Origin of the sequence: Williamsia sp. (assembly GCF_036566845.1) — a bacterium.
Classification (GTDB): Bacteria; Actinomycetota; Actinomycetes; order Mycobacteriales; family Mycobacteriaceae; genus Williamsia.
On record NZ_DATCVM010000138.1, the window covers coordinates 1 to 57,671 of the forward strand.

The 57,671-nt window shown below is 63.4% G+C and carries 53 protein-coding genes (1 of these 53 running past the window's edge); 22 read left to right on the top strand and 31 right to left on the bottom strand.

The window, feature by feature from the left end; all coding sequences use genetic code 11:
- A partial coding sequence (locus VIQ49_RS13080; protein ID WP_331885206.1) for a CoA transferase occupies positions 1-2,003 on the top strand: 2,003 nt, incomplete at its 5' end.
- 117 nt (positions 2,004-2,120) lie between these two features.
- On the opposite strand, the gene VIQ49_RS13085 is transcribed toward VIQ49_RS13080, so the two are convergent.
- The 16 genes from VIQ49_RS13085 to VIQ49_RS13160 all read right to left on the bottom strand — a co-directional run bounded on the left by VIQ49_RS13085 (position 2,121) and on the right by VIQ49_RS13160 (position 20,498).
- A complete protein-coding gene (locus VIQ49_RS13085) occupies positions 2,121-3,362 on the bottom strand; it encodes a cytochrome P450 (protein WP_331885208.1) in 1,242 nt (413 codons plus the stop codon).
- A 54-nt stretch (positions 3,363-3,416) separates the two neighbouring features.
- Complete coding sequence (locus VIQ49_RS13090; RefSeq protein ID WP_331885210.1) at positions 3,417-3,611, bottom strand: ferredoxin; 195 nt, start codon at positions 3,609-3,611, stop codon at positions 3,417-3,419.
- Positions 3,608-4,462 carry a glucose 1-dehydrogenase gene (locus tag VIQ49_RS13095; protein ID WP_331885212.1) on the bottom strand — a complete coding sequence of 285 codons (855 nt, stop codon included), beginning with the start codon at positions 4,460-4,462 and terminating at the stop codon, positions 3,608-3,610. Before VIQ49_RS13095 ends, VIQ49_RS13090 begins: the two co-directional genes overlap by 4 nt.
- A 5-nt stretch (positions 4,463-4,467) precedes the next feature.
- A complete protein-coding gene (locus VIQ49_RS13100; RefSeq protein WP_331885214.1) occupies positions 4,468-5,370 on the bottom strand; it encodes an alpha/beta hydrolase in 903 nt (300 codons plus the stop codon).
- Positions 5,367-5,975, bottom strand: a complete 609-nt coding sequence (locus VIQ49_RS13105; RefSeq protein WP_331885216.1) for an NAD(P)H-dependent oxidoreductase — start codon at positions 5,973-5,975, stop codon at positions 5,367-5,369. Before VIQ49_RS13105 ends, VIQ49_RS13100 begins: the two co-directional genes overlap by 4 nt.
- Positions 5,976-5,981: 6 nt before the next feature.
- On the bottom strand, positions 5,982-6,977 hold the full coding sequence (locus VIQ49_RS13110; RefSeq protein ID WP_331885314.1) for a cyclase family protein: 996 nt from the start codon (positions 6,975-6,977) through the stop codon (positions 5,982-5,984).
- 43 nt (positions 6,978-7,020) lie between these two features.
- Positions 7,021-7,911 carry a coniferyl-alcohol dehydrogenase gene (locus VIQ49_RS13115; protein WP_331885218.1) on the bottom strand — a complete coding sequence of 297 codons (891 nt, stop codon included), beginning with the start codon at positions 7,909-7,911 and terminating at the stop codon, positions 7,021-7,023.
- Positions 7,912-7,936: 25 nt separating this feature from the next.
- On the bottom strand, positions 7,937-9,241 hold the full coding sequence (locus tag VIQ49_RS13120; RefSeq protein WP_331885220.1) for an LLM class flavin-dependent oxidoreductase: 1,305 nt from the start codon (positions 9,239-9,241) through the stop codon (positions 7,937-7,939).
- Between the two features lie 3 nt (positions 9,242-9,244).
- Positions 9,245-11,044 (bottom strand): FAD-binding protein, encoded by a 1,800-nt coding sequence (locus tag VIQ49_RS13125; RefSeq protein WP_331885222.1) that lies wholly within the window; start codon positions 11,042-11,044, stop codon positions 9,245-9,247.
- Positions 11,045-11,079: 35 nt separating this feature from the next.
- Complete coding sequence (locus tag VIQ49_RS13130) at positions 11,080-12,036, bottom strand: 3-carboxyethylcatechol 2,3-dioxygenase (protein WP_331885224.1); 957 nt, start codon at positions 12,034-12,036, stop codon at positions 11,080-11,082.
- On the bottom strand, positions 11,993-13,672 hold the full coding sequence (locus VIQ49_RS13135) for a bifunctional 3-(3-hydroxy-phenyl)propionate/3-hydroxycinnamic acid hydroxylase (RefSeq protein WP_331885316.1): 1,680 nt from the start codon (positions 13,670-13,672) through the stop codon (positions 11,993-11,995). The genes VIQ49_RS13130 and VIQ49_RS13135 overlap by 44 nt, the downstream gene beginning before the upstream one ends.
- Before the next feature lie 45 nt (positions 13,673-13,717).
- A complete protein-coding gene (locus VIQ49_RS13140; protein ID WP_331885226.1) occupies positions 13,718-14,581 on the bottom strand; it encodes an alpha/beta hydrolase in 864 nt (287 codons plus the stop codon).
- A 37-nt stretch (positions 14,582-14,618) separates the two neighbouring features.
- On the bottom strand, positions 14,619-15,821 hold the full coding sequence (locus VIQ49_RS13145; protein ID WP_331885228.1) for a cytochrome P450: 1,203 nt from the start codon (positions 15,819-15,821) through the stop codon (positions 14,619-14,621).
- Positions 15,822-16,087: 266 nt separating this feature from the next.
- Positions 16,088-17,077: a LacI family DNA-binding transcriptional regulator gene (locus VIQ49_RS13150; RefSeq protein ID WP_331885230.1), complete on the bottom strand. Its 990-nt coding sequence runs from the start codon at positions 17,075-17,077 to the stop codon at positions 16,088-16,090.
- Positions 17,078-17,228: 151 nt separating this feature from the next.
- Positions 17,229-18,839, bottom strand: a complete 1,611-nt coding sequence (locus tag VIQ49_RS13155; protein WP_331885318.1) for an FAD-dependent oxidoreductase — start codon at positions 18,837-18,839, stop codon at positions 17,229-17,231.
- A 111-nt stretch (positions 18,840-18,950) separates the two neighbouring features.
- Positions 18,951-20,498 carry an AMP-binding protein gene (locus VIQ49_RS13160; RefSeq protein ID WP_331885232.1) on the bottom strand — a complete coding sequence of 516 codons (1,548 nt, stop codon included), beginning with the start codon at positions 20,496-20,498 and terminating at the stop codon, positions 18,951-18,953.
- Between the two features lie 423 nt (positions 20,499-20,921).
- On the opposite strand from VIQ49_RS13160, the gene VIQ49_RS13165 reads away from it, so the two are divergent.
- From VIQ49_RS13165 to VIQ49_RS13185, 5 genes are read left to right on the top strand one after another with little or no spacing between them, the layout of a single operon-like run.
- The gene (locus tag VIQ49_RS13165) at positions 20,922-22,286 is read left to right on the top strand and encodes a cytochrome P450 (protein ID WP_331885234.1); all 1,365 of its coding nucleotides are present in this window, start codon (positions 20,922-20,924) and stop codon (positions 22,284-22,286) included.
- A 50-nt stretch (positions 22,287-22,336) separates the two neighbouring features.
- The gene (locus tag VIQ49_RS13170; RefSeq protein WP_331885236.1) at positions 22,337-23,437 is read left to right on the top strand and encodes an amidohydrolase family protein; all 1,101 of its coding nucleotides are present in this window, start codon (positions 22,337-22,339) and stop codon (positions 23,435-23,437) included.
- Between the two features lie 11 nt (positions 23,438-23,448).
- Positions 23,449-24,594 carry an amidohydrolase family protein gene (locus VIQ49_RS13175; RefSeq protein WP_331885238.1) on the top strand — a complete coding sequence of 382 codons (1,146 nt, stop codon included), beginning with the start codon at positions 23,449-23,451 and terminating at the stop codon, positions 24,592-24,594.
- A gap of 1 nt (position 24,595) precedes the next feature.
- Positions 24,596-25,003 carry a Rieske (2Fe-2S) protein gene (locus tag VIQ49_RS13180; RefSeq protein WP_331885240.1) on the top strand — a complete coding sequence of 136 codons (408 nt, stop codon included), beginning with the start codon at positions 24,596-24,598 and terminating at the stop codon, positions 25,001-25,003.
- Positions 25,000-25,902 carry an alpha/beta hydrolase gene (locus tag VIQ49_RS13185; RefSeq protein WP_331885242.1) on the top strand — a complete coding sequence of 301 codons (903 nt, stop codon included), beginning with the start codon at positions 25,000-25,002 and terminating at the stop codon, positions 25,900-25,902. Before VIQ49_RS13180 ends, VIQ49_RS13185 begins: the two co-directional genes overlap by 4 nt.
- A 20-nt stretch (positions 25,903-25,922) precedes the next feature.
- Here VIQ49_RS13185 and VIQ49_RS13190 read toward each other — a convergent pair whose 3' ends face one another.
- Entirely contained in the window at positions 25,923-26,396 is a 474-nt protein-coding gene (locus VIQ49_RS13190; protein WP_331885244.1) for a hypothetical protein, read from the bottom strand.
- Positions 26,397-26,468: 72 nt separating this feature from the next.
- Here VIQ49_RS13190 and VIQ49_RS13195 point away from each other — a divergent pair, with 72 nt between their 5' ends.
- The 6 genes from VIQ49_RS13195 to VIQ49_RS13220 all read left to right on the top strand — a co-directional run bounded on the left by VIQ49_RS13195 (position 26,469) and on the right by VIQ49_RS13220 (position 30,749).
- A complete protein-coding gene (locus VIQ49_RS13195) occupies positions 26,469-27,788 on the top strand; it encodes an NADH-ubiquinone oxidoreductase-F iron-sulfur binding region domain-containing protein (protein WP_331885246.1) in 1,320 nt (439 codons plus the stop codon).
- Positions 27,785-28,024: a ferredoxin gene (locus tag VIQ49_RS13200; RefSeq protein ID WP_414731629.1), complete on the top strand. Its 240-nt coding sequence runs from the start codon at positions 27,785-27,787 to the stop codon at positions 28,022-28,024. The genes VIQ49_RS13195 and VIQ49_RS13200 overlap by 4 nt, the downstream gene beginning before the upstream one ends.
- A gap of 72 nt (positions 28,025-28,096) precedes the next feature.
- Positions 28,097-28,747: a TetR/AcrR family transcriptional regulator gene (locus tag VIQ49_RS13205; RefSeq protein ID WP_331885248.1), complete on the top strand. Its 651-nt coding sequence runs from the start codon at positions 28,097-28,099 to the stop codon at positions 28,745-28,747.
- A complete protein-coding gene (locus VIQ49_RS13210) occupies positions 28,744-29,223 on the top strand; it encodes a hypothetical protein (protein WP_331885250.1) in 480 nt (159 codons plus the stop codon). Before VIQ49_RS13205 ends, VIQ49_RS13210 begins: the two co-directional genes overlap by 4 nt.
- Before the next feature lie 126 nt (positions 29,224-29,349).
- Complete coding sequence (locus VIQ49_RS13215; RefSeq protein WP_331885252.1) at positions 29,350-30,165, top strand: hypothetical protein; 816 nt, start codon at positions 29,350-29,352, stop codon at positions 30,163-30,165.
- The gene (locus VIQ49_RS13220; protein ID WP_331885254.1) at positions 30,162-30,749 is read left to right on the top strand and encodes a twin-arginine translocation pathway signal; all 588 of its coding nucleotides are present in this window, start codon (positions 30,162-30,164) and stop codon (positions 30,747-30,749) included. Before VIQ49_RS13215 ends, VIQ49_RS13220 begins: the two co-directional genes overlap by 4 nt.
- A gap of 23 nt (positions 30,750-30,772) precedes the next feature.
- Here the strand turns inward: VIQ49_RS13220 and VIQ49_RS13225 are convergent, their stop codons facing one another.
- From VIQ49_RS13225 to VIQ49_RS13260, 8 genes are read right to left on the bottom strand one after another with little or no spacing between them, the layout of a single operon-like run.
- Complete coding sequence (locus VIQ49_RS13225) at positions 30,773-32,158, bottom strand: MlaD family protein (protein WP_331885256.1); 1,386 nt, start codon at positions 32,156-32,158, stop codon at positions 30,773-30,775.
- Positions 32,155-33,276, bottom strand: coding sequence for an MCE family protein (locus VIQ49_RS13230; protein ID WP_331885258.1), 1,122 nt, complete (start codon positions 33,274-33,276; stop codon positions 32,155-32,157). Before VIQ49_RS13230 ends, VIQ49_RS13225 begins: the two co-directional genes overlap by 4 nt.
- Entirely contained in the window at positions 33,273-34,517 is a 1,245-nt protein-coding gene (locus tag VIQ49_RS13235) for an MCE family protein (RefSeq protein ID WP_331885260.1), read from the bottom strand. The genes VIQ49_RS13230 and VIQ49_RS13235 overlap by 4 nt, the downstream gene beginning before the upstream one ends.
- Positions 34,514-35,572 (bottom strand): MCE family protein, encoded by a 1,059-nt coding sequence (locus tag VIQ49_RS13240; RefSeq protein ID WP_331885262.1) that lies wholly within the window; start codon positions 35,570-35,572, stop codon positions 34,514-34,516. The genes VIQ49_RS13235 and VIQ49_RS13240 overlap by 4 nt, the downstream gene beginning before the upstream one ends.
- Before the next feature lies 1 nt (position 35,573).
- Complete coding sequence (locus VIQ49_RS13245; RefSeq protein ID WP_331885264.1) at positions 35,574-36,599, bottom strand: MCE family protein; 1,026 nt, start codon at positions 36,597-36,599, stop codon at positions 35,574-35,576.
- Positions 36,596-37,711 (bottom strand): MCE family protein, encoded by a 1,116-nt coding sequence (locus tag VIQ49_RS13250; protein ID WP_331885266.1) that lies wholly within the window; start codon positions 37,709-37,711, stop codon positions 36,596-36,598. The genes VIQ49_RS13245 and VIQ49_RS13250 overlap by 4 nt, the downstream gene beginning before the upstream one ends.
- A 55-nt stretch (positions 37,712-37,766) precedes the next feature.
- Entirely contained in the window at positions 37,767-38,612 is an 846-nt protein-coding gene (locus tag VIQ49_RS13255; protein ID WP_331885268.1) for an ABC transporter permease, read from the bottom strand.
- Between the two features lie 10 nt (positions 38,613-38,622).
- Positions 38,623-39,438, bottom strand: coding sequence for an ABC transporter permease (locus tag VIQ49_RS13260; protein ID WP_331885270.1), 816 nt, complete (start codon positions 39,436-39,438; stop codon positions 38,623-38,625).
- A 919-nt stretch (positions 39,439-40,357) separates the two neighbouring features.
- Here VIQ49_RS13260 and VIQ49_RS13265 point away from each other — a divergent pair.
- On the top strand, positions 40,358-41,728 hold the full coding sequence (locus VIQ49_RS13265) for an ABC transporter substrate-binding protein (RefSeq protein WP_331885272.1): 1,371 nt from the start codon (positions 40,358-40,360) through the stop codon (positions 41,726-41,728).
- 91 nt (positions 41,729-41,819) lie between these two features.
- On the opposite strand, the gene VIQ49_RS13270 is transcribed toward VIQ49_RS13265, so the two are convergent.
- The 3 genes from VIQ49_RS13270 to VIQ49_RS13280 form a co-directional block, all read right to left on the bottom strand.
- Positions 41,820-42,473, bottom strand: a complete 654-nt coding sequence (locus tag VIQ49_RS13270; protein ID WP_331885274.1) for an SDR family oxidoreductase — start codon at positions 42,471-42,473, stop codon at positions 41,820-41,822.
- Between the two features lie 196 nt (positions 42,474-42,669).
- The gene (locus tag VIQ49_RS13275) at positions 42,670-44,334 is read right to left on the bottom strand and encodes a hypothetical protein (protein WP_331885320.1); all 1,665 of its coding nucleotides are present in this window, start codon (positions 44,332-44,334) and stop codon (positions 42,670-42,672) included.
- A 191-nt stretch (positions 44,335-44,525) separates the two neighbouring features.
- Positions 44,526-45,257: an enoyl-CoA hydratase gene (locus VIQ49_RS13280; RefSeq protein ID WP_331885276.1), complete on the bottom strand. Its 732-nt coding sequence runs from the start codon at positions 45,255-45,257 to the stop codon at positions 44,526-44,528.
- A 29-nt stretch (positions 45,258-45,286) separates the two neighbouring features.
- Between VIQ49_RS13280 and VIQ49_RS13285 the strand changes: the two genes are divergently transcribed.
- From VIQ49_RS13285 to VIQ49_RS13305, 5 genes are all read left to right on the top strand, one after another.
- On the top strand, positions 45,287-46,405 hold the full coding sequence (locus tag VIQ49_RS13285; protein ID WP_331885278.1) for an NAD(P)-binding domain-containing protein: 1,119 nt from the start codon (positions 45,287-45,289) through the stop codon (positions 46,403-46,405).
- A 91-nt stretch (positions 46,406-46,496) separates the two neighbouring features.
- Positions 46,497-47,510 carry an esterase/lipase family protein gene (locus tag VIQ49_RS13290; protein ID WP_331885280.1) on the top strand — a complete coding sequence of 338 codons (1,014 nt, stop codon included), beginning with the start codon at positions 46,497-46,499 and terminating at the stop codon, positions 47,508-47,510.
- A 119-nt stretch (positions 47,511-47,629) separates the two neighbouring features.
- Positions 47,630-47,965: a helix-turn-helix transcriptional regulator gene (locus VIQ49_RS13295; RefSeq protein ID WP_414731630.1), complete on the top strand. Its 336-nt coding sequence runs from the start codon at positions 47,630-47,632 to the stop codon at positions 47,963-47,965.
- A complete protein-coding gene (locus VIQ49_RS13300) occupies positions 47,962-48,858 on the top strand; it encodes an ABC transporter ATP-binding protein (RefSeq protein WP_331885284.1) in 897 nt (298 codons plus the stop codon). Before VIQ49_RS13295 ends, VIQ49_RS13300 begins: the two co-directional genes overlap by 4 nt.
- The gene (locus tag VIQ49_RS13305) at positions 48,855-50,084 is read left to right on the top strand and encodes an ABC transporter permease (protein WP_331885286.1); all 1,230 of its coding nucleotides are present in this window, start codon (positions 48,855-48,857) and stop codon (positions 50,082-50,084) included. The genes VIQ49_RS13300 and VIQ49_RS13305 overlap by 4 nt, the downstream gene beginning before the upstream one ends.
- Here the strand turns inward: VIQ49_RS13305 and VIQ49_RS13310 are convergent.
- The gene (locus tag VIQ49_RS13310) at positions 50,074-51,093 is read right to left on the bottom strand and encodes a ketopantoate reductase family protein (RefSeq protein ID WP_331885288.1); all 1,020 of its coding nucleotides are present in this window, start codon (positions 51,091-51,093) and stop codon (positions 50,074-50,076) included. The genes VIQ49_RS13305 and VIQ49_RS13310 overlap by 11 nt on opposite strands.
- Before the next feature lie 196 nt (positions 51,094-51,289).
- Here VIQ49_RS13310 and VIQ49_RS13315 point away from each other — a divergent pair, with 196 nt between their 5' ends.
- On the top strand, positions 51,290-52,612 hold the full coding sequence (locus tag VIQ49_RS13315) for an FAD-binding oxidoreductase (protein ID WP_331885290.1): 1,323 nt from the start codon (positions 51,290-51,292) through the stop codon (positions 52,610-52,612).
- A 177-nt stretch (positions 52,613-52,789) separates the two neighbouring features.
- Here VIQ49_RS13315 and VIQ49_RS13320 read toward each other — a convergent pair whose 3' ends face one another.
- Together VIQ49_RS13320 and VIQ49_RS13325 are read right to left on the bottom strand one after the other, a co-directional pair.
- The gene (locus tag VIQ49_RS13320; protein ID WP_331885292.1) at positions 52,790-53,635 is read right to left on the bottom strand and encodes a sulfurtransferase; all 846 of its coding nucleotides are present in this window, start codon (positions 53,633-53,635) and stop codon (positions 52,790-52,792) included.
- Entirely contained in the window at positions 53,635-54,507 is an 873-nt protein-coding gene (locus VIQ49_RS13325; RefSeq protein ID WP_331885294.1) for a LysR family transcriptional regulator, read from the bottom strand. The genes VIQ49_RS13320 and VIQ49_RS13325 overlap by 1 nt, the downstream gene beginning before the upstream one ends.
- A 329-nt stretch (positions 54,508-54,836) precedes the next feature.
- Between VIQ49_RS13325 and VIQ49_RS13330 the strand changes: the two genes are divergently transcribed.
- The 3 genes in view from VIQ49_RS13330 to VIQ49_RS13340 are tightly spaced (at most 49 nt apart) and all read left to right on the top strand, a layout consistent with a single transcriptional unit that may run on beyond the window.
- The gene (locus tag VIQ49_RS13330; RefSeq protein WP_331885296.1) at positions 54,837-56,021 is read left to right on the top strand and encodes an LLM class flavin-dependent oxidoreductase; all 1,185 of its coding nucleotides are present in this window, start codon (positions 54,837-54,839) and stop codon (positions 56,019-56,021) included.
- A complete protein-coding gene (locus VIQ49_RS13335) occupies positions 56,018-57,190 on the top strand; it encodes an acyl-CoA dehydrogenase family protein (protein WP_331885298.1) in 1,173 nt (390 codons plus the stop codon). Before VIQ49_RS13330 ends, VIQ49_RS13335 begins: the two co-directional genes overlap by 4 nt.
- Before the next feature lie 49 nt (positions 57,191-57,239).
- Positions 57,240-57,671 carry the 5' end (the start) of an ABC transporter substrate-binding protein gene (locus VIQ49_RS13340; RefSeq protein WP_331885300.1) on the top strand. The gene runs 1,254 nt beyond the window's last position, so only the first 432 of its 1,686 coding nucleotides appear in the window; it begins with the start codon at positions 57,240-57,242; its stop codon lies beyond the right edge, outside the window.

Consider the following 57,671-nt stretch of genomic DNA (forward strand, 5'->3'; position numbering starts at 1 on the left):
CCGCCACAGAATTCACGCTGCAAGCATGGTCGGGCGGCATCGTCGGTCTCGGACGGGGATCCCCCGACCGGGCTCCGGTCCACGTGGGTGGCCAGGTGGGTGAATGGCTCACCGGCGCCTACGCGAGCGCCGGCACACTCGCTTCGAAGATCGGAACCAGCGGCACCGGAGTCGGCGATCTTGTCGACGTGTCGATGCTGGAGACCGAGATCCTCTGTCTCACCTACTATTCCGTCAGCTTCTTCGATGTGTTGAAGCGACCCTTCCGGACCACCCGCGCCGCGAGTGTGCCCGGGGTCGCCGCAGCCGCAGACGGGCTGGTGGCACTGGGCTGCGGGACGATGCAGCAATGGTTCGACCTGTGCGTCATGGTCGGTCACCCGGAATGGATCGACGAGGATGCGACTCTCACCCTCACCGAACGGGCAAACCATCACGCACCGGACATCTACGCGTGGCTCTCCGAGCAGGAGATTGCCGGTATCCGCGACTTCGCCAGCGCACTGCGCATACCCAACGCCCCGGTCATCCACGGCGAGAACGCCGCCGGGCAGGATCACTTCGGAGAGCGCGGAACCTTCATCAATAATCCGCGCGACGGATTCGACCAGCCGGCATCGCCGTTCCGAATGCAACCGGCAGCACTCCGCACGCCGGAACCGGCGCCCCGCCTCGGCGAACACACCGATCTCTACCGCTTGGCGCCGTCCCGCGACCGCCCCACCGCGAAGAACGCCACAGCGAAGAACGCCACCGACAGCAAGCTTCCATTTGCAGGTCTACGTGTACTCGACATGACGGCGTACTGGGCCGGCCCGTCGTGCACCCATTTCCTCGCTCTGCTCGGCGCCGAGGTGATCCATCTCGAGTCCACTCGACGGCCCGACGGGACCCGGCTCATCGCGGGTGTGCCTGTCACAGAGGATCAGTGGTGGGAACGGTCGCCGATCTTCTCCGGCCTGAACACGAACAAGAAGAGCGTGACCCTCGACTTCCAGACCGACCGCGGGCAGCAATTGCTCCGTCAACTCGTGGCGACCGCCGACGTCATCGTCGAGAACTTCACACCGCGCGTGCTCGATCAGATCGGACTCGACTTCGCCGGCGTCCACGCGCTCCGTCCGGACGCCGTCATGGTACGGATGCCCGGCTTCGGCCTCGACGGGCCCTGGCGGGAGAATCCGGCGTTCGCCTACGTCATCGAGGATGCGTCCGGATTGACCTGGCTCACCGGGTATCCCGACCAGAACCCGCTCGAGCCGTATTGCCTCGGAGATCCGAATGCGGGTGTCCACGCGCTCAACGCTCTGCTGTTGGCGTTGGAGCACCGCAGGCGAACCGGTGAAGGTGTCGCGGTGGAGGTCGCAATGGTCGACGCGGCGCTGAGCATCGCCGCCGAGCAGGTCGCCGAGTATTCCGCGTACGGAAACACGTTGCAACGTGACGGGAACCGTGGTCCGAGTGCCGCACCACAGAACCTCTATCTGTCAGCAGATGTCGACGAGTTCGGGCGAGACGACTGCTGGATCGCGGTGGCCGTGGCAACCGACAACCACTGGGCCGGACTGCAAAAGGCGGTCGGCGGCCCGGCATGGGCGATGGATCCGAAGCTCGACACGGCCGTCGGCCGGCGCCGCCACCACGACCTCATCGATGCCGAGCTCGCCGAGTTCTTCCTGACGATGAGCAGTGACGCGGCCGTCGAACTGCTCTGCAATGCCGGAGTACCGGTGGCAAAGGTGCTGCAGCCGCATCGGATCACCGAGATACCCCAGCTCACCGCGCGCGGATTCTTCGAACAGGTGGACCATCCGGTGAACGGCCCCGCCGCGCACAGCACCACACCAATTCGGTTCACCGACACCATCGATCGGTTCCGGCCGGCACCGGCACCGCTGCTGGGACAGCACAACGGGCAGATCCTTCGCGAACTCGGCCTCACCGACGCCGACATCGAGGCCCTGCAGGCCGAGGGGATCATCGGTACCGCACCCGATCGGTGATCCCCTCTGCCCGCCCCATCGCAGACGCGCCACCTATACAAAGACGAGCCACTTGTATGTGGCTCGTCTTCGTACAGGTGGCGCGTTTGTGGGAGGGGCGGGGCGGCGCGGGGGGGGCTACCAGGTGACGGGCAACTGGTAGACGCCGAACGCCAGTCGATCGTGCTTGAACTCGACCTCTTCGAACGGGATTGCCAACTTCAGGTCCGGGATTCGCCGGAGCAATGTCTGGAAGACGATCTGCAACTCCACCCGGGCCAATTGCTGACCCACGCACTGGTGAACACCGAAACCGAAGCCGACCTGTTGGCGGGCAGGTCGCAGGATGTCCAGCTTTTCGGGTTCGGGGAACTCGCGGGCATCCCAGTTCGCCGGCGCGAGGTCGATGATGATGCCCTCCCCGGCCCTGATCGTCTTCCCCCCGATCTCGATGTCCTCCACCGCAACTCGCCGCTGACCGTTCTGGATGATGCTCAGATAGCGCATCAATTCTTCGACGGCGTTGGCAAGCACCTTCGGATCATCGGAATCGCGCAGCAGCGCAAGCTGATCCGGGTTCTGCAGGAGTGCGAGGGTGCCCAATGAGATCATGTTGGCGCTGGTCTCGTGTCCGGCAATCAGTAGTCCGGTGCCGAGCTGGGCGGCCTCCCTCATGCTGATCTCGCCCGCGCGCACCCGTTCGGCCAACTCGGTCACGATGTCTTCTGCCGGTTCGTCGAGCTTCTTCTTGACCAGCTTGATGAGATACCGGGCCAGGCCGGTTCGACCCTCCGCCGCCTGCTCGGCCGAGGCGAAACGACTCACACCCGTCGTGGCGTGGGCCTGGAAGAACTCGTGGTCCTCATAGGGAACACCCAGCATTTCGGTGATCACCAGGGACGGGACCGGCAGCGCCAGTTCTTCGACCAGGTCGGCGGGCGGCGGACCGGCCAGAATCGCGTCGATGTGTTCGTCGGTGATGCGCTGGATCGCCGGACGCATCGCATCGACCCGCTTGAAGGTGAACGGGCGGGTCAGCATTCGACGAAACTTCGTATGCTCTTCGCCGTCGGAGGTGAACACCGACCTCGGCCTGACGTCCACCGTCGACAGCATGCCCTCGTTCCAGTGCGGGAATCCCGGACGCCGATCATCGACGCTGACCCGGGGATCACTCATCAGCGCTTTGAGTTCGGGGTATCCGGTGACCAGCCACGGAGTGCTGCCGTCCCAGATCCGCACGCGGCTCAGCGGTTTCGTGTCGGTGAGCGCCCGGACCTCCGGCGGGGGCGCAAACGGACACTGGGCAGACCGCTCCATCGGATACTCCGGAACGTCTCCGGATTCGGCGATTGTTGTGCTGGGCAACGAGTCGGTCATGTCACTCCTTGAGTTGTCGATGCGAGGGCGGTATGCGAAAGCGCGGGGCCGCGCTCATTCCTCCACATGGATGGCCATCGCGGGGCATACCGACGCTGCTTCCCTGACGTGAGCATGCAATTCGGCGGGAGGGTGATCATCGATCAGCTGGACGATCCCGTCGTCATCACGCTGATCAAAGACCTCCGCTGCCTCGAAGACACACTGTCCGGCAGCGATGCACTTGGATTGTTCGACTGTCACTTTCATACGGGCCTTCTTTCTCCGTTGCTGTGGGCAGCGGCAGGCGTCTTGTCCGAGAAATTCCGCTTCTTCAGAACCTTGCCGGCCACCGTGCCGCCGTCGACGGGTAGCACCGTCCCCGTCACGTAACAGGAGCGATCGCTACCGAAGTAGAGGGCGACTTCAGCCACATCACCGGGTACACCCTCGCGTTTGAGGGGGCGGTCGGCCTTCATCGCCTCGCGTACGCCCCGGGTGAAACGCTCGCCCGCCTCCGGTGGCATCTTCGCCGCCGAGGTCGCGAGCAACGATGTGGGGATGTTGCCCGGTGCAATGCAATTGACGCGGATGTCGTACTCGGCCAGTTCGATGGCCGCTGACTTGGTGAAGTGGATCGCAGCAGCCTTCGACGCCCGATAGGTCATGACACCGCCGCCCGCCATCACGCCACCCACCGACGACACATTGATGATCGACCCACCGTTGTTGGCCGCCATGTAGCGGCCGGCGTTGCGCGTGCCGAGCATGACGCCCAGCAGGTTCACCCCCATCACGTGATGAAAGTCGGCCAGGTCGTCCTGCAGGAAACTCTTGTGCATGACGCCGGGAACCCCGGCGTTGTTGACCATGATGTCCAAGGCTCCGAACGTATCCACGGCAGCGGCGACGAGTTGCTCGACCTGAGCCGGATCGGACACGTCTGTTGCTTGGAAGATCGCCTCGGCACCATGGGCATTCGCCAGGGATGCGCCTCCGACCCGGTCGGTATCGGCGATCACGACCCGGGCCCCTTCGGCCAGGAACCTCTCGACCGTCGCGGCCCCGATACCGGCGGCACCGCCCGTGACCACTGCAACCTTGCCTGACAGTTCGCCCATCGTCATCACTTCCGTTGTTCGGTCACACGCGAACGCGCGCACTGGTTCTCGAAGAACTCGAGCAGAAGCCGGCTCACTGCGGCCGGTTGCTCAATCTGTGGGCAGTGCCCTGCCTGCGGAATCACCGCCGCCGTCCCATCCCGCACGCAGTCGGCCAGTTTTTTGGCCCAGCCCGGCGGCAGGAGCTTGTCACACTCGCCCTCGATCACCAAGGTCGGTACGTCGATGCGTTCGTAGGGCCGATCAGAAACGAGCCGGCCCGTACCTGTACCGGTGGCCTGCGCGAGCGCATTCGGTCTCCGGAACCTGGCTGCCGCCACCGCTTCCCACGCGCCGGGTGCCGTCGACGATTCGTAGCGGCGCCGGACGAAGTCGGCATCTGCGGGATACGAGTCGTCGTGGAAGAGCGCTTCGACAATCCTGCGCATGGCGGGCATCGTGGCGTCGTAGTCATACAACGCCCGCATGTGTTCGTTCTGCTGGATCTCGCCACCACCGCAGATGGCGACCAGGGTCCGCACCGGCAACAGCGGGCGCTCGGACGTCTGGTCGGCCAACAGCATCACCGCGCCCATCGAGTTCCCGACGAAGTGTGCGGAGTCGATGCCGAGCGCCCGGCACCAGGCGGCGAGGTGACGGATGCGCAGACCGCGTCCGTCGTTGAAGTCGACCACTTTCGCCGAGTGACCGAATCCCAGCATGTCGGGCGCCAGGACGTGATACCTCACGGCAAGAGCGTCGAGGACGCGTTCGAATCCCAATTCTGCGCCGGCGCCGAACTCTCCACCGTGCAAGAGCACGACGGTGTCGCCTTTGCCGGCTTCGAGGTAGCTGGTCTCGTGCCCGTCGACCACCACCCGTCTGCGTGAGACAGGTGGTGGTGACAGGAGGCTGGCGGAGATCGTCACGACTGCCTGCCGGCACTCGCAAACGTCAGCACCTGCCCGGCAAGCATGTCCAACTGGCTCCGAACCGCCTCGTCGGTCAATTCACCTGAGTCTTCCCAGATCTGGTCAGCCGAATTGATCGCCACACCGAGCGGCGTCGGCCAGGCTCGCAACGCGTGACCGATGGACCTGAGCTGCCCGAGCGTTCCGACGGCTGCCTGCCATCCGTACGCGCAGGAGATGCAGCCCCAGGGCGTGTTGTCGAGGTAGGTCCGGGGTTCGTCCCGCAGATCCTCGATGTAGTCGATCGCGTTCTTGATCAGACCCGAGACCCCACCGTGGTAGCCCGGCGACGACACGATGACCGCGTCGGCGTCGCGGAGGGAGTCGACGAGCTTGCGGGCCTGCGGTGTGCGATCCAATTCGTGCGGCGAGTACATGGGCATGTCGAGGTCGGAGCCGCTGTAGATCTCGGTGCGGCCACCTTGTCGCTCTATCGAGTCCAGGCAGTACCGCAGCACCCGCTCGGTCGACGAGTTCGTCCGCAAGGTGCCGCCGAGACCGACCACCAGGGGGCGATCACGCAGAGCTGTTGGTCCGGCCATGGCCGCTGAGCTGTGAGTCATCATGGCCTACTTGATCGCGATCGGGTTGACGGGCGATCCGACGGCACCGGTGACCCGCAACGGTGGCGCGATCAACTGGAACTCGTAGATGCCGTCGGCAGCGCAATCAGCGGCCAACGCGTTCAGATCCCAGTACTCACCGAGCATCAATCCCATGTCCCTCAGGCACAACATGTGCATGGGGAGGAATGTGCCCTCCACCGCCGAGATCGGATCCTCGACCATCAGGTTGTCCGAGGCGACGGCCGCGACCTCGTGATCGTGGAGCCACGAAGCGCAAGACCAGTCGAGTCCGGCGCCTGGTTCGGATCCTGCTCCGGTGGTGAGGAACCGGGCCCACCAGCCTGTTCGGACGAGGACAACATCCCCCCGTCTGACCGTGACACCCTGCGCTTTGGCCACGTCGTCGAGTTCGGCCGGCGTGATCGTCTGACCGTGTTCGAGGTACAGTTCGGCGCCGCGATGCCGGACGACGTCGAGCAGGACGCCGCGGGACGTGATGCCCTTGCCGTCCACCTTGTCGATACCACAGTGCTTGGCACCCAGGCTGGTCACCGAGTCGGCGGGAAAGTTGTTGTACAGCTTGTCTTCGTAATACACGTGCGACAGCGCATCCCACTGCGTCGCGGCCTGTAGCGGCATGATGATCATGTCGTCGTTGAACCGGAAGGGGTTGTCTTCGCCTGCGAAGAAGCCGCTCAGTTCCTGGCCCACCGAGTTGATGTCCCAATCGGTGCAGTACTTCACCAGGGCTTCGGCGTCGCCTCCGTCCACGGTCATCACGTGAACCGGGTTCTGGCGGAACTTGAAGGCACCCTGTGGCCCTGACGAACCGAAGTCCACACCCAGCGGGAACACCTTGCCCTGCTTGGCCAGGGATGCCCCTTCGGCCACCTTGTCGGCGGTGATGAAGTTCAGGGTGCCGAGTTCATCCGCGCTGCCCCACCTGCCCCAATTCCTGACCTCGTCGGCCACCCGGCGAAAGTCTTTCATCGTGGACATGGTGGTCGGTTCGACGGTACTGACTCCACTGTGGTCGCTCATGTCAATTCCCTTGCGTCACTTGTTGTGCTCGGTTGTCGGCGGCCCCGCTCGTTGCGACCGGGTCACGCATCTCATTGCTGTTCACTATCCCGCCGTCGCCCCAGACCACTTGGCCGGACACGTAACTGGCGGCATCGCTGCCCAGGAAGACCAGAATCGCGGCTTGCTCTTGCGGGTTCGACACACGCCCCAACGGTTTCGGTATGCCGTCAAGATACTCCGGGCCGTACGCCGTGCGCAGCTGATCGAGAATGGGCGTCTCTGTGACACCCGGGGCCGTGCAGTTGATGCGAATTCCTTGTGCACCAAGCTGTTCGGAGTTCTGGATGCAGTAGTGGATGATCGCCTCTTTGGACAGGGTGTAGCCGCCGTTGGCGTGCGCATCGGGGTGATCGCGGCACCACTGCACGCCGGCCTCCATGGACGTTGTGGCGAGTAGTTCGGCAACGGTTTCCCGGTTGTCTCGATACCCGGATGCGGCCATCGACGACACACACGTGACCGACGAACCGCTCGGCATCCGCCCGACCAGCGACTCGGTGAGATGACGCATGCCGAGGAAGTTGATCATCACCACGAGAAGCGAATTCCCGATACCCGAGGACACGCCTGCCACATTGAACAGGGCGTCCACCGCACCGCCGCCGAGTGCGGCGACGGTGCAATCGACCGATTCCCGATCAGCGAGATCCACCTGATGGAACTCGCTGATCAGATAGTCCGACCCGAAAGAGTTCGGCCCAGAAGGATTCGGCGCAGATATGTCGAGTCCGATCACCTCGGCTCCGAGCTCGGCGGTCTGCCGCGCGACCTGTGCACCGATGCCCGAAGAACATCCGGTGACCACCACACGGCGACCGTCGTAGCGCAAGAGTTGATCTACGTAGCCCATGACCCGACCACCTGCACCGTGGTGGTCACTGTGCCGCAGCTTCCTTCGCAGCCTGCGCCGCCTGGACCCGTCCTTCGTTGATCTCGGCCATGGCCTCGGGAATCTCACTGGCGGTGAAGCTTCCACCACGACCGGTCGGCAGTCCACCGAACGAGTAGTTCGGGTCGAACTCCGGGGCCCGTGACTCCGGACGGCGCGCCTCGACCTTTTCGATGACCGGGGCGAGCCGCTGAGCCTTCAGCTTGACAGCCTTCTCGTCCCGCTCGATGAACTCCGGCAGAACCTCTTTGCCCATGAGCTCGATCGATTCCATCGTCGCTTCATGACAGCGCGGATTGAGCAGCAGGATGATCTCGTCGACGCCGCTTTCCTCGTATCCTCGCAAGAACTCGCGAACCATTTCCGGCGATCCGATGGCTCCGCGTCCGGGACCGTAGGCGAGTGTCTCGTCGTTGGCCACCTCTTCGAGGTAGCGCTCCCACACGCCCGTACGACCCGGAACGTGTTGCCCCGTCATGTAGTAGTGCATGATGCCGAAGGAGAAGAAGCCACCGCCCACCCCGAGTCTGTCGAGTGCCTGCTTCTCCGTCGGCGCGACCATCATCGAGAGATCACCGCCGATGGCGAGGATGTTCGGGTTGATCTCCGGGGTCGACGGAACTCCGCGCTCCTCGAACTCCTTGTAGTAGGAGGCCACGCGGTCACCGAGCGGTCCGGGACCGGTGTACGCGAAGCTCAGTGCGCCGATGGCCTTTTGAGCCGCCATCTGCACCGACGACGGACGGGTACAGGCAACCCACACCGGCGGATGCGCCTTTTGCATCGGCTTCGGGATCACGTTACGGGCCGGCATCTGGATGTGCTCGCCCTTGAATCCGGTGAACGGCTCCTCGGTCATACACCGGATGGTCACCTCGAGGGCTTCCTCCCACTGCCCGCGCTTGTCCGCCGGATCGATGTTGAATCCACCGAGTTCGGCCACCGAGGATGATTCACCGGTTCCGAACTCCACGCGGCCACCGGAGATGAGGTCCAGCGTCGCCACCCTTTCCGCGACACGTGCGGGGTGATTGATCAGCGGCGGCAGGTGCATGACTCCGAATCCGAGCCGAATGTCCTTGGTGCGCTGGCTCGCAGCGGCGAGGAACATCTCCGGTGCCGTGGAATGGCAGTACTCCTCGAGAAAGTGGTGCTCGGTGAGCCACACTGTCGAGAAGCCCGCCTTGTCGGCGGCCTCCACCTCGGCCAGACCCTCCTGGAACATCTTGTATTCGTCGTCCTGCGTCCAGGGACGTGGCAGCGCGAACTCATAGAACAGGGAAATCTTCATTGGTTACCTCCGATGGGAATGAGATGTTTGTGACGACGCAACTGAATCGTGTTGTTGTGTAGCGCATTCGGCCATAGCCGCGTCGGCCGCGATGTGACGTGCGGCGACATATCCGAACGTCATCGCCGGCCCGATGGTGGCTCCGGCACCGGCGTAGCTCCGGCCCATCACCGCCCCCGATGTGTTGCCGACCGCGTACAGCCCGCCGACAACGGATTCGTCGTCGCGCAACACCCGGGCGTATTCGTCGGTGCGGAGTCCCCCCGAGGTTCCGAGGTCCCCGAGGACCATCCGGAAGGCGAAGTAGGGCGGTTTGACCAACGGGTACAGGTTGGGATTGGGCAGTGTCGGGTCGCCGTAGTAGTTGTCGTAACTACTGTCACCGCGGTTGAAGTCGTCGTCATGTCCTCGCCGGGCGAGTTCATTGAAACGCTCTGCGGTCCTGATGAATTCGTCGACCGGTACATCGATCTTGTTGGCGAGTTCGGCCAAGGTGGAACCTTCTTGGACAACTCCTGACTGCAACCACTCCTTCGGCATCTTGCGTCCGGTGGGTACCGGCGCGAACGGAATCTTCGGTAGTGGCAGATGTCCCGCCACCACGTACTTCCCCCACGACCGTGAGTCGGTGATGAGCCAGCAGGGGATGTGGGCAACACCCGTCTCCTCGCCGGCGATCATCGCGTGGCTGAAGTCCATGTACGGCGCGGCTTCATTGCAGAAGCGGCGGCCTGATCCGTTGACAACGAACTGCGACGGCATCATGCGTTCGTTGAGCATGAATTGCATCCGGCCGTCGGGCCACTGGATCGCCGGGAACCACCATGCCTCATCGAGTAGTTCGGTTGCGGCCCCGACCTTTTCAGCGGCCCGGATACCGTCACCGGTGGCCAGCCGATTCCCGAAGCTCCAGTCGTCCGTCAAGACGGGCTGGTGCTCCCGACGCCAATCCATGTCGTGATCGAATCCACCGGTCGCCAGGATGACCGCCCGCCGGGCGCGGATCCGCAGCGGGGCACCTTCGTGCTCGACCACCGCACCGAGCACGGTGCGATCAGGTCCCTCGATCAGCTCGGTCATCGGTGAGTCCAGCCAGAGCGGGATGTTGTGTTCCTTCATGGCCAGCCGCAGCCGAGCCACCAGCGATTGCCCGATCGCCGCGATCCGATCACCGAACACGTGTGCCCGGAACATCCTCCACAGCAGTCTGAGGAGCACCACCTTGCCGTCCCACGACTGCCGCATCCGGTAGAAGGCACGCAGGTCTTTCGGCCCCAGCCACACGCCCTTCGGCGCAAGTGCCAAGGGCGTCAGCAGGTTCTGCTCCTCGGCGCCGAGTACCCGGAGGTCGATGGGCGGAACGTTGATGGTGCTGCCGCGCTCAGACCCGCCAGGCAGTTCCGGATAGTAGTCCGCATAACCCGGTTTCCACACGAACTCGAGCCAGGAGCTCGACTTCTCCAAGAAGCCCATCATCTCGGGGGCGGCCTTGACGTACTGGGCAATCCGCTCGTCACTGACCAGACCGCCGGTGATCGCCCGCATGTAGTCTTCGACGCCGGACGGATCCGGTGAGTAACCTTCGCGACGCTGGGCGGGCGCACCCGGAACCCAGATGCCGCCACCCGAGAGCGCAGTGGACCCGCCGTACTGCTCGCCCTTCTCCACCACAAGGGTTTCCAGACCGGCGGCGGCCGCCGCCAGCGCGGCAGTCATCCCGCCTCCGCCGGAACCGATCACCAGGACGTCGACGGTCTTGTCGTAGTCGTCCCGGGATCTGGTCTCGCCTGTTCCAGAAGCCAACGTCGTGCCCTTCCCTCCGGTCATCGGTTCTCTTGTCATGCGCGGCCGTCCGGCACCGTCAGCTGCGCGGACCGGATCGCGAATCCGGCAATCAGTTCCGGCGCGGCACGGTAGTAGCGCACCGGCGTCTCGTACGGACCCTGGGTGGACATCGCGGCAAAGGCGGCCACCCAGGTGCGGACCTCGTGGGCCGAACTGCCGGCTTCGCTGGTGATCCGCGTATTCGACCATCCGTCGAACTGGTCGAGCCGGCCTGAGTCGATGATCTCCAGGAACTCCCGGTCCCAGTCCGGGTTCAGCGGCCGCAGCGGCCCGCGGCCGGCGGCGAAGTCCTGGGCGGCCTCGATCACCGCGCTCTGCCGGGACGCGCGTTGCTCCGGTGTCTGGCTGCCGCCGTGGACCAGTCGTTCCCGGACGCTGCCGCTCGCGGTGGCCAGCGTCGGAACCGGTGGATCATGGGACAGTCCACCCGACCCGACGATGAGAACCCGCTTGTCCAATCCGGTCAGATGGCGCCCCACCGCGGTGCCCAATGCCCGCACGCGGCGCAGCGGACCCAGTGGCGCCGCAACAGAATTGACGAAGATCGGGATCACCGGTCGAGCCCGTACGTCACCGAGCAACCGCTGTAGTGGCTGGACGGTGCCGTGGTCGACATCCATCGATTCCGAAACCGCGACGTCGACACCGGCTTCGAGGACGGACCGGGCGCAGGCGTCGGCGAGGTCGCGTGGAACATCGAGCGGTTCAGCCGACGTCCCGTAGTCCCCGACGCCGCGGGCAGCGTTCCCGATGCAGAACGGAGGCATCACACGGTAGAAGAATCCGTTGTAGTGGTCGGGCGAAAAGATCACCACCAGTTCGGGATCCCAGTCCCGGACAAAGGCCGCGGCCTCCTCCAGCGCCGCCTCGACCTCATCGACGAGCCCCGGTGGCGTTCCCGGGAGTTCAAGCAGGGGGCTGTGCGACACGCAGCAGAGAGCCAGCGGCATCAGTGTCCCCTCCTTCCCTTCCTTCGTGTCCCGAGCCGAGGACATCCATGAGTGCGGCACTGATCTCCGGCGCCCGCTGGGCCACACAGGCCGCCGCGATGCAACGATCGGGCCGCAGGAAGAGGACCGAATCGGTCTGCGCGTCGAACCAGCGCTTGACCTGACCGCCGGTGTCTCCGATCACGATGACGTCGGGATCGTCGTGTCCCGTCCATTCGAGCTGGCACGTCGGCCTGGCGGTGATGAATGTGGCGCCTTGGGCCTTCCACGAGGCGAACTGTTCGTCGCCCAGAACGGTGCGTGGATGGTTGTTCCAGCACAGAACCGAAAACCAGTTGCCGAGAACATCATCGAGCAGGACATCCCGCTGATCACGGGTATCGATACGCGGCTGGATGAACAGAGTCCCCACCGCTGATCGTGGTGGGCGTGGATCGGCATGGACCACCGCCCCGCGGTCATAACGAGGCATCGGCTTGAATCGCATCGTCAGCACATAATTCTTCAGTGCGGGGAGCACCGATGCACCGCGGATGAGCAGGTCGCGCGCGGCAGCGACCCGGCGGTTGGTCGGCGAAATGACCCGGCCCACCATCGTCGACAGGTCGATCATCGCCCGGGCGTGACTGCGACGTTCGGTGTCATAGGTGTCCAGGAGCGCATCGCCGGCGCGACCGGTCACCACCGCCGCAAGCTTCCAGCCCAGATTGGCGGCATCCCGGATCCCGCTGTTGTAGCCCTGGCCCTGCCACACCGGCATCAGATGCGCGGCGTCGCCCGCCAGCAGGATCCGTCCCTTCCGGAACGCACCTGCGATCCTGGAGTGATGGGTGTACACCCGGCGCCTGATCACATCGAGTTGGTCGGGGTACGGCACGAGTGGCGCAAGGAGTTTCGCGAGGAACTCCGGTCGCTGCGCGTCCTCGTCACTCTCATCGGCGTGGATCATGAACTCGAATCGGCGGATGCCGTGCGCGATCGACACCGAGACGTTGGGCCGGGCCGGATCGGCGGCGACCTCGATATTCGGATGTCCGAGTGGATCGGTCGCCAGATCGACGACCAGCCACCGTGTCGGCGATGTCGTCCCCTCGAACGACACCCCCATCAGGTGACGTGTTGCGCTGCGCCCGCCATCACATCCGACGACATACCGGGCGGTCACGGACCGCGGCCCCTCGGCCCCGGAGAGTTCGACCGCTACGTCGTCACCGATGTCATGGGCGTTGACCATCGGCGAGTTCCAGACCACCTGAACATGGTCGAAACGGTCGAGTCCGCGGAGGAGCTCCGCATCGACCAGCGGCTGCACGAAGGCGTTGCGCTTGGGCCATCCGAAAGACGTGTCGGTGGGCGCTATCTCGGCCAGCAACCGCCGCTTCGCATCGACGAACCGCAAGATCTGGTTCGGGCTGGTGTGTGGGAGTACCTGCTGCACAAGACCGATCGCCTGGAACGTACGCAGGGATTCGTCGTCCAGGCCCACTCCGCGCGGATAATCGATCAACGCTTCCCGCTCATCGACCACCAGTGTGCGAACGTTCTGGAGGCCGAGGATGTTGGCGAGGGTGAGGCCCACCGGGCCGGCACCGACGATCACCACATCGACATGCTGTGTCTGCGACGCGTGGCCGATCCGGTCGCCCTCGATCGCTGCACCGTCGATTGCTGACGACACTCCTCAACACCCCAGCAGGAATTCGAGATGGAGCGCGTTGAAGGTCTTGGCGTCCTCGTATTGCGGCCAATGTCCGCAACCGGTCATCACCTCGAAGCGAGAGCCCGGGATCATCGATGCGATCCGGCGTCCCTCATCGACGTCGGCGGTCGGATCATCGCTGGTCCACAGGACCATCGTCGGCGCCTCGATGCTCCCGTATTCGCTGGGCCCCAGCAGGTTCCGGGCCCTGATTTCCGGGTCCTGCAAGGCCATGATGTCGCTCATCGCGTCGACGAACCCCGGTTGACGATAGATCCGCTGCCGACTGGCGACGATGTCGTCGTAGTCTTTCGACTCATCGGCCATCAGCCACTTGATGCGGGCCTGCACGGTCTCCCACGACGGATTCTGCGCGGCGGCCATCGACAGGTCGATGATCCGTTTCATCACAACCGGATCGGCCTGTGATCCACCGGCGGTGTTCAGCACCAACCGGTTGATCCGGTCGGGATTGTCCGCGGCGGCGCGGGCGGCCACCCAGCCACCGAGGGACTCGCCGCTGAGGCTGGCCCGCTCGGCGCCGATCGCATCGAGGAACTGCAGGAAATGGTCTACGTAGTGCGGGATTTCGAGAGGGTGGCCCGGTTTTCCGGTATAGCCGTGTCCGAGCATGTCGATCGACCAGGTCGAGAAGTGCTCGGCGTGCGACTCCAGGTTGCGCACATAGGCTTCGGCGTGGCCGCCGGATCCGTGGAGCAGCACAAGGACCGGCTTGCTGTGGTCACCGGCGTGCAGGTAGCGCGTCCGGATGCCACCTATCGTCAGGTATCCCTGTTCGAAAGCGACACCCTGCAGGTCGATCCAGACGCTCTCATGTTCTGGCACTTGTCATCTCCAGTGTGGTCGGTTCGACACTGCGCCCTCAGCGGGTCACGGCGGGCATTGATTCCCAGCCCCGAACGGTCGACGTCGGCGACAATGTCGCCGCCCCGAGGTCCACGTCCCACTCCGGAAAGCGTTTGAGGACTTCTTCGAGTGCGATTCGGCCTTCGAGGCGAGCCAGCGCGGCACCCAGGCAGAAGTGTGCTCCGACGCTGAAAGCAACGTGCGGACGCGATTCGCGATGGATGTCGAATACGTCTCCATCGGGTGGAAACTGCCGATCATCGCGATTGGCCGAGCCGAGAAGCAGCGTCATGACGCTACCCTCCGGCACGGTCTGACCGTAATACTCGACGTCACGAGTAACGTATCGGGACGCGTGCGGTGCCGGCGGTTCGAAGCGGAGCAGCTCCTCAATGGCCTTGGGAATCAAGGTATTGTCTTCCGCCAGCTCTCGACGCTGGTCCGGATGCTCCGCGAGCACCTTGCCGGCCCACCCAATCAAGCGGGTGGTGGTCTCGTTCCCGGCCCCGGCAACGACGTTGACGTAGGTGAGCAACTCCCCGCGGGTCAGCTTTCGGACTTCGCCCGTCTCGTCCGTGAACTCGACGTTGAGCAGTTCCGTCATGATGTCGTCGGACGGATTCTCCGCACGCCAATCGATGTATTCGGCAAATATCTCTCCGGTGTCCAGGCCTTCCTCTGCGGCCTTCATCGGTTTGCCTGCCTCGGTGCGCATCTGAGCGTTCGTGTGGTCCCTGATGGCTTCCTGGTCCTTCTCCGGGATCCCGATCAGCATGCCGATGGTCCGCATCGGCATCTGGGCTCCGAGGTCGGCAACAAAGTCGAACTTCCCGGTTCCGACAAGCGGATCGAGGCTGCGGGCGCAGAACTCGCGGATCTTGGGCTCGAGATCCAAAATCTTGCGCGGAGTGAACATTCGCGCGAGGAGCTTGCGGTGAACCGTGTGGATCGGCGGATCCTCGAAGATCAGAACGCCTGGCGGAATCGGGATGTTCGCCCTGATCAGCTCAAGAATCGCACCCCGGGCAGAGCTGAAGGTCTTCGGGTCGGTGAGAGCACCATTGACGTCGGCATAGCGACTGAGTACATAGAAGTCGTGTTCGTTGTTGTAATACAGCGGCGACTCTTCTCTGAGCCGCCGAAACATCGGATAAGGATCGGCATTCAATTCCACATCGTATGGGTCGAAATGCACATCACTATTCGCACTCACCGTCACCGGATTGCCCCTCCCTCTGTGCCGTTAACGCAGGCGTCGGCACGCTTCGCAAACCACTCTTCAGAACAAAAGGTGGCTGATTTATGAACACGGTCGATCTCCCGGGAGCAGCTTCCCTATTTACGGCTATTCGCTGCTCCGGGCATTTCAATTTGCCGCAAGACTATTTTCGACTGAGTAGGAGCTTACACGCGTAAGTGACTCGCGTCACGAAAATTCCACAGTTAGTTCTCTTGACGGCGTCGGAGCGTCCTGACCAGCGACGATCAGGTCGATTGACGCTGGATCAGCTCGAAGACGTTCGCGCTGCTGGGGTCCTCATCCGGCTGATATCCGAGCTCGCGCATCATCGCGACCACCGCGGCGTCGACGATCGCGCCGGCATGGATCTTCACGGTGGTGAGCGGCGGATTGCTCACCGGCCCGAGGGGACTGGCCTCCCCGCCGATGACAGCGAGGTCCTGCGGGCACCGCAGTCCCGCTTCACGCATCCCGTGGAGCACCACAAACGCGGCATCGTCGCTCGCGGCGTACACCGCGGTCACACCCTGCCGCACCCAGTCGGTGACGATTGGGGCCGCGTCGGCACCACTGGGCTCGAACGACCCGGCCGGGATCTCGGGAAGTCCCCGCTCGAGCGCGGCGGCGCGTACGCCGGCACGCCGAAAGCCGTTCAACGCCAACTGCTTGGGCACGTCGATCCCGGCGAACGCCAGCTTGGTGTGACCTTTGGCCACCAGGTGATTCACGACCAGCTCACCAACCGACAAGTTCAGAGAGTCGAAACCGTCGAGGTGGGCACTGACCACGTCGATGTGCCGGATACCGGCCGCGTCGACAACCGCGCGTGGCTCGGCGGCGAGCGGAAAGATACTGGTCACGGCGATCGGGTTCAAGTTTGCGATCGCACCGGTCATGCTCGCCGGATCTTTCGTCTCGAACTGCAAGGAGACGACCACACCGTGCTTGGCCAGTGCCGCTGTCAGTCGACTGCCGACCTCGATCGGCAACTCACTGAGCGCCATCCGGGGCAGGACGTAGAGCACAACACCGCTGCCACCGACCGCCAGATTGCGTGCCGCCAGATTCGGTCGGTAGCCAAGTGTCTCGGCGGCACTGCGTACCGCTGCCTGGGTCTGAGCGGAGATCTTCTGACCTGTGACGTTGTTGAGGACATAACTGACCGTCGCCGGTGAGACCTTGGCCAGGCGGGCAACATCGGCTTTTGTCGGCCTCGACGGCCCCTTGACGGCCACTGCCACCTCCGACTTCACACTCAGGCGCCACCGCCACCCGCCGAGCACATACAGCGCCGGCGGGGGTGTGCCTGGGGGCGAGATTATCAAGACCCCGAACGCCGCGCCGTACGCGACGCCTCCGAAAGGCGACGAACCCGGCTCCCGAAGGTTACAGCGACGTGCCGGTGGCCGCCCTGTGACCTGCACGAAAACCCCAGACCATGGCCGGGCCGATCGTGCCACCCGCTCCTCCGTATGCGCGTCCTGTCACGCCGGCCATGGCGTTGCCGACAGCAAACAGACCGTCGATCACCGCGCCATCGACATGCATGACCCGCGCATCCCGATCGGTCCGCGGCCCACCCTTGGTACCCATCGCACCAACAGTCACCGGAACCGCGTAGAAGGGACCGGTGTCCAGCGGACCGAGAGTCCGTCCGGCCAACGTCGGAGCGGTCTCGTCGCCCCACCATCCGTCATAGGCGCTGGCGCCGCGACCGAATTCCGGATCGATCTCCGCGGCGACATTGCGATTCCACTCCACAATTGTTCCTTCGAGGCCGTCGGAATCAATTCCCACCCTGTGCGCGAGTTCACGCAAATCCCGCGATTCCGAAAACCATTCAGGCACCGAATCACGCGGATCAACTCCCAGAAAGCCGAACCTCTTGAGATGCAACGCGTCGAAAACAATCCAACCCGGATCATTGACGTAACCACCCTTGGGGTCCAGATAATGAAATGCACCGGCCATTGAATTATATTCTGACGCCTCGTTGACAAACCGTTTACCGGCCCGATTCACCATGATACTGCGTGGACGCGTGCGCTCGAGTCGCACACTTCGGCTGCGCGGCCTGCCCTCGATCGTGTCACCTGGGATCCGCACGATCGGCACCCACCAAGCCTCGCTCATGTTGCCGAGATCGGCGCCGAGCGCCATCGCCATCCGAAGGCCGTCGCCGGTGCCGTTGGGCGGGGACACCGGGCCGTGCATCGGTCCGCGCAGGTAGGTCTTCACCAACGCCTCGTCCCATTCGAAGCCACCGGTGGCCAGGATGACGCCGCCTCGCGCCCTGACGGCGAAATCATTGCCCCCCTTGGTCATATGGGCTCCGACAACACGGCCTGCCTCCGTGATGAGGCGGCGGGCCTGTGCGCCGGTCTCGGGGACCACCCCGGCATCCAGTAGCCCCCGGAGGAGGCCACCGATCAGCGCCGCACCCGCCACGCAGACATCGGAGTCAGCCGAGATATCCACCGATGCGTTGAGTCTGGCCCTGGTCTCCGCGTCGAAACCGACGTTGCTCCAGTCGGCGGGGAAGGTGGTGATCCGATTCCTCCACTCCCCCAGCCGGTTGAGATCAAACGGGATCGGACTCAGTGATCGGCCACCCGAGGGCCGGCCGCCGGGCAGCTCGGGCTTGTAGTCCGGGAACCCTTCCGCGATCTCGAAACGGAGCGCACTGTGCGCCTCCACGAAGTCGATCGTCGCCTCGCCGGTTCGGACAAAATCCTCTACGAGGGCGTCATCCATCGAGTCCAGCGACTGCGCCCGGAGGTAGCTCAGCGCATCCTCGACGCTCAACTCGCCGTCGGGGCTGCGATGATGCGCGGGGATCCAGGCGATCCCGCCCGAGACGGCACTGGTGCCCCCGACGGTTGCCGCCTTGTCGTAGATCGCCACGTCCGCACCGGCATGCACCGCGGACAGCGCGGCCGTCATCCCGGCCGCACCGGTGCCCAGGACGAGTACATCGACCTCACGGTCGAACGACACTGTTTCCTCCCCGGGGGCGCGCTCACCGACCGGGTGGCCATCATCAATGTCAGACACGAGTCTTTCCTTTCAATTCATCGGCGACAACGGGGCGCCGATAAGGTCGGAATATCAATAGGTTTGCTGTGGCGAGAATAGATTCTGGCGCCGAATCAAGTGCTTTTGCACTTTCCCACTCGGAGTCCTCGGAAGATCATTCATCTCGACAATCAGTTCAGGCCATTTATGTTTTACAACCCGCATTTCCTGGAAATGCATACGAACGTTTTCCAATGTCGGGAGTTCATACCCGTCGCGAATCCGAATGACAGCCGCCGCCCGCTCGCCGAGACGGGGATCGCGCACCGCGAGCACCGCCGCCTCCGCCACCGCGGGCATCTGCAACAGCACCTCTTCGAGCTCGAGGGCACTGATGTTCTCACCACCCCGGATGATGATGTCCGCCTTCCGGTCCGTGATGGTGAGGCATCCGTCGGAATCGATCAGACCCACATCGCCCGTCCGGTACCACCCTTCGTCGTCGAATGCTGCGGCCGTCAACACGTCGTCGGTGTATCCCAGGAACAGGTCGGGACCGCGACTGAGGATTTCGCCATCGTCGGCCAGCCGGATCTCGACGCCGGGCATCGGACGGCCGTCGGTCAGCAGTCGGTGCCGCTCCGGAGCGTCGAACGGTGAGCCCGTGATGGACGGATGCTCGGTGCTCCCGTACGCACGAAAGGCAACTATTCCCAGGTCAGCGAGCCTCTGCGTGAGACTCGGCGAGACCGCGGCACCACCGAGACCCACACATCGAACATGGGACAGGTGTTCCGCGGAGAAGTCGGGATGGTCGAGCAGGCTGGTCACGAAGTACGGCGGTCCACCGCCGACCGACAGTCCGTCGCGCAACATCAACCTCAGTGCGTGACCAGGATCCCAGACGTCCATGAGATTGACCGGCTTCCGATTGAGCACCGGGATGAGCAGGGCGCCGACCATGCCGATGAAATGGCCCACGGGCGTTGCTGTCAGCTGGCAGCCCGCGTCCTGAGCGTTCTGCGCCGCCAACTGACGTGTCTCACACCCGAGTGTCTGATGGGTGTGGACAACCCCCTTGGGCGCACTGGTGGTACCGGAGGTGAAAGCGATGAGGGCCGGCCCATCCGGATCCACCGGAACTGCCCCAGCCATCGGCTCCGCGCCCAGCAGATCATCAAAATCACGGCCGACCACGCCGACAATGGGAACGTCGGCGCAGACCTCGGGGTCATGGACAAGGCGACCGAAGCGTTCGGCTGTGATGAATGCGGCAGGCTTCGACACCGCGAGAATGTGTACGACTTCGCGACGCCCGTATATGTGGACTATCGGCACCACCACCGCGCCGATCAGGCTCGATGCCCAGAAGGTCGCCGCCGCCTCCATCCAGTTCGGCAATTGGAATGCCACCACATCACCCGGCTTCACACCGCGGGAGCGAAGGCCTGTCGCAAGCCGGCGAGCGACGTCCTCGACGTCGGCGTAGGTCCCCGTCCACGGCGAGATCTCCGAGTGCACACAGAACCGAAGGTCTCGCACCTCGGCGAGTCCGGCGTCGAGAATCTGCCCGATCGATTCACCGCTCCACCATCCTTCCGCCGCATATCGGGCTCGCTTGTCCTCCGGGATATACCGCATCGTCGACTCTCCTACCATTGGCCTCGAGACCTATCGCGGTCGAACAGCACGGCCTCACATCGTGTGAAATTTCAGTACGGGTGTCCCAATACCGGTTTCGCAATCAGCGGTTTCGGACGAACTCACGCACCCCTGCCCAGCCGGTCTCAGATGACCAGAAACCTTGTTGCCGAATCGACCGTAGAGTAGCATTCTCACAAACCGCAAGATCGTTCTTCTGGCATGAATTAACGTTCCGAATACCGGGGTAACTTCGGCCCGAGGCCCGTCGATAAAAGTTACCGAGGCGTACAGTCCAGAGCTACGAGAAGTCGATTGAATCGGCGAAAGGGAACTTTTCTTGAGGCTTATCGACGACGAGTTCCCAACCGGGTCAGCCCACCAAACTTTCACCACTGTGACGGAAGGAAGGACACCTCAACCGTGACCACCGAACAATCCACCGACGACCACGCGGCGCGCAAAGGCCTGCACTTCGATCGCCACACACCCGAGTATCGACACCAGTTCGAATCGATCACCTCCGAGATGCATCAGAAGTGTCCCCTCGCCTGGACTGAGACCTACGACGGACACTGGGTGGCCGCGGGGAACAACGAGGTCTTCGAACTGGCGCGTTCACCCTTTGTATCGAACGACAACGATCTCAACGGAGTCCGCAAGGGGTACAGGGGAATCAGCATCCCTATACCGGAGCATGAACTGATCGCACGCGGTGGCATGCTGGAAATGGATGAACCCGAACACCATCACTACCGCCAGGTTCTCAACCCGTACCTGTCACCGGCCGCGGTGAAACGGTGGGAGCCCTTCATCAACGAAGTGGTCAACGCAAGTATCGACGAGAGAATCGAAACCGGCACAATCGATTTCGTCGACGACCTGGCGAACGTGGTACCTGCCGTGCTGACGCTGGCGATGCTCGGGGTCTCGCTCGACAAGTGGTCCATCTACTGCGAACCGGTGCACGCCTCCGTGTACACGCCCGCCAACACCCCTGAATACGCCCGGGTGCACGAGCAGTATCAGGAGATGGGCCTCGACCTGATGTCGAACGTGGCGGAGATACGTGAACAGCCCCGACCTGGCCTGATCCAGGCGCTGGTCGACATGCGAATCGACGGGCAGCCGGCGCCGGACCTCGAAGTCCTCGGCATGCTGGGCCTCATCATCGGCGGCGGCTTCGACACCACTACGGCGCTCACCGCGCACGCACTTGAATGGCTTTCGGAAAACCCGGACGAGCGCACCCGGCTCAGCGAGGACCGGGACGACCTACTCAACTCGGCAACCGAGGAGTTCCTTCGCTACTTCACGCCGGCTCCCGGTGACGGGCGGACCATCTCGTCAGACTGTACCTATTCCGGTACAGACCTGAAAGAGGGTGAACGGCTGTGGATTTCGTGGGCGATGGCCAACCGTGATCCTGATGTCTTCAACGAGCCCAACAGCATTCAGCTCGACCGCGGGGCCAACCGGCACTACAGCTTCGGCCTCGGAATCCATCGCTGCATCGGATCAAATGTCGCACGAACTGTTTTCAAATCGATGCTCATCGCCGTACTCGACCGCATGCCCGACTATCGTTGCGACCCCGACGCCGCCGTCCATTACGACACCATCGGCGTCATCCAGGGCATGCGCCATCTGCCCGCCACATTCACGCCCGGCCCCAAGTTGGGCCCAGGCCTGGACGAGACTCTCAAAAGACTGCAAAAGCTCTGTGCCGAAAAAGAACTCGCGGCACCCGTCACCCCGCGCCGCACTGCCGGCGACATCGATCGCTGACCCGTGCCCGAACACCCGAGGTCCCAGCCCCATCACCAGGAGGCCAGCCGATGAGGACACATCCAGACGGCACCACCACACCGGTCATCGACACCAGTGTGCACATCTTCTTCACGTCGAACAAAGACATGCGCAACCATCTACGCGAACCGTTCAAGAGTCGCGGCATCCCCGACGTCGAGATGGATTGGTATGGCGCACCGGGCGGTGAGTACGCGCCGGGTACCCGCGGCCCAGACAAGGGATACCCGGGCTCGGATCCGGCACTGGTCGCGCAGCACCTGTTCGCCGACCGCGGAATCGACGTGGCGATCCTGCACCCGATGACCCGTGGCATCCTTCCCGACCGCCATCTCACCAGTGCCGTCCTGGCCGCGCACAACGAGATGATGGTGTCGCGCTGGCTGGAATCGGCGGAGTACGGTGATCGCTTCCGCGGAACAATCCGGATCAATCCCGAAGACGTCACCGGTGCCCTGCGAGAGATCGAGCGCTGGCGCAGCCATCCACGGGTGGTCCAGATCGGTATCCCCCTCCAGTCACGCGAGCTGTACGGCAAACCTCAGTTCTGGCCGATCTGGGAGGCCGCCGCGGACGCGAACCTCCCGGTGGCAGTACACATCGAGACCGGTGAGAGCATCGCATTCCCTCCCACCCCGTCGGGGCACGCACGGACCTATGAGCAATACCTCGGGTTCATGGATCTGAATTACATCTATCACCTGATGAACATGATCGCCGAAGGTGTCTTCGAGCGGATCCCGACGCTGAAGTTCGTCTGGGCCGATGGTGGCGCAGACCTGCTGACGCCGTTCATCTGGCGCATGGACACCTTCGGCCGCCCGCACCTGGAACAGACTCCGTGGGCACCCCGGATCCCCAGCGACTATCTGCCCGACCACGTCTACTTCGTCCAGAGCAGCATCGACGGCCCCGGCAACACCGACTTCGCCGGCCAGTGGCTGGGCTTCACCGGCAAGGACGACATGGTGATGTTCGGTTCGAGTTATCCACATTGGCACTGCAATTCACCCGCCACGTTGCCGGACTCACTGAGCCCCGGGCAACGCGACAAGCTCTGTTGGCGCAATGCCGCCGCGATCTACGGCATCGACGTCGCGGCCGGGCTGGCGACCCCCGGGCCGGCGTGAAGGGAAAAACAATGACCACCACCGAAGTTCACGAACGCACACCCGACACCGAGATGATCCCGGTCCGGGTTGTCGATTCCGATGTCCACCCGGTCCCGCGGCGGGGCGAACTCGTCGACCACATACCCGAGCCGTACCGGAGTCAGTACTTCCTCAGTCACCGGGTCGGGGACACGATCGTCTACGACGCACCCGACTATGCGCACTCCTACGCGATGCGGGTCGATTCGTTCCCCACCGACGGCGAGTTCCCGGGCAGCGACCCGGAACTCGCGTTCCGACAGCTGATCATCGACGCCGGTTCAGACATCGCAATCCTGGAACCGACTGTCAAGGCGACACGGCTCCCCGAGGCCACACAAGCTCTCGCCGCCGGCGTCAACAGCTGGCTCGCGGCCCACTGGCTCGACCCCCACAACAACTGGCATCAGCGCTGGCGCGGTTCCATCTGCGTCGCCATCGACGATCCCGCCGGTGTGGCCGCGGAGATCGAGAAGTGGGCAGGCCACGAGTACATGTCCCAGATCCTCATCAAGGCCGAGCCGCGACCGGCCTGGGGCGACCCGGCCAACGACTCGCTGTGGGCGAGCGCGGTCAAGCATGACCTCCCGGTCAGCTGCCACCTGAGCCGCGGTGCGTTCGAGACCATGCCCATGCCGCCGGTCGGGTTCCCCAGTTACAACCACGACTTCATGGTCACCTACTCGCTGCTGGCCGCCAACCAGATCATGAGCCTGATCTTCGACGGTGTCTTCGACCGATTCCCGGCGCTGCGGGTGGTGTTCGTCGAGCACGCGTTCACCTGGATCCTGCCGTTGATGTGGCGGATGGACGCCATCTACGAAGCCCGCAAATCTTTTGTGTCGATCAAGCGCAAGCCGTCGGAGTACGTGAAGGAGCACATCAGGTTCACGACCCAGCCGCTGGACTATCCGGAGGACAAGACCGAGCTGACCCGCGCATTCGAGTGGATGGAGGCCGACAAGATCCTGCTGTTCTCGTCGGACTATCCGCACTGGACGTTCGACGATCCGCGCTGGCTGGTCAAGCATCTTCCCCGGCACGCACGCGAAGCTGTCATGTTCCGCAACGGCATCGAGACCTATCACCTGCCCGAATTCGTTCCGGCCCTCAAAGATCAGGTCCGGGTGCACTGAGATGACGGACGAGACAACGCCAGAGAACGCCCCATCGCCCCGGCTCGCCCAGGGACGTGAACACGTGGTCGCCGCGGTGACCGAGATTCCGCCCGGCTCATCAAAAGTCGTCCCGATCGGGCGCCACGGTGTTGGTGTCTACAACGTGGGCGGCACGTTCTACGCGATCGCCAACTACTGCCCACACGAGGGCGGGCCGCTGTGTTCGGGGCGGGCCCGCGGGCGAACCATCGTCGACGACAGTGTGCCCGGCGACGCGGTGATGGTCCGGGACATGGAGTTCATCTACTGTCCCTGGCACCAGTGGGGCTTCGAATTATCCACCGGGACAACCGCGGTGAAGCCGGAGTGGAGTATCCGTACGTACCCGGTGCGGGTGGTCGGCGACGAGGTCCTGGTCACCGCATGAGCGCAGGAGAACCATTGATCAGTCCGCAGAGCAGTACCATGGAGATCAACGGTGGCAACGTCGTCTACGAAATCCTCGGCACGTCAGATGAACTCATCGTTCTGACCCCCGGCGGCCGATTTGGCAAAGACATTCCGGGCCTGCGGCCGTTGGCACAGGCCCTGGTCGACGGCGGATACTCGGTCCTGTTGTGGGACCGCCCCAACTGCGGGGCTTCCGACGTCCAGTTCTATGGCCGGTCCGAATCCCACATGCGCGCCGAGACACTCGCGAAGCTGCTCCGCGGACTCGGCCGCGGACCGTGCATCGTGGCCGGCGGATCCGGTGGTGCCCGGGACTCGATGTTGCTGACCATCCTCTACCCGGAGCTCGTGCGCACATTGGTCCTGTGGAACATCGTCGGCGGCATCTACGGAACGTTCAATCTGGGTGCGCACTACGTACTTCCGAGCTTGCAGGCCGTCAGAGGGCTCGGCACCGAGGGGCTGCTACGGCTCCGCGAATGGCGCGAGCGGATAGACGAGAATCCGGCCAACAAGCAGCGCCTGCTCGATCTCGACCCGGACGAGTTCGTGAAACTATCGCTCCGGTGGCTCGGCAGCTATGTCCCCAAACCGGGCCAGACGATCCCCGGTGTCGAAGACGAACTGTTCGACCGAATCACGGTCCCCACCCTCATCATCCGGGGCGGAGAAAACGACCTCGATCATCCCAAGCGCACATCACTGGAGGTCAGTTGCCTGATCCGCGGCAGCACCCTGATCGACCCGCCCTGGCCCGAGGATGCCTGGGAACGTGCGATGGAGGACCGCGCATCAGGTAGGTCTAACGGCTTCAACATGTTCGACACCTGGGTCCAGGCCGCTCCCGACATCCTGAAGTTCCTGGCGGACACATGACTCGAGACGACGTGGCGCGTTCACACCGCGCGAATCCAGACCTCGCAATTGAGGGACGCCTCCAGCGCGGTGTGGATACGGCTTTCCGGAACCCGATCGAGATCGGCCTCGGCGATGGAGACAACCACCACATCCCAGCCGTCCGGTCCGGCCGTCCGCACGATATCCGCGGTCAGTCCGAATCCGGCGAGCACACCGTGCGCGTCGTCATCGGTCCCCCGGCTGATGAAGGTCACCACTCCGGCAAGCGGAACCACACCAAAGACACTCTCGCACAGATCGAGCCCCCGCCCATGCAGGACGTCCGGGTTGTCCCCCGTCATCAACAGTTCGATCTCACGGCGACCGGCAGGTGCCAGCGCGAGATTCACGTCGATCAGTTCTGCGCCCAGGTGCGCAGCCTCCGAGCGGAGCGCAGCCATGCCCGCCGATAACCGCTGTCCGTCCAGTACACCCTCGGGATCAACGTTGATCCGCAACACCGCCGTTCTCATGGGGGTGAGCCTAACCGGGCAACTCCGTATCCGGCGAGGATCATCCCGACGCGGCCTGGAGAATCGAGGGAAATGAGTACCGCCCCAACGAAAGCGGCTACCGACCGGCCCGTGCCCGTCGACGTCGCTTCCATGCCTGGGACCACCCCGAGGCTGGTGCACACAGATCGTCACGTCGAGGATCTTGCCGACTACCGCCTGGGCGGCGGATATGCGCCCCTCGAGACTCCCGACCGGTTGCTGCGGGAGGTGGACGACTCCGGACTTCGCGGACGCGGTGGTGCCGGGTTCCCGCTGGGGATCAAGTTGCGGTCTGTGGCCGCACACGGAGTGCGTGCGGACGGGGCCATCGTCGTCGCCAACGGCGAAGAGGGAGAACCCGCTTCGGTGAAGGACCGGTGGCTGATGCGGCACCGCCCCCACCTGGTTCTCGACGGTCTCCGGCTGGCGGCCGCCGCCGTCGGCGCCCGCCGGGGCCACGTCTATGTCTCCGACGCCGAGTCCGCGTCGGCCATCGAAACCGCGGTGAGCGATGCCGCCGAGATTCTCGGCAACCTCGAACTGTCGGTGCTGGTGGTCGGAGCCGGATATGTCAGCGGCGAAGAGACCGCCGCGATCCGGGCGATCAACGGTGGTCCGGCCAAGCCCAGCGACAAGCCTCCGCGGCCGTTCGAGCAGGGTGTTGCCGGGATGCCGACGCTGGTCAGCAATGTCGAGACGCTGGCACACATTCCGTACATCGCCCGCCATGGCGCCGGGGCATTCCGGTCCCGTGGGACCACGTTGTCGCCCGGTACATTCCTGGCCACGGTCACCGGCGCGGGTAAACCTCCTGTCCTGTACGAGATCCCGCACGGTTTGCCGCTCACGGATCTGCTCGCGCTGCACGGTGTGTCACCCGAGGACGTTCGAGGCATCCTCATGGGCGGGTATTTCGGCGGGCTGCTCGGCCGGGATGTCCTCACCGGCACCCTCGACCACGAGAGCATCCGGTCGCTGGGCGGTGGGCTCGGTTGCGGCGCCATCTCACTGATCACCGATGAATGTCCGGTGGCGGTCGGCGCATCGGTGATGAGCTATTTCGACCGCGAAAATGCCGGTCAGTGCGGATCGTGCTTCAACGGCACCGCAGCCATGGCAGCCGTGCTCAACGGGCTGCGTGATGGGATCGCCGACGCAGATGACCTCGCGCGTCTGGAGCGGTGGTCCGTGGTCCTGAGAGGCCGCGGCGCGTGCGCAACGCTGGACGCCGCCACCAATGTCGCCGCCACGGTCCTGTCCGGGTTCCAGGATGCCGTCGCCGATCACCGGTCCGGTCGATGCACCACCTGCGCCGAGGCGCCCTATCGCACCCTGCGGCCGTTTGCGGTCGAGATCGGAGCCCCGCTGTGAAGATTCGGCTCGACCGTACGATCTGCGACGGGTTCGGCACGTGCGCAAAGCATGCGCCCCAGTACTTTTCGCTCGACGACTGGGACTACGCGTCGTTGATCGGCAACGGTGAGGTCCCACCGGAAGACCGCGACCAGGTCATGCGCGCACTCCTGGATTGCCCCGCGCACGCAATCATCGAGATCTCAGAGGCGCGGGCGGGTGACGGCGCCCCTCCCGGCCCTGCAGTGACCTGATCGCCGACGCGCGGGCTCCCGCCGCAAATTGCCCCTTGTGTGTCACACTCTGCCAATGGCACACTATGCCATGTGACCTCTGCCACTCCTAGCAGTGCGGAACTGCCCAGGTATCACCCCCGATCCACCGAGGAACGCGCCGAACAGACCCGCCGCGCCATTGTCGCCGCGGCGTTGGAGGCGTTCCGTATCCACGGATACGAGGCAACGACGATGGGGGCGATCGCCACCCTGGCCGGCGTGTCACCACGCAGCCTGTACCGGCACTACGGAAGCAAAGACCGGCTCTTCGCAGAAACCGTCGCATTGGGCACCGAAGACCTCTTGACGTGCTTCGCAGCCAATCTCGAACGTATGCCGCTGCGCGAGGCGATTCTCGAGGCCGCCTGTGGCGCGACCGTCGATGCACACGAACGGAATCGAGCACTCCTGCACCTGGCATCGACACAACGGGAGATGTCGCGATATCTGCACCTGACCACCCGGCGGATGGTGCCGCCGCTGGCCGCCATTCTGCGCGTCTGGACCGGTGCGGACAGTGACGACGACGACCCGATTGTGTGGGAGACCCGCGCCACCGCGCTGATCGGCGCCCTGACATGCGGCTTCGGACATTGGGCGGCCACTCCGGATTCAGATGTCCGAGAACAGGTTTCCCGGGCCGTTGACACCGTTTTACCCATACTGCACAGTGCATCCGGCCACAAGGAGACAGATCGATGAGATATCAACTCAATGTGGTGGGCCGGAGCGTCACCGACGTCGTCCAGCATGCCGGTGGGCTCGTCTACGACCGGGTGATGGCCGGGTGGGACGTCACCGTGATACTCACCGACAACTGCGATACGCGGGCGGTGCAGATCCTCGGCGCAGATGTCGCAGACCTCGAAAATGCCCTTGCCACCGAGGGTTTCGGCCGCATACCTCAGGCAATCGCCATTGCCACCGACCTCTTCAAGAGCGACGACCGCGTGCAGGGCGGTGTCGTGAGGGCGCTCGCCAGCGGCACCGTTGACGTGTCTTTCTGGGGTGATTCCTGGCCGCTCGACTCCGACATCAACAACACCTCCGTCGTTCACCAATTGAGCTTCGCTGCACAGGCGTTCAAGTCTCATGCCCTGGCCGCTGCCGCCATACCCGCCGGCATCGCCGACCATCCCGAGGTGTTCCACAGTCGCGCCACGGTGTCGGCCGCCTGACCGCGGTCGGACTATCGATTTCGGCATGGCGATTCGCCGAAAGTGCTAGCGTCGCTAGCACGATAGAATTTTCTTGCGACCAGAACGGCCTGCAAGTGATGCGCCGGGGGGCGCCTGGAGGGCACGATGACCAAAGTCGACACCACCGATCTGGCAGTCCTCGAAGCCGAAGCGCTGGCCGAGGCCGCCGAGGCCAGCGCGGTAGCAGCTCGAGCCCGGGCACGAGCTGCCCAACTGCGACTCCGATCGCAATCACCACCAACCGATACCGAAGCGGCAGATGAAGCTGCGACCGGCTCCGGTGACATTCCGTCCGCGACCGAAGTGGCCGAAGATGTTGACGGACAGGAGATGGTACTCGGCGAAGACTCCGACGAACCACTCAGCGAGTCATCCGATCCATCCCCGGCAGAATCAGGGGACCAGCCGCCGCGCCCACGGTGGGCCCGACTGCGCCGGCCGGGCAGACGGACGATCGCCCTCGCGCTTGCCGCGGTGGTGATCGTCGCAGCACTGGGCACGAGCGGATATCTGGTCTGGCAACACCGCGACGTCACCGAAACACAAGAACTCGAAGCGGAATTCGATGCGGCAGCGCGCCAGGGCGTTGTCACCCTGACATCACTCGACTTCAATCGGGCTGCTGCCGATGTGCAACGGGTCCTGGACAATTCGACCGGCGCATTCTTCACCGAGTTCCAAAGCCGATCAGGCGATTTCACCAGCGTCGTCGAGCAATCACAGGTGACCACCAAAGGTCAGGTAAACGCCTCTGCCGTCGAGTCCATGTCCGAGGATTCGGCGGTTGTCCTGGTGGCCGCCACCTCCGAGGTCACCAATGCGGCAGGTGCTGAACAGGAATCCCGGGCGTGGCGGCTCAGCGTGACCGTGACCAGAGTTGACGGAGAACTGAAGATGTCGAAAGTCGAGTTCGTACCATGAGCGAATCCACGCCCGCAGTGACTCTCACCAAGAAACAAGGCAGTGGGGATGCCACCGAGGTGGATGCACCAGCGCAAGAATCGATGCCCGCCTCGGCTCGTGGACGCCTGTTCGGCACCGTGGCGGCCGCTTCGCTTGTTGCCGCCTCACTGGTCACGGTCGCGGCCACCTACTACTTCCTGTATGCACCGGACAATCACACCGACTCCGGCGCAAAGGAATCCGCCATGACGGCCGCAAACTCCGGCACGGTCGCGCTGCTCTCGTATTCGCCGGACACCCTGACCGACGATCTCGCCGCGGCCAAAACGCATTTGTCCGGCGAGTTCCTGGCGTACTACACCGAATTCACCGAGAAGGTCGTCGCACCGGCCGCGCAGGAGAACGCCGTGGACACTCAGGCCGAGGTTGTCAGATCGGCGGTCTCCGACATCAGCGAGAGTTCGGCAACCGTGCTGGTATTCATCAATCAGACGACCACCAGCACCGATAAACCCGATCCCGCACTGACAGCCAGTAGCGTGCGCGTCACATTGACCAAAGCTGATGACACCTGGAAGATCTCAGCATTCGATCCGGTGTGATTGTCCGGCCACCGCGACAAGGTTCAGCTCTGCGGCAACATTCCCTGCCACGTTGGTGACTCCTGGGATGTGGCGACATCGGTCTGCTGGTACAGGGCTCCATCGGGCCCGACGTAGGTGCCTGTGGTCGGCGAGTACTGCGCGGTGGCCACGCCCGAGGTAATGCCCTGCTGCTCCAGATTCGGATCCGGTGGATAGTCTCCGAGAAGCGGTTGCGATGGCGCCACCGGCACGAACTCCTCATCGCTGTTGCACAATTCGGCACTGGCTGCACGCTTCCCCGGAACGCCGAGGCACGGTATGTTCCGTGCGCCGCGCACCGCGATATCGGAGTCCTGCGGCAACTTGCAATACAAACCCTCGGGTGTGTCGATGGTGGTCGTGTCCGAGGGTGGGCGCCACTGATCGGGTGGGAGAAATCCCACGGTGCACGCCGGCGGATCGGAGACCCCGCTGATTCGGAAATCCCCCAACCCCAGGCCCGAGGCGTTGTTCTTGGGCTGTACTGCCTGAATCATCGCGATGGACGGTGGTAACAGCACCAACAGCTGTTCGAGACCAGCGTTGTAGGTGACCGCGAGTTGACCCACCGACGTCAGGTTTGCCAGCAGAACCGGCAAGGTGAATTCCACCGATTGCAGAAGCTTTGTAACCTCATTCGAGAATCCCGGCCCCGACGCCAAGATCGATCGGATCTGCGGGTCGTTGGTCACCAGCTGCCCGGTGACCCCGGCCAGCGAACGACTCCAGATCTCTATCGCATCAGCTGACCGGACCTGTGAGTTGATCAGCGGCTCCGCGTCCTCGATAAGGGCGCGGGTAGTCGCCCCGATCGCTGCGAAGTCACCGGCCAGTGTTGATGAGGTGTCGATGAGGGACTGCAGCTCGTATCGTTCGCCACCGAGGCCCCGATACAGCTCGTCCATGAGATCGTTCAGCTTGTCCTTCGGTATGCTCCCGAGAAGATCGCTGAGCTCATCGAGCATCGGTCCTACCGGCTGCGGGACCTCGGACCGCTCGACCGTGATGACCGATCCGTCGTGTAGGTAGGGCCCGTCATCAGTATTGGGTCGCAGATCCACGTACTGCTCACCGATGGCCGACATACTGCGCACCTGTGCCTGTAGGTCCGATGAGATCTCGAGACTGTCGTCTATCGACAGTGACGCACGGACGCCGTCGTCGGTGAGATCGACAGAGACAACTCTGCCCACCTCGGCACCCCGGTAGGTGACGTTCCCGAAGTTGTACAGCCCCCCGGCCGACGGCAAATCCAGTGTCACAGTCATCCGTCCGATACCGAGCTGCGTCTGGATCTGCATGTACGAGAACAGCATCACCACCATCGCAAGCGTCGACATGAGTGCAAACGCGACGAGCTGGAACTTGACAAAACCGGACAGAATCATCGGCCACCTCCAGAGATCGGCGCACTGAGTGGATCGCGAACGTACCGGCCATATCCCGGATCGCCGACCGCCGCCTGAACAACCGCATTCGGATCTCCGAGAGGTGTCCCCAGCAGCAACTCCCGCTGAAGACGTTCCACCGTGAGATCGACTGTGGCATGAAGGTTGAAGTAGTCGCCACGAACAGCACGATCAATTGTCTTCTGGCCATATGGGAACACGGTTGTGAAGGCGATTCCCTTGTCGAGTTGCGGGCCGACATCGGCGAGAGACCTCAGCGTGGGTGCCAGGTTCTGCAGATCGGTCACCAGATCCTCCTGCACCGACGATATGACACCGCCGGCGGTATCACTGAACACCCGGAGCTTCTCGAGCGCAGTGGTGAGCTGCGGCCGCTCCCTCACCAGCACTTCCAATGCCGGCGGTATCTTCTGCAATGCGACGGAGAGCACATCACGCTGCGTGGCAAACGTTTCCGCGAGACGATCGGCGTTCTTGATGGTGTCCACGATGTTGTCACGCTGCTGATCGAGGGCACCGACAAACGTGTCGAGCCGGGTGATCAGATCATGTACTGACTCTTCGCGTCCGTCCAGGGCCGTGTTGAGCGAGGAGATGATGTTGTCGATCTCCCCCAGTCCCCCACCGTTGACGATGGCCGACACCGAAGCCAGAGTCTGTTCGGTGGACGGATAGGTGGCCGTGCTGTCGAGCAGAATCGTGGCACCGGATAACAGTTGCCCCGTCGGCGATTCACCATCCGGAGGATTCAGCTCCAGGTGATTCGAGCCGAGCAGACTCGTCTGGCCGATACGCGCCTGCGCGTTGCCCGGCACGACCACCTCGCCATCGACCCACACCTCCACATTCGCGTGCCATGCGGACACGGTCATATCGCCGATGCTGCCCACCACCACATCATCGATCATCACCGGCGAATTCGACACCAGCGTACTGACATTGGCCATCTGAACGTGAAAGAGCTGGGAACCCGATCCACGCCCTTCTGTACCAGGCAAGGGCACTGAGTTCACTCCCTGCCAGCTGCACCCGGCAACTGCCAGCATCGTGCACATGAGCAGTGCCAGCGCAACGACGTCGATGCGTCTACGGGTCATGACGGCCGCCTTTCGACGGGCAGGAGCAACGCGTCGAGTGGACTTGCGGCAGCTTGCGGCTTCGCAGGCGTCGCCGAGGGAGGAACGAGGTGCGGTTCGGTGTAGATGAGGTTCTTCGGATCCGCCGTTGGACCGAGTATCGGATTGAGGGGTACCGGCAAGTAATTGAACGCCAGGAGCGGAAGTACCGGGCCGAGGTACTCGGCACACTTCTTCGCCCCTTCTTCGGAGGTCAGGTTTGCGACGGCTGCCACCCCCGAACAGATGAACTGGATGGGATTCGAGAAGTTGTTCAATGTAAAAACCCCGTTCTCAGTGCCGGTGTCGGGGTTGTAGATGTTGTAGAAGTTGGCCATGCTGGTCGGGAAAACGTGCAGCAGTTGCTCTATGTCGGCTCGGTTGTCAACCAGATTCTGCGTCACGTTCACCAGCCGCTGCACCTGTTCACTCGCCTTGTCGCTGCTCGACGCCACGAACCGCTGGACCTCGACCACGGCGACGGAGAGGTCTGTCAGTGCCGCATCAAGGTCGGTGCGACTCTCGTCGAGCACACTCGACAATGTGGCGAGCCGGTTCTCGAACTGGACGATCTGCTCTTCGCTGTCGCTCAGAGTGGTGACAAAGGTCTGCAGATTCCTGATGATGCCGACGATGTCCCCGCTGCCATCGGCAAGGATCCGTCCTACACCCGACAACTGGTCGACGGTCTGCCGGAGTTTGTCGCCGTTGCCATCCATCGCGGTGGCGGCACTGTCGATGAAGCGGCCCACCTCACTGTCCGACAGTTCACTGTCTGGTCCCAGATCTGTTGCCAACCGAGTCAATTGGGTCTTGATCTCGTCCCACTCGATCGGTACACCGGTCTGCTCGAGAGGTATCACACCGCCGTCGGGCATCACCGGCCCCTCTGTTCGATAGGCCGGCGTCAGTGCCACAACACGGTCGGCCACCAGGTTCTGGGCAATGATGATCGCCTGTGCGTCCGCCGGGATCTTCACCCCGCGGTCGACCTTCATGTCGAGTCGCACCGAGGTCCCCTGCGGTGCCATCCCGGTGACCGATCCGACCTTCACTCCGGCAACCTGCACCTCGTCACCTTTGTAGATACCGGTGGTGGCGGTGAAGACAGCACTGATCGATCGGGGCCCGAACATCTTCTGATACGCCAGCACCGAGCCGGCGAGCAGCATCGCGGCCAGCGTCACCACGAGCACGGCCGAGATGATCCGGCTACGAGTCATCGGCCCGGTCCCGTCGATGCCCCGACCGGGATCTGGCCTCCGGGGATCGGGAACGGTACACCCGGTTCGATTCCGAACGATTGATTGATGAACGGCTGGATCAGATGACCAGGGATGAGATTGGCAACAAATGCGTTGTAGAAGGGGCCACTGGATACCGCCTCGCCCTGGGTGAGGGCGACTTTTGCCAGACCTGGCAGTGCCTGGGCGATGTTGTCGCGATTCTTCTCCAGCAACGCGGCAACGGAGTTCAGCCGGTCGAGGGTCGGTGCCAGCTGCGACTCGTTGTCGGCAACCACCCCTGCCAATTGCTGTGCCACCGCGGAGGTGTTGGCCAACAGATCCACGATCTCCTGGCGCCGGTTCACCAGGACGCCCAGAAGCGAATTGGCGTTGAGGAGAAGGGAGTTCAGTTGTTCGCTGCGCTCGGACAAGATCGAGGTGACGTCATTGGTACTGCTCAGCAGATCACGCAATGACTCGTTGCGACCGTTGATCGATCGTGACAGCTCACTGAGCCCGTCGAAGGTCGGCCCCAATTGGGGCGCGATCAGATCGATGGTCGATGACAGTGTGTCCAGCGATTGGTTCAGCGCACCGGTGTCGATCGTGTTGACGTTTGTTGTCAAGTCCCCCAACGCATTGTTGAGCGAGTACGGCGAGGACGTCCGCGACCGGGGGATGGTGTCGGAAGGATCCAGGACACCGCCGCCCGCGCTCTCCACGGTGAGCATTCGCCGGCCCAGCAGGGAACCGGTCTTGATCTGCGCAGTGCTCTGGGTGCCCAGCCGAACACCGTCGTCGACCCAGAACTCGACCCGGACATCTCCGTTGTCCAGTGAAACCTCGGACACCTTACCCACTTTCACGCCGGACAACACAACATCGGCCCCCGACCGCAGGCCTGCGGCCTCTTCGAACACGGCCTGATAGGGCAAGGATGTGAACCAGGTGATGTACTTCTGTCCCTGCAGGCCGACAGTCACAAGAAGACAGATGAGGACCACGCCGATGAAACCGTGCCGCGCAAGGCGGCCTCCACGATATTTCAGCATGTCAGGGCGAGCACCTCCCGGTTGTCTGTTCGATCCAGGGCAGGACCACGACCTCACCGGCAGCATCGGTCACCCGAACCGTGATCGCACAGATGAAGTACTGGATGAAGTTCCCGTACGTGCCTGTACGCACCAGTTTCCGGAAGTTCACCGGCGCGTTCTGGAGCGCGGCGTCGAGGCGCCCTTTGTCATCGTCGACCAACGGCGCCAGGCGGGCGAGCTCATCCACCGATTGGGCCAACGACGGACGCGCCTGCGTCAGCAGATCGGCCACGGCCGCGGTACCCGAATCCAGTGCTGCGATGGCCGATCCGATCGGGTCTCTCTGTTCGGCGAGTTCACCGATCAATCGGTCGAGTCTCTCGATGGTCGTGGAGAACTCGGGCCCCTTGTCCGACAGTGTGCCCATCACCGTGTTCAGGTTGTCGATCAGATTCTCGATCACCACACCGTTGTCGGCCAGCGTCGAGACAAACGACGAGGTCTTCGAGAACAACGATTCGACTGTTCCTTCCTGGCCCTGCATGATCTGCAGCAACGACGACGTCAAGCCGTTGACCTCCTGTGGTCGAAGACCGTCGATAACCGGTTTCAATCCACCGAGGAGGACATCGAGGTCGAGTGCCGGGGACGTCTGATTCTCCGGAATCTCCGCACCGGGGCCCAATATTCGAGTTGTCCCCACGCCGTCGGAAAGTTCCAGGTAGCGGTCACCGACCAGATTGAGATACTTGACCGAAGCATGCGTGCCATCGGTCAGCCGAACATCCCGATCGGCGTTGAAGGTCACCGTCACGTCGTGGTCGGCCCGAAGCGATACGTCTTCGACCGTCCCCACCCGAACTCCGGCAACCCGAACGGTATCCCCCGACCGGAGTTCGGAAACCTCGGCAAACCGTGCGGAATAGCTGTTTGTGGAGCCGGTACGGAAATCCCCGAACACGACGATCAAGAAGGCGGACAACACCACCATGACCACCGCGAACGCGCCGAACTTCAGCGCTTGCGGGCTACGGAGAACGCTCATCGCACCCGCCCGTCCATGATCGGACCAAACAACGCGCGTTGGAGACTGTCGACGTTCAACTCCAGCCCCTCGCGGTCGCCGGCAAAAGGATTGGAGCCGACGTCGGCGACCACAAAGGGCGGCTTCTCCTGGTAGCCCACCGGCAGTCCCTCGCAGCGAGGGCCACCCGAAGCCGCCACCTTCGGAAGATCCTTGGGATGCTCGTACGGATCGGTACCCCAGAGAAAGTTCGCCGACAGCCCGAGCCCGGGAACGTCCACCGGCTCAGAATCAGAGAGATAGGCCATCCCCTCCATCGAGCAGGTCAGGGCCTCGTTGTATTCGTTGGACAGCTCGAGAGTCGGGACAAGGACTGCAAGTGTCGATTCGAGCAGACCACCGTTGGTCTGCAGAACTCTTTGTCCCACGTCGGCCAGGCCGATCACGCTGGCCAGGAAAGCATCCAGGTTATGTTGCTCCTCCACGATCGTCTGACTCAACGTTGTGCTGTTGTCGACGGTGGTTACCAGGTCTGGAGCTGCATCGGCGTACGTTCGCATGACGTCGGGTGCCACGGCGAGTTCACGCTGCAGCGCCGGCAATGAGGGCTCGACGGCCGCGAGGAACTCATCGAAGTCCACCAGCATCTGTCCGACCTGATCACCACGTCCGCTCAGAGCTGTCGAGATCACGCCCAGGGTCTCGTTCAGCTTCTCGGGTTCGATCTCGGTGAGTACCGAGGTCAACTGTTCGAAGACGGTATTGAGTTCAACTGTGACGCTGCGCGAATCGAACACCTGCCCTGAGTACATCGGCTCCGGGGACGGGGCATCCGGGGGCAGGAACTCAACGAACTTGGCACCGAAGACCGTCGATGAGGCAATCTGCACGGTCGAGTTCTCCGGGATCTTGTGCAGCGCTGACGGATTCATTGCGAGCTGAATAGATGCCTTCCCGTCGGGTAGCGAGTCGATCGAACTGACCTGGCCAACCGTGACGCCTCTCATCTGCACCTTGGCATCCGGGTACATCACCAGGCCCGCGCGTGGCGACAGCACCGTCACCCGAACCGTATCGCTGAAACCACCCCGGAACATCGTCATCGCGACCACCACAATCACTACTACCAGCAAGATCGATCCGAGCCCTACGAGAGGACGAATAGTATTTTGAGACATGTTTTTTCGCCTAGCCCGACAAGTTGAAGTTGCCGTTGGACCCGTAGACCGCCAGCGAGACCAACAAGGTGATCGAGACAACCGCGATCAGCGACGTCCTCACCGCATTGCCGACCGCCACACCGACTCCGGCAGGACCTCCGGTGGCGAAGAAGCCGAAGTAGGTGTGGATCAGCAGGATCATCAACGCCATGAGAAACGCCTGCAGAAATGACCACAGCAGATCGATCGGATTCAAGAAGGTCGTGAAATAGTGCTGGTACAGGCCCGACGACTGCCCCAGGATCACCACCGTGGTGAACCAGCACGCAACAAATGACGCCGTCAGCGCGATGGCATACAGCGGCGCCAACACGATCATTCCGGCGATGATGCGGGTCCCGACCACATACTTCATCGGGTCGATACCCAGAGACTCGATGGCATCGATCTCTTCGTTGATCCTCATCGCGCCCAATTGTGCTGTGGCACCGGCGCCGAACGTCGCGGCCAATCCAATGCCGACCACCACCGGCGCCGCTATCCGGACGTTGATGAAGGCTGACAGGAAGCCGGTCAGGGCCTCGATACCGATATCGCCGAGCGAACTGTAACCCTGAACCGCAAGTGTGCTGCCCGTGGCCAGCGTCAGGAATCCGACGATGACAACCGTTCCACCGATGACTGCGAGGTTGCCGGTTCCCATACTGGTCTCGGCGATCAGGCGAAGCGTCTCCCGCTTGTATTGCCACGCTGCCCGTGGGGCGCCGACCAGCGCCTTCGCGTAGAAGATGGTGTGATCGCCGATGCCGCCCAGCGTCTTCACCGGCCGGTTCAGCTCTCGGACCGTCCGGCCGTACAACGTGCTCGGTGTCATGACGTCCCCCTCATCCTGCGGTCAATTGCACGCCGACCGCGGTGACCACAACATTGACCACAAACAACGCCATGAAGGCGTAGACCACCGTCTCGTTGACCGCATTGCCCACCGACTTCGGACCACCGGAGACCGTCAAACCCCGATAGCACGCCACCAGCCCTGCGATGAGGCCGAACAGCAGCGCCTTGATCGATGAGATGACAACCTCGTTGATCCCGGTCAGCAACGTGATCCCCGACGCGAACGCACCGGGATTGACGTTCTGGACGAATACCGAGAAGACGTAGCCGCCAACCACACCGATGATGCACACCAGGCTGTTCAGCAGGAGCGCCACCAAACCCGATGCCACCATTCGCGGGGTGACCAGGCGCTGCACCGGATTGATCCCGAGGACCTCCATGGCGTCGATCTCCTCGCGGATGGTCCGCGATCCCAGATCCGCACACATTGCGGTGGCCCCGGATCCGGCCACGATCAGGACGGTCACCATCGGGCCGACCTGCGTGATGGCACCGAATGCCGCGCCCGCTCCGCTCAGATCCGCGGCACCGAGTTCACGGAGCAGGATATTGAGGGTGAAACTGACCAACACCGTGAACGGTATGGCGACCAGGAGGGTCGGGACAAGCGAGACGCGAGCCACAAACCACGACTGCTCGAGCATCTCTTTGCCCTGAAAAGGTCTGCGGAACAAGAACTTCACTGCGTCGGCGGACATCATGAACAGGCCACCCACAGATTCGAACGGACCGGACAGGTCAGGTCCGCGGTAACCCCCGCGCCGGCCGGTGCCGCGGCTCTTGATCTGCCACCCGGCCATCAGAGTGCCACACCCTCACCGAATGTCCATCCATGCCAACCACTTCCCCACCCCGTCGACACCGTTGGCGATTGCATCCGTCCACCTCACTGTGCAAGAAATCGAAGCAGGCACAACTTCGCCACATACTCGATGCCATTGCCTACCAACTGATTTGATCCATCTGCGGAGTACTCCGAGATATCCGGGTCCGCGCGGCCCCCAAGAGCCGAAACGGACCCCACCCTGTCCAGCACCCCCCGAAGGTGCCACCCGACCAAGTCCGGGACGTCACGTATCCGACACGGCCCGGGCTGCGGGTCGATCGAATCGTCACGCCAGAAGGCGCTCACTACCACTGACTACACCATTGGCATTGCAGCCCAGTCGATTTCGACCGCGCACCAACAATGCTCGCCAGCGGTATCAACCACTCCTTTCGCGGCCGAAGACACCTGCACAGGCGGGTGGGACGGCGCCCCTGCGCCTACGTCCATCTGCCTGCGACGCTCAACTTACACGCATAAGTAGATGATGTGAGCAAATTCGCAGAGTTTTTTCTTTCAGCGTCGTAGTCGATTCAGCCGTTCGCGTCGGCGAGCTCCGGAAAGTGCCCGAAGATGCTCGGCGTGACTCGCCGATTACGCAGTGTCACAACAAGAATGCGAACACTTTTCGGAATCGCTAACCCCCGGCGATTGTGCGATATAAGCTCCGCACATCTGCAAGAGCCCCACTCCCGCGTAGGGATGAAGCCCTGTTGGGTCCGCCCTTCCTGAAATCAGCGACGTCCACTCCGAACATGGAGCACCGGACGATCGACCCCGAGACCGAGGCTCCGCAGTACGGGTCGCATAGACCTGGGCAAACCCTGACACCCGGTGCCCCAATCCCCACCCGGTGTCCGTCGGAGGAGGAAAGTCAGTTGAGAACTCATCGCATGCTTGTCGTCGCAATCGCGACGGTGTTGTTGGTGGCCGGGTGTAGCGACCGTGGGGAAGAAGGCGGCTCCGAAGACGGCGGTGGCGGTGGTGGAACCACATCCGCCGATACCGTGTCGAGCGCCTTCGGAACCCTGAACGACGTGTGCCAATCCGGCTCGCCCGCAGGCGCACCCACACAGGGCGTCACAGACGCCGAGATCAAGGTCGGCGTGTTCACCGATATTGGGTTCACCCAGAACCCCGAGTTCGTGAACGCTGCGAAAGTTTTCACCTCCTGGTGCAACGATCAGGGTGGGATCAACGGCCGAAAGATCGTCGCGAACACCCGGGATGCCAAGTTCATGGAGGCCCGCCAGCAGATGGTGACGTCCTGTCGGGAAGACTTCGTCCTCGTCGGCGGTGGCAGCGGGCTCGACGGGCTCGGAGTCAAGGAACGCCTGAACTGCCTGCTGCCGAGCTTTCCCGCGCAGGTCGCGCAACTCACCTCGGCCGGTGCCGACCTCGAGATCAGCGCAGATCCCAGCCTCACCCAGGGATACGACGCGTACTACGGTTTCCGTAGCTGGCTGATCAACGAGAAGTACCCCCAGTCGAAGGGTGCCGTCGGCTTCGTCAACGGCGACTCACCGGTCACCAAGGTCCTGGGCGCGCAGGCCGTCGAAGCCATGGAGGCGGCCGGCGCCAACATCATCTACAACGACCTGTACCCCGCCATGGGTGTCTCCGACTGGACACCCTATGCCCAAGCGATCAAGAGCAAGGGCGTCAAGGGCCTCCTGTTCTACGGCGACTTCAAACAACTCGCGAAGCTGGAAACCGTCCTGACCGGAATGGATTACAAACTCGACTGGATCGACACGAACAACAACGCGTACGGTCCCGAGTTCATCGATTTGGCCGGTACCTCAATCGAGTTCCAGAACAATTACCTCGACCTCGGCGGGAACCTGCCACTCAACAGCGATGAGCCCGCGATGCAGGACCTGCTGGCGCTCTACGAAAAATACGCACCCGACGCCAACCTGACCTTGCCGTCGATCCGCGCGATGTCATCGTGGCTCCTGTTCGCAAAAGCGGCCGCGAGCTGTGGCGACGACCTGACCCGCACCTGCGTCTACAACGCCGCCAAGCAGGAAACCGAATGGACCGGCGGTGGACTACACACGGCCCGCAATCTCGCCGCGCCGGTGCCTCCGACACCATGCTTCAACGTCGCTGAAGCAGAGCCGGATGGATGGATCGCTCCCGACTTCGGAGCCGACGAGGGCGCGTACCGCTGCAACATCCCGGTCTACAAGTTCACGGGTGACTATCCCAAGCCGATGACACTGGCAGATGTCGGCAAGACCATGGAGGACGTGCAGTAGACGGGTCCGAAAGGACCCTTCCACGTGGGACGGTGGTCGTGGCATGTGCCACGACCACCGATTTCTGCCGCTGAGCCGGGATTCGCGCCGGTCAGACGCCCTTGACGGCTTCGGCGATGGGGGTCTCCCCATTCACGAACTCGATGGTGGTACCGACGCTCGACGGCGTGACCAGAACTGCCGCCAACACAGCTGCCACATCGTCGCGGGTGATGTCGGCAGGTTCCGCGCCGCGCTCCTTGGTCGCGATCCGGCCGGTACCAGGTTCATCGGTGAGGGCGCTCGGCCCGACAATCGTCCACAGCAACGTGGTCTTCCGGAGATACTCGTCGACCTGCGCCTTGGCCTCGGCGTAGGCGAAGAAGGAATCGTCTTCCGGCACACCATGGTCCGGCCCGGCGCCGAAGTACGAGATGATGACGTAGCGCGGCACGTCGACCTTCAGTGCGGCGTCGATACTACGGATCGCCGCATCCCGGTCGACGGCGTACGTGCGCTGCGGATTGCCTCCGCCCGCGCCGGCGGCGAACACCACGGCATCATGTCCTTTGATCACCTCGCCGATCTCGTCGGTGGACAGGTCCTCGACGTCCGCGATCACCGGTGACGCACCGGTCGCGCGGACATCGTCGGCGTGGTCCGGGTTGCGGATCAGCGCACTGACCTCGTTGCCTTCGGCGGTGAGGAGCTTCGCGAGCCTGAGCGCGATCTTGCCGTGGCCTCCGATGATGGCGATCTTTGACATGTGAATCCCTTCGTCGTTGATGGGCTTGCCCGCTAGGACACCTGTTCATGCAAACAAGACCATCACCGATGGCATTCCACGGACGGCGTGCGCCCACACACCCATGTAGCCACACACAAACCCACCCGTTCCGGTCAAACCCAAGGGTTCGAACCCCGTGGCTTTGCCTGGAACGGGTGGGTTTGTTCGGGCGGGACTACTTCTGGGCGGGCAGGACGTGCTCGCCGGTCTTGTCACACGACAGGGCCAGAGAACTGATGTACTGCTTCTCGCCGTTCGGTCCGGGCTTGGCCGACATGAGCATGTCGGGACGCTCGAACTCGACTCCGGTGACACAGCACATCAGCTTGTCGTCGGCCGGGTTGCCGTGCTCATCGAACATCGGCAGATCGATGCCGTCGTCGGTGCGGCGCAGGTAGTACTTGCCTTTGGTCGCCAGTGCGATGATCGGCGGCAGGAACAGGCCGAGGATCACGGCAAAAAGCGGTGAGTACGGCTGGATGGTGTCCCCGAAGACATGGAAGAACACCATGATCGACAACCCACCGGCCAGGATCACGCTGACGAAGCCGACCGGATTGAAGTTGTAGAGCATGCCACGGCGGAACTCTGGGACCTTCGGCGAGATCTTCAGCACGTACTTGTTGATCGCTATATCCGAGGCGACAACGACGATCCAGGCGATGGCGATGTTCGCATAGAAGTTGAGGATGTTGTTCAGGAAGCTGAACATGTTGGCTTCCATCAAGACCAGGGCGATCGCGACGTTGAAGAACACGAAGAACAGGCGGCCCGGGTAGGTCTTGGTGACGCGTGTGAAGCTGTTCGTCCAGGCCAGCGAACCCGAATACGCGTTGGTGACGTTGATCTTGATCTGAGAGATGACGACCAGGATCACCGCGAGTGTCATCGCCAGCCAGTGCGGCATGAACTCCTCATACACCGCCAGGAACTGGTGGACCGGCTCATTGGCCACGCCGGCCTGGTCGGCGAAGTTCATGATCAGATAGACAGCCAGGAACAGGCCGACGATCTGCTTGATCGCACCAAAGAACACCCAGCCCGGTCCGGCCATGATGACCGCAGTCCACCAACGGCGAGAGTTCTCGGGGGTCTTGGGCGGCATGAAGCGCAGGTAGTCGATCTGCTCGGCGATCTGCGCAATCAGGGACAAACAGACGCCTGCCGCGAGCATGACGCCGGCGAAGTTCACACCGTGTCCACCCTGAGCGTCGGTGCCACCGCTGAACGCAAGGAAGTCACCGATGGCATCCGGATGCTTGATGACCAGATACAGGAACGGTAGAACCATCATGACCAGCCATAGCGGCGTGGTCCACACCTGTAGGGTGGCAAGCGTTTTCATGCCGTAGATGACCAATGGGATGACCATCACAGAGGAAATCAGGTAACCAAGCCACAGTGGTATCCCCAGGCCGAGCTCGAGGCCCTGCGCCATGATCGAACCCTCGAGCGCAAAAAAGATGAACGTGAACGACGCGAAGATGACGTTGGTCAACACCGAGCCGTAATAGCCGAATCCGCTGCCGCGAGTGATCAAGTCGAGGTCGATATTGTAGCGGGCGGCGTAATAGGCCAGCGGGTATCCGGTCAGGACGATGACAACCGCAAAAATGAGAATGCCCCACAGCGCGTTTCCGGTTCCGTTGGCGATACCGATATTGGCACCGATGGCGAAGTCGGCAAGATAGGCGATTCCACCCAGTGCCGACGTTGCGACTACAGCAGGCCCCCATTTGCGATAACTACGGGGCGCAAATCGAAGGGTATAGTCTTCGAGCGTCTCGCTCATTGCATTGATGTTGCTGGGTAATTCGGCTCCCGCGATGGGGTCGGCCACTTTCCCCGGGCTGTCCAAAGTCACTTGATTTCCCTCCCACGTCCGGCGAGCGCGCACTCTCGCGCGTACGGTCCGAGCCAACGTAAATCGATCACGTATCAGTGGCACGTCAGAGATGTTAAGGACAGGAAAACCCCGCGCAATTCAGCGAATCATTGGTCTGATTTGCAAACGAAAGTATTTGTGCAGTATCATTTTCCGATGAAATTGGGCGGGCGCTTTTCCTTGCGCGCCGCGCGCCCTTCGGCCATGTCGTTGCTCTGCCATGCCCGCACCATCGCGGCCACGTGGCCGGCGGGGGCCTCGTCGCGCGCACCGTCGTCGCCCAACACCAACTTGTAGTGCTGCAACGTCAGCGGAGCCAACGTTGCGATCATCGCTGCCCACCGCTGCGCCTCGCCGAGATCGCCTATGCGATTGGCGAACCCGACCACGTGTGCTCGTTCGGCGCTCATCGATTCGCAGCCGATCAGGATCCCCGCCGCATCACCGGCACCAGCCAGCGAAACCAGACGTTTGATCGTCCACTCATCAACCGTCACACCAATTTTCGCTGCCGGTATGGCACAGAACGACGACGACGACATCACGCGCAGATCGGCGGCGAGCGCCAATTGCAGGCCGGCACCGAGCGCCGGTCCGTTGAGAGCCGCGATCACCGGCACCGGAAGACCTTCGATCACACGCAGCATCGCCAGCAGATTGTCGAGAAACGACTGCTCGTAGACCGGACCCGAGAGGTCTGCACCGGCGCAGAACACGCTGCCCGCCCCGGTCAAGATCACGGCCCTGGCACCAGAATCGGTGGCATCGGTCAGGGCCACGGACAAAGCCTCGACCATTTCGTGGTTCAACGCATTCCGCTGCCGCTCACGCTGCAGTTCAATGGTCAGCACGTCGCCGTCTCGGCTGGTCCCAATCATCAGGTCAGCGTACCGCTACTGTTCGACTTGTGAACGCTAACCCCTTCGGCGGTTCAACCGAGACCGACATCCTGGTCATCGGCGGTGGCCAGGCGGGATTGTCCGCAGGTCACTACCTCGACAAGTTCGGTCTGAGACCGCGGACGTTGATGGTCGACCACTCCCCCGGCCCTGGTGGTGCGTGGCAATTCCGCTGGCCCACACTGACTTTGGCAGGAGCCAACGGCGTGCACGATCTACCGGGACTGGGGTTGGCGCAAGCACTGGGCACCGAATGCGATCAGTGGCCCGCGGCCACCGCGGTTCCGGACTACTTCGCGCAATACGAGCAGAAGTTCGGGCTCGACGTACACCGGCCGGTCGATGTTCGATCGGTCTCGCGCCACGGCGAGGGTTTCCTGGCCACCACGGCGGACGGAAACGAGATCTCGGCGCGCACCATCATCAATGCCACCGGCACCTGGGACCGGCCCTTCGTCCCGTACATCCCCGGTATCGAGACCTTCACCGGGACCCAGCTGCACACCCATGACTACAAAACTCCCGCCGACTTCGCCGGTCAGCGGGTCCTGGTGGTGGGCGCCGGGATATCCGCAGTTCAACTCCTGATCGAAATAGCCCGACAGGCCGAGGGTGTCCAGACGTTCTGGTGCAGCCGCACCGAACCGAGGTTCAACGACGAGCCCTTCGACCCCGAGCGCGGACGCGCCGCGGTGGCGCGGGTGGAACAGAGGGTTCGAGCCGGATTGCCGCCGGGTTCGGTGGTTTCGGTGACCGGACTGCCCGACAACAACTCGTTCCGGGCCGCACGGGAGGACGGGATCCTGGACTGGCGACCGATGTTCACCCGCATCACACCGGAAGGGGTCTGCTGGGACTGCGCCGTCGACGGCGAGGCGCCACACCACCTCGACGTCGACATCATCTTCTGGTGCACCGGGTTTCGCAGCGCACTCGACCATCTGGCACCACTGAGATTGCGCGCGCCGGGCGGTGGGATCGTGATGACCGGCCGACTCGCCACCGTGGTCGAGGCCCTCCCCCAACTGCAATTGCTCGGCTACGGCCCGTCGGCCTCCACGATCGGCGCCAATCGCGCTGGGCGCGAAGCCGCTCGTGTGGTGCAAACGTACCTGGCGGCGCGCTGACAAGCCTGTTGCGGCTCCGAAGTCGGCAACGACGTGCTCCAATGAGATGAGAGTTGTTCGGTCGGATCAGCGAGCTTTCGGATGGTGACGCATGCGAGCTTTTCGATGGGAGTTCATCGCGGCGGTGGCGATGAGCACAGCTCTGGCCATCGGGATCTCGTCCCCCGCTGCTGCCGACCCGGAACCAGTTGTCGCCCCAACGTCGTCGACATCCCAGATCCCGAAGACGGCCGGCCCCGCACAGATCAGCCACCCTGACGCATCACGATACGTTCGCAGTAATCCGGGCGCGGTTCCCCGGGGTGTCAACGACTTCACGTGTTCTCCATCGACGGACCGGCCCCGCCCGGTCGTGTTGCTACACGGCACCGATTCGACCGCGTACTCCGATTTCGCGGCGCTCGGGCCCCGACTGTTCGATGCCGGCTACTGCGTCTTCGCCCTGAACTACGGAGGGCGAGAGGGCGGGGCCAACTACGGCACAGAGGACATGCGGGCCAGCGCAGCGCAGGTGGCGGCCTTTGTCGATCAAGTACTCACCGCGACGCACTCGGAACGCGTCGACATCGTCGGCTACTCACAGGGCGCCACCGTCGGCCGCTACGTCATCAACGAACTCGATGGTGCCCGAGTCGTCGGGAGCTGGGTGGGCCTGGCCTCGCCGAGCTACGGGAGTGCGCTGTACGGACTTGTGCCCGTGGCAGAGAAGTTGCCCGGCGCCATGGATGTCGCGAGCACAGTTCTCCCCGAGGAGTTGGTGTCCACCGCATTGTGGCAGCAGGTCCAGGGCTCGGCGTTCCTCGAGCGCCTCAACAACCCGACCGACACGGTGCCCGGGGTCGCGTACGTCACGATCGCATCGCTGGTCGACGAGGTGATCCAGCCGTCCTCCAGCGTGGCACTCCGGGACCCTGCAGCCACCAATATCGTTCTGCAGGAGGTCTGCCCGCGAAACCTGACCGGCCACTTCCGGATGCCCTATGACGACCTCGCGATCAGCCTGGTGATGGCCGCGCTCGACCCACGATCCGAAATCATCGGCGAGTGTGTTGATGTGCTCCTGGGAGCGGGAATCCTGGACATGGTGATCGCGGAGAATTCCTGAACACCGCCCACGGGACTCACACCGCGGTGTGAGGGGTGCCCGCCACTCCGCCGACAACACGCCGTCTTCAGATTTTGACATTCTGTTGTGTTCTCACAACACTGGAGATCGTGAGTCCGGTGAAGAAGTCGGGACATTTGCCGATCCACAACCGCATCGGCGTGTTGCGTGCCGAGCGGCGGATGTCCCGTGCGCAGCTCGCCGAATTGGTGGGGGTCAACGTCCAGTCCATCGGGTCACTGGAACGCGGCGACAACTACCCCAGCCTCGACCTCGCCCTGCGAATCTGCGAAGCGTTCGGCCTGCCGGTGGAAGCCGTGTTCAGCCGGCGGGAATTCGGCGCCATGTCGACACAGCTCTATCGCAGCAACCCTGGCTATCACAAACCGATTCCGCAGACATACACAACGCAGTTGGCCGACAGTGCCACCGAGACAGGAGGACACGACGCATGACTGATCCGCTGATCGTCGACAGACTGACCAAGAGGTACGGATCCCTTGTTGCACTCGACGACATGAGCTTCTCCGTGGCAGCCGGCGAGATCTTCGGCTTCGTCGGATCGAACGGTGCCGGAAAGTCGACAACGATGCGGATCATCCTCGGCGTCCTCTCTGCGGACTCAGGCCGTGTCATGCTGGGCGAATCCCCCATCGACCTCGACACGCGGCGCCGTATCGGATACATGCCGGAAGAACGCGGCCTCTACCCGAAGATGAAAGTGGGCAAACAACTTTCGTTCTTCGCCCAGCTACACGGCCTGACCCGCCACGAGGCCGACGACCAGGTCGAATACTGGGTAGACCGCCTCGGTGTCTCCGAGCGCATCAACGACGACGTGAACAACCTGAGCCTGGGCAATCAGCAGAGGGTGCAGCTCGCGGCCGCGCTGGTACACAACCCGGACGTCCTCGTCCTGGACGAACCCTTCTCAGGACTCGATCCCGTCGCCGTCGACGTGATGAGCGAGGTGCTCGAAGAAAAAGCAGCACAGGGTGTTCCGGTCATCTTCTCGAGTCACCAGCTCGAACTCGTCCAACGACTCTGCCACCGGGTCGGCATCATCAGCCAGGGCACGATGCGCGCTCTTGGTACCGTCGACGACCTGCGTACCACCGGCGACATCCGCCTCGATGTCGTTGCACCGCAGGCACCTCGCGGATGGGCCGACCGGGTCCCGGGTGTTCAGGGCAGCAGCCACAACGGCACCACAACCACTGTCACCATGACCCTCGATGGCGACGAGCAGGCCGTTCTGGCCGCTGCTCTGAGCACTGGCCCGGTGACACACTTCGCGGTTTCCAAGCCCAATCTGACCGAACTGTTCCGAGAGGTCGTCAGCGCATGATCACCAACAAGCCTCACACACAGACTGGTGCGCAGACCTCGCCCGCCCACCAACTCGGGGCGGGCCGCGCGATCCGGCTTGTCGCCGGACGAGAGATCACCACACGCGCGGCGACGAAATCGTTTGTCATCACCAACGTGCTGCTCCTGGTGGTCATCGTCGCCGGCATCATCGTGCTGTCAATCTTCACCGGCGACAGCAAGCCCACCAAGGTCGGCCTCGTCGGTGACGACACCCAGATGTCCCAGACCATCGTTGCCGTCGGCGATGCCTCGGGCGAGAAGATCGAGATCGTTCCGATCAACGACGCCGCCGACGCCCGGCAACAGGCCGAGGACGGTGACGTGAAGGTTGCGCTGGTGCCCGGCTCCGGCAACAGCTACGAAGCGGTCACCAAGGACGACCTCGACGGCACCCTCGAGGGTGTGCTGCGCACCGCCGTCAGCCAGGACGGACTGAGCAAGGCGCTGGCGGCACAGAATGTCGACCTCTCCACGATCACCGCCGACTCGACTCTCACCGTCACCGAGACCAAGCCGGCCAAACCCGATGAGGGACAACGTATCGCGGTCGCATTGACCGGCATGTCGCTGCTCATGTTCGCAGTGTTGCAAGGCGGTGGGATGGTCGCAGCCGGTGTGGTGGAGGAGAAGACCTCCCGGGTTGTCGAGATCCTGCTGGCCACGATCAAACCCCTGCACCTGTTGTGGGGCAAGATCATCGGCATCGGAGCGATGGCCTTTGCGCAGGTGATCGTTCTCGGCGGGGCGGCACTGATCGCAGCGCTGGCAACCGGACTGCTCGACGTACCGTCAGCGGCGGGATCGATGTTTGTCGCCGTGCTCGTCTGGTTTGTGCTCGGGTTCCTGTTCTTCGCCACCCTGTATGCCGCCACCGGTGCGGTGGTCTCACGACAAGAAGAGCTCGGATCGAGTTCGGCTCCTCTGACCATCCTCGCGATGGCCGTCATCTACGCGGCCATCTTCGGCATCAACGCACTCGACAGCACGATCATGCAGGCCCTGGCGTGGATCCCACCGTTCTCGGCGTCCATCATGCCGATCCGCATAGCCACCGGTGACGCATCGGTCTTCCAGATCATCGGAACCGTGGTGTTGATGATCGTGGCGTGTGGGGTGGCCACCTGGTTTGCGGCTCGGATCTACCAGCGCAACATCCTGCGCACCGGGGCGCGCGTCAAGTGGTCGGAAGCATTCAGCGGCTGACCCCGGCCACCGTTAGTTCGACCAGGGAATCCAGACCGTCGAGTTCGACACCGCCACCACGAGCACTGGCCGCACCGAGCAAGACCTGAAGTCGCCGGTTCAGCGGCGCTTCCACACCATGAAGCCTGGCGAGCAGAACGATTTCACCATTGAGGTGATCCACCTCGTGCGAACGTGCACCGCGCGCAAAGCTCTGCCAGGTGGACTGTTGTCCGGCGACAACACCGAGCTCGGCGTCGAGGTGTGTCTGGTCGGGAGCGATGGCGAGCGCACCGGACTCGGCCGGTGTGATACCGGCCGCGGCGAGTACCACTCGCGTTTCGTCTGCGATTGCTGCGCCGACCCCCGCCCTGGTGTCCGGATCGCCGGCGAGCACTTCGAGCCCGTTCCTCACGCTGTGCAGGATCTTCGTCGCCTTGATCGCGGTGATGTCCTCGACCTCGGACACCACGAACTTCGACGCGCGCAGGTCCGCCGCGAAAGTCGTTGCAGCCGTTGCCCCGACCTCCGTCGAGGGGTACGGCTCACCGAGCAGCAGACTGCCCAGATGCGGTCGCCCACCGACCCGAACCTCACCGAGGGTGGTGTACCGCGCGGAGATCAGGACAGTCGAGGCGATGATGTGCGTAAACCAGCGCGCGAGGACCCGTTCGGCGTCAAGGCCGTTCTGTGTGGTCACGATCGGCAGGAGTTCGCCGGCCGAACCGACGACCTCTCCCGAGTCGGAATGCACCGGCAACCACGCCAATGCGGTCGCGACGTCACCGACGTGTTGCGTCTTGACCGCCAGGACCAGAACGTCGTCGGTCCGCAGCACAACCTCGTCGATGGCGGCGACGGGGAGTTGGACGTCGCGGCGACCGATCGAGGCATGGAACTTCAGTGGATGATCGCGCAGGTGATCGAGCGCGGCTCCCCTCGCGATCACGAGCACTTCGGTGCGTTCACTCAGCGCAGCAGCGAGGCTCGCCCCGATAGCGCCGGCTCCGACAATCACATATCTTGGCATCGTCCCACGTCCTTCTCGCCTAACAGATTCTTCGACGCTACGTTGCGGCCCAGCGAACCAACAGGCGGCAAACGGGTTTGAATCATCCTGGTTGAATCACCGTACCGATCAGAGATTGCGATCACCCGCAGCTGGGCTTATCACCGACTGCCGGACATGATGAACTGTGTCTTCTTTTGCGCTTTCGGATCAGTCGTTGACCGGCCAGGTACTGATCGGCGACCAGATTCCCGCCGCGTACCGCATCGACCGGTCCGGGTTCGTTCCAGACGGTGCACCGGCGGTCCTGGTCAAGGCCACATCAATCGACGATGTCCGCGATGCGGTACGTTATGCCGCGGCCTCCGGACTCGCTGTCGTGGTCCGCGGCGCCGGCACCGGATTGGCCGGCGGAGCGAGCGCCGGGACTGGTTCTCTGGTGCTCGATGTCAGTGGTCTCAACCGCATTCTCGAGATCTCCACCGATGACGAGCTCGCGGTCGTCGAGGCCGGAGTCATCACCGCTTCCCTCGATGCCGTTGTCGCGGAGTTCGGGTTGCGGTACGCACCGGACCCGGCGAGCGCCGCCATCTCCACCATCGGCGGCAACATCGCAACCAATGCGGGCGGGCTGCGGTGCGTCAAATACGGGGTCACCGGTGATTCCATTCTGGGCCTGAGCATCGTGCTCGCCGATGGCCGGCTGATCCACACCGGCCGCAGGACCGCCAAAGGTGTTGCGGGACTGGATCTCACCAGTTTGTTCACCGGTTCCGAAGGCACGCTGGGTGTCATCGTCGCGGCGACGGTCCGGTTGCAGCCCATTCCGGTGAACACGGTCACGGTCGCGGCGTATTTCGACGATGTCGATCAAGCCGCGGCGGCCACCACGGCAGGGTTGGCGGCCCGGGCGCGGCCCTCGCTCATGGAACTGCTCGACGAGGCGTCTTTGCGGCAGGCGCAGGACCATCTCGGAATCAATGCAGAGTCCGCGGGTGCGTTTGTGGTCGCCCAGACCGACGGGTTCGGCGCGCATGCGGAAGCAGAGATTCTCGAATCTGCGTTCGGACGGTTCACTTCTCGCGTCATGGTCGGAGACGATCCGCAGGCTGCGGATCAGTTGCTGGCGGTGCGCCGCGCAGCGTTGCCGGCACTCGAACGTCACGGCCGGGTGCTCATCGAGGACATCGCTGTCCCGCGATCGCGGATCGCCGAGGCCATCCGGGCAGTAACCGAGATCGCCGAGGGCCACAACACCGCGATCCACACCTTCGGCCACGCCGGTGACGGCAACCTGCATCCGATCCTCGTCGTGCCCGAGCAGGATCCCGACGCTTACGACCGAGCTGTGGCAGCAGCTGATGAAATCTTCGGTACCGCAATCGAATTGGGCGGAACGATCACCGGAGAACACGGAGTCGGTGTCCTCAAACGAAGTTGGCTGGAGCGCGAACTCGGTCCCGATGCCAGCGATGTGCAGCGGACCGTTCGCCGGGCACTCGATCCGAGTGGGTTGTTCAACCCCGGCAAGACGATCTAGCCAAGCATTGGGTAAGAACCCTGCCCCCGGGCAGCAGTTTCGGCACGGTCGGCGGTGATATGGGCACGGTCGGCGGCACCATCCGTCGACCGTGCCCCCAATGCCGTTGACCGTGCCAAAAGTGCAAACTGCACAAGCAAGCAAGGCACGTTCGACGGGGTTACGGCCCGGGAGCGACTAACCGGTGGCCACCGGGTTGGTGGAGTCTGAACTCCACTGAGACCACGAACCCGGGAACAGCGACGCATCCACGTCGGCAATCTTCAATGCGACCAGGTCCACCGCGGCGGTGACTCCCGAACCGCAGTAGACACCAACAGGACCGCTACCGTCAGCGCCGGCGCCCGCAAAGAACTCACGCAACTCAGCGGCGTCGCGGAACAGTCCGTTCTCGTCGAGCGTCGCGGTACTCGGCGCGTTGCCGGCACCTGGAATGTGCCCGGCCACGGCGTCGACCGGTTCGACCTCACCGCGGTAGCGCTCGGGAGCCCGGGCATCCACCAGCACACCGGCAAAGTCGGAGACCTGCTCGGCCGTCAGCGTCGGGAGCGCACCGGCATAGAGGTCCGTATGTGTGACCACGACGTCGCCGGCAACAGGGTTCTCGCTGCCCTTGTCGAGTTCGTTGCCCGCAGCAACCCAGGCGGTCAGCCCGCCGTCCAGAATCCGGATGTCGGCGATACCCGCGGCACCGAGCACCCACCACGCTCGCGCCGAGCCGGCGCGATTCCAGTCGTCGTAGACCACGAGTGGCACGCCGGCGCGCACACCCCAGCGCCTCGCCGAGGCCTGCAGTGCGTCGCCACCCGGAAGCGGATGACGACCACGACCGGTCACCGAATGATCCGACAGCTCGGAATCGAGATCGACGTACACCGCGCCGGGAATGTGACCGGTCTCGTGGTCGGCGCTACCGTCCGGTTGATCCAGTCGCCAGCGGACGTCGAGCACTGTTACCGGATCTGGCCCGGCGATCAGATCGGCCAGCTCTGCTGCCGAGATCAACACCTCATCACGCGCCATCAGGCAACACCCTGCAAGCGCCGACGGCCGGCGAAGTGGGCCGACACCGCATCCACGGCGGCATCTTCGACCTCGGTGTCGAGGCCCCGGCGAGCCACCAGACGTACATCGATCGCGCCCATCGCCGGCAGATCCGTGATCTCACGCAATCCCTCGGGAACAGCCCCATAAAACGGCAGCAGCGCGATGCCCAATCCAGCCCTGGTCCCGGCGAGTACCCCGTCGAGGTTGCCCGACTCGGCACTGACCGTCACTGCTTGCCCCAGTTCATCGAGTTGGGCGATGGCACGGCGCCGCAATCCACACGGTTCTTCAAAGGCCACGAGCGAGATCGGCCCGTCGATCGTCGACAGGTCCCAGCCTGACGCCGCGACCCACTTCAGGTTGAGGGAACCGACCTCGGCACCCACCTGATCGGCGTTGCCGCCCAATACGACTGCCAGATCGAGGGCACCTTTGCTCACCGATTCGGCAAGTGAGGTCGATCGATCTATCCGGAACTGGACCCACATTTCGGGATACGCAGCGCGCAGAGCACCGAGCAAATCCGGGAGCAAGCCGTCCGCTGCATGTTCGGTGGAGCCGATGGTGAGTTTCTCCGGCACCGACACCGAAAATCGCTGAAGCACCTCGTCCTGCGCGGTGAGCAGTTTGCGGGCTTCGAGAACCAGTCGCTCCCCGGCGCCCGTGAACCGGGAACCGCGACCGTCTTTGACCACCAGCGACTGCTTGAGCCGCTTCTCGAGCAGCCGGACATGCTGACTCACGGTCGGCTGACTCAGGTGCAACGAGTCGGCAGCACGGCGAAAGCCGCCGGTCTCGGCGATGGCCACCAGCGTGCGCAGGTGGACCAGATCGAGGGGGTCTGCCATCTCAGCTCACCTGTTCCTAGAAAGTTTGGGTCTGTCTATCTCTGTCATACCCGGCGTCGCATACATCTGCCCAATTGACGGGCGCTTTAGATTCTCCGCGATCGAAACCCTGGTCCAATCCCGATTTGTAGTCCCTTCTGATTGCATCAATGGGTGCGATGACCTGCGCAGACGTAATCAGAACCACGGATCGGTTGCCATCGGCAATACCAATCGAAAATGGTGATCCGAACCCTGGTTCCACCGACACAACGGCCCTAGCATCCCTTCACGAACCAGGCGCGGACACTCACCGGCCTGCTCCCAAAGTCAGTCCAGGAAGGACCACCATGAGCGCCGAACCCCAGTCATTGCCGGCCACCGCGGCGTCGAAGGTCGAGTTCATCAGCCTCACGCACCTCAATCCGTCCACCGAACTGAACCCCGTTCCGGCCCGCGGAATCGACCTCCCATTCTTCCGCCGCTACGTGCGGGCCCTGGAGGACGGCGGCTTCGACCTCACCCTGCTGCCCTACGGCTCCAACAGTGCGGACTCGTTTGTGCTCGCCTCCGCGGTCGGACAGCTCAGCGACACCATCAAACCGATTGTGGCGCTGCGTCCCAACACCGTCTTTCCGACCGTCGCCGCCCAGCAGCTTGCCACACTCGATCAGCTGACCGAAGGCCGCGCCGTGGTCCACCTGATCTCGGGCGGCAACGACGCCGAGCAGGCCCGCCAGGGTGACTACCTCACCAAGGATCAGCGTTACACCCGCACCGACGAGTTCGTGGACATCCTGAGGAAGTCATGGACCGAAACAAAGCCGTTCTCCCACAGCGGGACCCACTACAAGTTCGACAACTTCGGTCCCGGATTCGCCCCGTACGGCGCGCACATCCCGATCTCCATCGGCGGTCAGAGCGATGCCGCGTTCGAAATCGGTGGCCGCAAGGGTGATATCTTCAGCTTCTGGGGAGAACCGTTGGCGGACATCAAGAGTCAGATCGAGCGGGTCCACCAGATCGCTGCCGAGTCGGGACGTATCGACAAGCCGCGGATCTGGGTCACGTTCCGTCCCATCATCGATCGCACGGACGAGCTCGCCTGGGCCAAGGCCTACAACTACGTCGAGCGTATCGAGGCCAATTTCGCCTCGAACCCGGTGTACAAGGCCTTCGGTTCGCAGACACCGCAGAACGTGGGATCGCAACGCTCGCTTGACTTCGCCAACCGCAAGGACATCTACGACCGGGCTCTGTGGACTCGGACGGCAGCTGCTGTCAACGGCGCCGGCGCATCCACCGCGCTGGTCGGCAGCGCGGAGACGGTGGCTGCAGCCATCCTCGACTACATCGACCTCGGCGCCGACCTGGTCTCGATTCGCGGCTACGACACCCTCAACGACGCCATCGACTACGGCCGTTACGTGATCCCGCTCGTTCGGCAGGACCTCGCGCACCGGGAGGCGACCGGACGACGCGGCACGCTGCAGGCCGATCACCTCGGCGCATTCGCGACGGCGGCACAGGCATGACCGCCGTATCGGTCAGCCCGATCACGCTTACGGTGCCCGACGTCTCACCGGCCGGGCTGAAGGCGCTGACAGCTGAAGTCGCTGCCACCGCAGAACATTACGATCGCAGCGGTGACATCCCCGTCGCCGGACTGGAAGCGGCACATCGAGGCGGCTACCTCACCGCGTCCGTCGCCGCCCGTTTCGGCGGACCCGAACTGGGCCCGTTCGAGATCGTGAAGATCATCGTCGCCCTGGGTGAAGGTGATCCGTCGGTGGCCCTGATCGCCGCCAACAACCTGGCCCTGCATCAGATGCAGTCGGCCACCGACTCTTGGCCGGCCGACATCTACGCCGACCTGCTGCACCGGTCGGCGCTGGGACCCGCTCCGGTCAACGTGATCCGGGCCGAGCCCGAACTGGGCGCCCCAGCCCGCGGCGGTCTGCCCAAAACCACGTTGAGGCGCACCGACTCCGGGTGGGTCCTCAACGGACGCAAGACCTTCGCCACGGGCGGCACCGCGCTGGCGTACCACCTGGTGTGGGCCGTCACCGACGAAGCCGAGCCGCGAGTTGGGCATGTGATCGTGCCCGCAGAGGCGAATGGGATCACCTGGCACGACACCTGGGACCATCTGGGATTGCGGGCATCGGGCACCCACGACGTCAGCTATTCCGACGTCGAGGTGCGGGCCGAGAACTTCCAGGAGATCCCGAAGACGGACGGCGTCTATCGTGACCCGGCCACCGCCACCGGCCCAACGGGTTTCGGCCACCCCGCGCTGTACGTCGGAGTTGCGCGGGCGGCCCGTTCTGCATTCGCCACCTACGCCCGTGAGCGCGTGCCGACCGCGCTGGGTCGCCCGATCTCCGAGACCGAACGCATCCAGACCGTGGCCGGTGAGATCGAGGCCCAGATCGTGCAGGCCGAGACCCTTCTCTATGGCACGCTGCTGCGCGTAGAAGCCGACGATCCCACTGTTGCAGCGGGACTCTCGCTGGTGAAGGTACAGATCGCCCGCTCGGTGATCGCCGCGGTCCAGACCGCCGTCGCGGCGCTCGGCAATGCCGCACTCACCCGCCACAATCCGCTCGAACGACATCTGCGCGACGTGCTCTGTGTCCGCGTGCATCCACCCCAGGAAGACACCGCCCTGCTGGCGGCCGGGCGCGAAGCTCTGCGCGCCTGACTCCGGCTTCACACCATCAATTCGCTGAACCCTGAAGGAAAAACACGAAATGCGTCAACACACACGTCCGAGATCGGGCCGATTCAAGGTTGCCGGCGCGCTGGCGCTGATGTCCGCCCTGGTCGTCACCGCTTGTAGCTCAGGCGGTTCGGACGCCGACTCCGGACCCTCCGGCGAAGGCCAAGATCCGGTGCGCGGCGGAACGCTCGACATTGCCTACTTCCCCGACAACCCGACTTTCAGTTGTGTCGACCCGTTCCAGACATACTGGATCGAACACCGTTCGGTGATCCGCAACGTCGCCGATTCGCTGACCGACCAGAACCCGGACACCGGCGCGATCGTGCCGTGGCTCGCCAGCAAGTGGGAGATCAGCACCGACGGCCTCGACTACACCTTCACCCTCCGCGACGGTGTCACCTTCTCCGACGGCGCACCACTCGACGCGGCGGCCGTCAAGACCAACTTCGACGCGTTCATC

Bases quoted from the DNA above. Each gene is read 5' to 3' on its own strand.
- VIQ49_RS13085 (WP_331885208.1), bottom strand. From the start codon at position 3,362: ATGACCGACTCGTTGCCCAGCACAACAATCGCCGAATCCGGAGACGTT.
- VIQ49_RS13090 (WP_331885210.1), bottom strand. From the start codon at position 3,611: ATGAAAGTGACAGTCGAACAATCCAAGTGCATCGCTGCCGGACAGTGT.
- VIQ49_RS13095 (WP_331885212.1), bottom strand. From the start codon at position 4,462: ATGGGCGAACTGTCAGGCAAGGTTGCAGTGGTCACGGGCGGTGCCGCC.
- VIQ49_RS13105 (WP_331885216.1), bottom strand. From the start codon at position 5,975: ATGACTCACAGCTCAGCGGCCATGGCCGGACCAACAGCTCTGCGTGAT.
- VIQ49_RS13110 (WP_331885314.1), bottom strand. From the start codon at position 6,977: ATGTCCACGATGAAAGACTTTCGCCGGGTGGCCGACGAGGTCAGGAAT.
- VIQ49_RS13115 (WP_331885218.1), bottom strand. From the start codon at position 7,911: ATGGGCTACGTAGATCAACTCTTGCGCTACGACGGTCGCCGTGTGGTG.
- VIQ49_RS13120 (WP_331885220.1), bottom strand. From the start codon at position 9,241: ATGAAGATTTCCCTGTTCTATGAGTTCGCGCTGCCACGTCCCTGGACG.
- VIQ49_RS13130 (WP_331885224.1), bottom strand. From the start codon at position 12,036: ATGCCGCTGGCTCTCTGCTGCGTGTCGCACAGCCCCCTGCTTGAACTC.
- VIQ49_RS13160 (WP_331885232.1), bottom strand. From the start codon at position 20,498: ATGCGGTATATCCCGGAGGACAAGCGAGCCCGATATGCGGCGGAAGGA.
- VIQ49_RS13170 (WP_331885236.1), top strand. From the start codon at position 22,337: ATGAGGACACATCCAGACGGCACCACCACACCGGTCATCGACACCAGT.
- VIQ49_RS13175 (WP_331885238.1), top strand. From the start codon at position 23,449: ATGACCACCACCGAAGTTCACGAACGCACACCCGACACCGAGATGATC.
- VIQ49_RS13180 (WP_331885240.1), top strand. From the start codon at position 24,596: ATGACGGACGAGACAACGCCAGAGAACGCCCCATCGCCCCGGCTCGCC.
- VIQ49_RS13185 (WP_331885242.1), top strand. From the start codon at position 25,000: ATGAGCGCAGGAGAACCATTGATCAGTCCGCAGAGCAGTACCATGGAG.
- VIQ49_RS13190 (WP_331885244.1), bottom strand. From the start codon at position 26,396: ATGAGAACGGCGGTGTTGCGGATCAACGTTGATCCCGAGGGTGTACTG.
- VIQ49_RS13195 (WP_331885246.1), top strand. From the start codon at position 26,469: ATGAGTACCGCCCCAACGAAAGCGGCTACCGACCGGCCCGTGCCCGTC.
- VIQ49_RS13210 (WP_331885250.1), top strand. From the start codon at position 28,744: ATGAGATATCAACTCAATGTGGTGGGCCGGAGCGTCACCGACGTCGTC.
- VIQ49_RS13215 (WP_331885252.1), top strand. From the start codon at position 29,350: ATGACCAAAGTCGACACCACCGATCTGGCAGTCCTCGAAGCCGAAGCG.
- VIQ49_RS13220 (WP_331885254.1), top strand. From the start codon at position 30,162: ATGAGCGAATCCACGCCCGCAGTGACTCTCACCAAGAAACAAGGCAGT.
- VIQ49_RS13225 (WP_331885256.1), bottom strand. From the start codon at position 32,158: ATGATTCTGTCCGGTTTTGTCAAGTTCCAGCTCGTCGCGTTTGCACTC.
- VIQ49_RS13230 (WP_331885258.1), bottom strand. From the start codon at position 33,276: ATGACCCGTAGACGCATCGACGTCGTTGCGCTGGCACTGCTCATGTGC.
- VIQ49_RS13235 (WP_331885260.1), bottom strand. From the start codon at position 34,517: ATGACTCGTAGCCGGATCATCTCGGCCGTGCTCGTGGTGACGCTGGCC.
- VIQ49_RS13240 (WP_331885262.1), bottom strand. From the start codon at position 35,572: ATGCTGAAATATCGTGGAGGCCGCCTTGCGCGGCACGGTTTCATCGGC.
- VIQ49_RS13245 (WP_331885264.1), bottom strand. From the start codon at position 36,599: ATGAGCGTTCTCCGTAGCCCGCAAGCGCTGAAGTTCGGCGCGTTCGCG.
- VIQ49_RS13255 (WP_331885268.1), bottom strand. From the start codon at position 38,612: ATGACACCGAGCACGTTGTACGGCCGGACGGTCCGAGAGCTGAACCGG.
- VIQ49_RS13260 (WP_331885270.1), bottom strand. From the start codon at position 39,438: ATGGCCGGGTGGCAGATCAAGAGCCGCGGCACCGGCCGGCGCGGGGGT.
- VIQ49_RS13265 (WP_331885272.1), top strand. From the start codon at position 40,358: ATGCTTGTCGTCGCAATCGCGACGGTGTTGTTGGTGGCCGGGTGTAGC.
- VIQ49_RS13270 (WP_331885274.1), bottom strand. From the start codon at position 42,473: ATGTCAAAGATCGCCATCATCGGAGGCCACGGCAAGATCGCGCTCAGG.
- VIQ49_RS13280 (WP_331885276.1), bottom strand. From the start codon at position 45,257: ATGATTGGGACCAGCCGAGACGGCGACGTGCTGACCATTGAACTGCAG.
- VIQ49_RS13290 (WP_331885280.1), top strand. From the start codon at position 46,497: ATGCGAGCTTTTCGATGGGAGTTCATCGCGGCGGTGGCGATGAGCACA.
- VIQ49_RS13300 (WP_331885284.1), top strand. From the start codon at position 47,962: ATGACTGATCCGCTGATCGTCGACAGACTGACCAAGAGGTACGGATCC.
- VIQ49_RS13305 (WP_331885286.1), top strand. From the start codon at position 48,855: ATGATCACCAACAAGCCTCACACACAGACTGGTGCGCAGACCTCGCCC.
- VIQ49_RS13310 (WP_331885288.1), bottom strand. From the start codon at position 51,093: ATGCCAAGATATGTGATTGTCGGAGCCGGCGCTATCGGGGCGAGCCTC.
- VIQ49_RS13320 (WP_331885292.1), bottom strand. From the start codon at position 53,635: ATGGCGCGTGATGAGGTGTTGATCTCGGCAGCAGAGCTGGCCGATCTG.
- VIQ49_RS13325 (WP_331885294.1), bottom strand. From the start codon at position 54,507: ATGGCAGACCCCCTCGATCTGGTCCACCTGCGCACGCTGGTGGCCATC.
- VIQ49_RS13330 (WP_331885296.1), top strand. From the start codon at position 54,837: ATGAGCGCCGAACCCCAGTCATTGCCGGCCACCGCGGCGTCGAAGGTC.
- VIQ49_RS13335 (WP_331885298.1), top strand. From the start codon at position 56,018: ATGACCGCCGTATCGGTCAGCCCGATCACGCTTACGGTGCCCGACGTC.